Genomic DNA, 56387 nt, shown 5'->3' with positions numbered 1-56387 from the left:
CCATGGCGCAGAGCAATAGCCATGTGGTGCGGCAGGTGTCGGATTCGGTGGCACAGCTGCGCGAACTATCGGCCAATCTGGAAAGCCTGGTCAGCAATTTCAAGCTGTAAACCCGGCCTGTCTGTACTGGCACACGCCACCCTGCGGGGTGGCGTTTTGCTGTCTGGCTGCTGCAGAATGGCTACACATGTCGTGCGCATTGTGAGGAGTAGCCATGTTGTGGTCTGCCTTTTTACCCGCGGCACTGTTGCTGGTGATGACTCCCGGAGCCGGCACACTGTGTGTATGGCGGGCATTTCAGCGCGAAGGCTGGCGTGCTGCTGGCCTGGCCCTGGCGGGTTTGCTGCTGGGTGACATGCTGCTGATCCTGTTGTCGGCCCTGGGTGTCGCGGCCTTGCTGGCGGCCAATCCGCTGCTGTTTGCCGTGTTGCGCTGGGGTGGTGCCGCTTACCTGATCTACTTGGGCTGCCAGTGCTGGCGTCAGGCGGCACTACCGCCTGTACCGGATACCCCGGCCAGCCGGCGGCAACTGTACTCCGCCTGCTTGCTGACCCTGGGTAATCCCAAGGCCATCGTGTTCTTCATGGCCTTCTTCCCGCAGTTTCTGCCGGTCGGGCAGGCGGTCCTGCCGGGCTTTTTGCAACTGGGCGTGGTGTTCTGTCTGCTGAACCTGAGTTATCTGATGGCCTTGCTGTGGCTGGGAAGCCGGCTTTGCGCCGCCGGCTCCATGTCACGGCTGGCGGTATGGGGGCAGCGGGCCAGCGGCTTGATGATGATAGGGCTGGGATTGCGCTGTTTATGGCAGCGCCAGCCGACCTGAATGTGTCGCTGCCTTGCCGTATTGGTGTCATGAAATTTGCAAAATGCGACACTGCTCTTATCAAGCCGCTGATTTGGCATTAGAATCTCGGGGTTTGTTCGGAGGAGCCGTCTTGTCGCCATTTGCAGCTGTTGTCATTAGCGCCCGCACCACCTGTCACGGTGGCGTTGTGTCGTTGCTGCGAGGCCGGACTGTTCCCGAACCCCGGAAATTCCAGAAAAAAAGCTCCTGATTGCTCAGGGGCTTTTTTTTTATGGGTAAAAAATAATTCGCAGAATGCAAGGACCCCCCATCATGGCAAACCCGCTCTATCGGAAACACATCATTTCCATCCCCGATTTTTCGCGCGAGGAGCTAGAGCTCGTCGTGGAAACGGCGGGCAAGCTCAAACGCACGCCGCGCAATGACCTGTTGCAAGGCAAGCTGGTGGGCAGCTGTTTCTTTGAACCGTCCACCCGTACCCGCCTGTCGTTCGAGACTGCGGTACAGCGGCTGGGTGGCGACATCATCGGCTTTGCCGATGGTGGCAATACCAGCGCCAAAAAAGGCGAAACCCTGGCTGACTCGATCAAGATCATCAGCTCTTACACCGATGCCGTGGTGATGCGTCACCCCAAGGAAGGCGCGGCGCGGCTGGCCAGCGAATTCTCCAGCGTACCGGTGATCAACGGCGGTGACGGTTCCAACCAGCATCCCACGCAGACCCTGCTCGACCTGTTCACCATTCGTGAAACACAAGGTACGCTGGAAAACCTCACCATCGCCTTTGTCGGCGACCTGAAATACGGCCGCACCGTGCATTCGCTGACCCAGGCGCTGTCGCTGTTTGGCGCGCGCTTCTATTTTGTGGCACCCGAGCAGCTGGCCATGCCGGACTATATCTGCGAGGAGCTGGACGAAAAGGGCATCGAATACACCATTGTCGACAGCCTGGACGATGTGATCCCGCTGATCGACATCATGTACATGACCCGTGTGCAGCGTGAGCGTTTTGACGAAACCGAGTTCAAGAAAATCCAGGGCCAGTTCGTGTTGCGCGCCGACATGCTCAAGACCGCCCGTACCAATCTGAAGGTGTTGCACCCGCTGCCACGGGTGGATGAAATCACCGTGGATGTGGATGCCACACCGCATGCCTACTATTTCGAGCAGGCCAAGAACGGTGTGTACGCCCGTCAGGCGCTGTTGTCGCTGGTACTGAACGAAACCGTATAAATCAGGGAAGGAAACATCATGCAATACACCCGTACCGTTGAAGCCCTGAAACAAGGCACCGTTATCGATCACATCCCGGCTGGCCAGGGGGTCAACATCCTGCGTCTGTTCAAGCTGGCGGAAACCGGCGAGCGCATTACCGTGGGGCTGAACCTGTCGTCCCGCCACATGGGTGCCAAGGACATCATCAAGGTGGAAAATGTTGCCCTGACTGAAGAGCAGGCCAACGAGCTGGCCCTGTTCGCCCCCAAGGCCACGGTCAATGTCATCGATAATTTCGAAGTGGTGAAGAAGCACAAGCTGGAACTGCCGGAAAGCATCGAAGGCATTTTTGCCTGCCCCAACTCCAATTGCATCTCGCATGCCGAGCCGGTGAAGAGCCATTTCTTCGTCAAGGCACAGGTCAAAGACATCAAAATGAAATGCAAGTATTGCGAAAAGGTGTTCAGTAAGGATATTGTTGCAGTCGTGCGCTAAGTCGTACAGAGGAAGAGAATAGAGAACTTCAAGAACGGACGCTGTTTTAACAGCGCAGTAGCAGAACAGAAAACGCCGCAGGAAACTGCGGCGTTTTTCTTTTTCTCGCCTTCGTTGAAGAAGGCGAGGCTCCCTTGCAGGGCAAGGGCGGGGGGAAGGGGAATAGACGGGAAGGCTGTCGGATCAACATGTTTATAGAGAGGCCCGGCTTTGCCGGGTCCTGTAGAGTTGTAGCAAATCACATTGCCAACAGCCTGACGCCGCAGGAAACTGCGGCGTTTTTCTTTTTTATCAATGTCCTGTGCGAATTACACCGGGCCGTCGCTCTGGCCGCTGATGAATTTCTGCATGTAGACCAGGTCCAGCCAGCGGCCAAACTTGAAGCCCACTTGCGGCAGCACGCCCACCTTGATGAAGCCCAGTTTTTCGTGGAAGCGGATGGAGCCTTCGTTGGCGGCATCTACCGCGCCCAGCATGGTGTGCTTGCCCAGCGCCTCGGCGCGCGGGAATAGCGCACTGACCAGCGCGCTGCCTATGCCCTTGCCACGCGCAGCGGCGGCCAGATGCACGCTGTGTTCCACGGTAAAGCGAAAGCCCGGACGCGGGCGGAAATCGCCGAAGCTGGAAAAGCCCAGGATTTCGCCCTGGTCTTCGGCTACCAGCACCGGGTAACCGGCGGCCAGCCGGTCCTGGAACCAGATGGCAAATTCACCGGGGTTGAGCGGGTCGTCATTGTAGATGGCGGTGGAGGTGGCAATCACCTCGTTGTAGATATCCAGAATGACGGCCAGATCTTCCAGCTTGGCATCACGTATCTGCATGTTTTCTCCTGTCATGAGCTAGTCCGGCGCGTCGTTGCCGGACGCGCCAGGGCGGATCGAAGCGTCCGCTCAGCCGGCTTTGCCGGCGGGTTCGGTTTTCTTGCGCGGGGTGCGTTTCTTGCGCGGCGCCGCTGCTGCCGGCGGGCTTTCCGGCTGGCTGAGCGGTGCAGCTGGGCCTGGGGTGGCGGGTGCCGGCTCGGCCACCTCGCCGTCCTTGATGCGGATTTCGCTGTGTAGCTTGGAGCCGTTGCGTTGTTCCTGCACGCTGAGGAAGTCCAGTTTCTTCACCATTTGCGACAGGCGCGAGTGGCCGTAATTGCGCGGGTCGAAGGAGGGGTCGTTCTTGGCAATATAGGAGCCGACCGCCGATAGTTCGGCCCAGCCGCTTTCCCTTGCCACGGCGTCGATGGCCGAGGTGAACATGGCCTGCAGCGGGTGGATTTCCTTGGCCACGGCCGGCTTGCTCTTGCTCTGGCGGGTGGTGCGGGTACGCGGCTTGTCGTTGCCGCTGGCAACTTCCGGTGGCTTTTCCGGGCGCAGGATTTCGGTAAACACAAACTTGTCGCAGGCCGCGATGAAGGGGCGCGGTGTTTTGGATTTTTCACCGATGCCGATGACGGTCAGGCCGCCTTCACGCAGGCGGGTGGCCAGCCGGGTGAAATCGCTGTCGGATGACACCAGGCAGAATCCATCGAAATTGCCGGTGTAGAGCAGGTCCATGGCGTCGATGATCAGCGCCGAGTCGGTGGAGTTCTTGCCGCTGGTGTAGGCAAACTGCTGGATGGGGTGGATGGCGTGCTTGTGCAATACCTCTTTCCAGCTCTTGAGCTGGGTGGTGGTCCAGTCGCCATAGGCGCGCTTGACGATGGCCGTGCCGTATTTGGCCACCTCGGCCAGCAGCTCGGCAGTGAGGCTGGCCTGGGCGTTGTCGGCATCGATCAGGACGGCGAGTTTGCGGTTTTCCATGCAGTTGCTTCCGGTTGGGGAATGCGGCCATGCTAAGCCCGGCGGCGGCTGGCGTCAAAATACCGCACCGGTTTTGATCGAATGGTGTCGGCTGGCACGCCGCTTGCTCTGTATTGCCTGGCATATCGCCCAACAGGAGGTTACGCCATGCCCTTCTTTTCAAGCCCGCGCAAGCATACCCCGGCTGTGCAAAAAACCAGTGAAATCGTGATGTTCAACTATCGCCGCCCGGTGCGTGCCCGCCAGGTGGCGCTTGGCAGCAGTGGCCGGCTGTGGCTGGTGGAAACCCTGGATGCAGTACATGGCATCTGGGTGTGGCAGGACGAGTACAACGGTGTTGACCAGGCGCTGGACGAGGCACGTCGCCTCAGCCTGATGCTGTCGTGAAAGGCTGTGCCTTGAAACGGTGCGCGTTTTCCCCGAAAGCGGGATTTTTTGATCAAAAAAAGGGCGCGGATGACATCATCCGCGCCTGAACCACCCTCTTTACTGCTACAACACTCACAAAACCATCAGGCTACCTTGCGTTTGCCAGCCTCCTGGCGGAAACGCTGCAGCAAGCCCTGTTGCCGTTCGCCAGCCTGTTTCCAGGCGGCCTCCTTGATATAGCCAAAGCCGCGCACGCCTTCGAATACCTTGACCAGCTCTACTGCCGTGGCCAGATTGTCGGCATTCAGCCCGGCCAGCACGCTGCTGACCAGTTGTTCGAATTCGACAATCAGCTGGCGTTCCAGCTTGCGGTCGGCCTGCCAGCCAAACGGGTCCAGCGCGCTGCCGCGCAAAAAGCGCAACTTTGCCAGCAGCTTCATGCCCTTGAGCAGCCAGGGGCCGAACGCTACTTTTTTCGGCTGATGGCCGGTGATCCAGCCGGCACCGATATGGAAGCGCAGCTGGTAATCGCCCTCGAACTGGCTGGCCAGCTCGCGCAGGAAATCGCCATTGGTATACAGGCGGGCCACTTCGTATTCGTCCTTGTAGGCCAGCAGATGGAAGTAGCCACGGGCAACCGCCAGCGCCAGTGCGCTGCTGGCCGGATTCACCGCCTGCTCGGCACGCACCACCTGGTCCACCAGCGCCTTGTAGCGTTCGGCCAGCGCCTGGTTCTGGTAGGCCACCAGTTCCCTGGCACGGTGATGCAGCACGCCATCCACGGTTTCACGTGGAACGAACTGCACCACCGAAGAAGGATTCACCAGCGCTTCCACCCGCGCCGGATCATGAGCGGCATGGCGGCCCCAGACAAAAGCCTGCTGGTTGAACTTGACCGCGGCTCCATTCAGGCGGATGGCTTCCATCAGCGCCTCTTCGCTCACCGGCACCAAGCCCTTCTGCCAGGCATAACCCAGCATGAACATATTGCTGGCGATGGCATCGCCCATCAGCGCAGTGGCCTGGCGGGTGGCGTTGACTTCCCAGAAGCGGCCTGCGCCTACCGATTCGATGACTGCGTCCTTCATGGCGCGGCTGGGGAAGCGCACGTCCGGGTTTTTCAGGAAGGCGCTAGTCGGCGATTCGTAACTGTTGACGATGGCGTGGCTGAAGCCTTCGCGCATCTTGGCCAGCGCTTCTTCGGCGGCGGTGACCACCAGATCGCAGCCCAGCACCAGGTTGGCATCGCCAGCGGCGATACGCACGGCGTGCAGCTGCTGCTGGCTGTCGGCAATGCGCACGTGCGACCACACCGAGCCGCCCTTTTGCGCCAGACCCGCCATGTCCAGCACGGTGACGCCCTTGTGGTCCAGATAGGCGGCCATGCCCAGTACCTGGCCGATGGTGACCACGCCGGTGCCGCCGACGCCGGTAATCATGATGCTGAAGGGTTCATGCAGCGCCGGAATCTGCGGTGCGGGCAGGGCGGGCATGGCTTCCAGCGTGGCCGCCGCCGGGCTCTGCTTTTTCAGCTTGCCGCCTTCCACGGTAACAAAGCTGGGGCAGAAGCCTTCCACGCAGGAGTAGTCCTTGTTGCAGCTGGACTGGTCGATCTTGCGTTTGCGCCCCAGTGGGGTTTCCACTGGCAGCACCGACAGGCAGCCGGACTTTTTGCCGCAGTCGCCACAGCCTTCGCACACTTTTTCATTGATGAAGGCGCGCTTGGCCGGGTCGGGGAATTCACCGCGTTTGCGGCGGCGGCGTTTTTCGGCGGCGCAGGTCTGGTCGTGAATCAGGATGGTGGTGCCTGTGGTTTCCCGCAGCTCTTTTTGCAGGCGGTCCAGTTCGCGGCGGTGGAACACGTCCACTCCCGGTGCCAGACCCTGCACGCCCTGGTATTTTTCCGGCTCGTCACTGGTGATGACGATGCGCTTGACCCCTTCGGCCGCCAGCTGGCGCGTCATCATCGGCACATCCAGATAGCCATCCACATTCTGGCCGCCGGTCATGGCCACGGCATCGTTGTACAGGATCTTGTAGGTGATGTTGACCCCGGCGGCCACCGCGGCGCGGATGGCTAGCAGACCGGAGTGGAAGTAAGTGCCATCGCCCAGATTGGTGAAAATGTGCTTGGTGTGGGTGAACGGGGCCTGGCCGACCCAGGTGATGCCCTCGCCGCCCATCTGGGTGAAGGTCTTGGTGCTGTCGCCTTCGATCCAGTGCGCCATGTAGTGGCAGCCGATACCGGCCACGGCACGGCTGCCTTCCGGCACGCGGGTGCTGGTGTTGTGCGGACAGCCGGAGCAGTAATGGGGCACGCGGGCAATGGCCTCGCGCGGCTGGACCAGCTGGGCTTCTTTTTCGTCGTAGAACTTCAGCCGGTCGTGAATCACCGGGCTGTCGAAGATCAGCGCCAGCCGGCTGGCAATGGCGCGGGCGATCATGGCCGGGGTCAGCTCACCGGCAGCCGGCAGCAGCCAGTCGCCGTGCGGCAGTGCCCATTCGCCTTTTTCGGCAAACTTGCCCACCACCCGTGGCCGCACGTCGTCGCGCCAGTTGTAGAGCTGTTCCTTGAGCTGGTATTCGATGATCTGGCGTTTTTCTTCCACCACCAGGATTTCATCCAGCCCTTCGGCAAACTGGCGCACGCCTTCCGGCTCCAGCGGCCACACCATGCCCACCTTGAAGATGCGCAGGCCGATGTCGGCTGCCAGGGCTTCGTCGATGCCCAGGTCGTCCAGTGCCTGCATCACGTCCAGATAGCTTTTGCCACAGGTGATGATGCCCAGCCGTGGCTTGGGCGAATCCAGGGTGATGTGGTTGAGCTTGTTGGCGCGGGCATAAGCGAGGGCGGCATACAGGCGGTGATGCAGCACGCGTTTTTCCTGCACCAGCGGCGGGTCGGGCCAGCGGATGGACAGGCCGCCTTCGGGAATGGGGAAGTCCTGCGGAATGACAAAGCTGAAGCGTTCCGGGGAGATGTCCACCACCGCCGAGCTTTCGATGGTGTCGGAAATGGCCTTGATCGATACCCAGCAGCCGGAATAGCGGCTCATCGCCCAGCCGTGCAGGCCGTAGTCGATGACTTCCTGTACCCCGGAAGGGGACAGCACCGGAATCATGCTGGCGGCGAGGATGTGGTCGGACTGGTGCGGAAAGGTGGAGGACTTGGCCGCGTGGTCGTCACCGGCCACCAGCAGCACACCGCCCTTGGCGCTGGTGCCGGCCACATTGCCGTGCTTGATCACGTCGCCGGAGCGGTCCACGCCGGGGCCCTTGCCATACCACAAGGCGTAGACGCCATCGTACTTGGCCCCCTCGAACATATTCACCTGCTGCGTGCCCCACACGGCGGTGGCGGCCAGGTCTTCGTTCAGGCCGGGGTGGAACACCACATTGTGTGCCTTGAGATAGGACTCGGCCTTTTGCATGGTCTGATCGACATTGCCCAGGGGCGAACCACGGTAGCCGGTGACATAGCCGGCGGTGTTCAGCCCGGCGGCACGGTCCAGCTCCTGTTGCAGCATGGGCAGGCGTACCAGCGCCTGGATGCCGGTCATCAGCACCTGGCCGGTGGCGGCGCTGTACTTTTCTTCCAGATCAACATGACGGATAGACATGGTTTCTCCTCCTGCCGCGCGGGTCCTGACCGGTAAGGTGGCCGGCATGGCCTGCGGCTTGTTCTCGCTTGTGGCGGTGGCGGGTTTTCTCGGCTGGAAAACGCACGCCTTTCTTTATGTTGTAGGCCGTAATCCCGGTGTCCGGGCGGTATTCTCCATGCCTCGGCTCAGCGGGTGGCTGCTATGTGGCGGACTCTAACTTACGTTTACGTCAACGTCAAAGGTCTTGACGTACAGCCCCCGGCAGTGCGGCGATTGTGCCAGTGCAGCATGTGCGGGCAGGGCCGCTGGCCGGCATTGTTTCCATGGCAGAACAGCATGTTATCGAGCCGGTGGTTTCTTCATGTGCGCCAAGCCGTTAAGCTGCTACGTTGAACACCTTATGCATCGAGTCTGTCATGTCTTCCGCCCAGTCCCGGCAGGACGCCACCCGCGGCGTGCTGTTTACCTTTATTGCCTTCCTGATCTGGGGCCTGTTTCCGCTGTACTGGAAGCCTTTGCACCATATTCCTGCGTTGCAGATCCTGTGCCATCGCATTGTCTGGTCTGCCGTGTTCGTGGCCGGCATTCTTACCGTGCGTCACAACTGGGCCTGGCTGGGCGAGGCGGTGCGCCAGCCGCAAAAGCTGGCCATTTTTGGCCTGTCCTCGCTGATGCTGTCGCTTAACTGGCTGATTTATATCTGGGCAGTCAATGCCGGCCATGTGGTGGAGGCCAGCCTGGGCTACTTCATCAATCCCCTGTTCAATGTGTTGCTGGGGCGGCTGTTTCTGGCGGAAAAGCTCAGCCCCATCCAGCGCAGTGCCGTGTTGCTGGCGGCTGCCGGTGTGGCCTGGATTACCTGGACTAGCGGCACCGTGCCGCTGATCGCGCTGTCGCTGGCGGCCACCTTTGGCCTGTATGGTTTGCTGCGCAAGAAAGCACCGCTGGCCTCGCTGGAGGGCTTGGCGCTGGAAACCTTCCTGATGGCACCGCTGGCGCTGGCGGCTTTGCTGTGGTTCCAGTGGCAGGGGCAGGCGGCCTTCCTGCACGAGTCGGTTGGCAGCGATGTGCTGCTGGTGGGGGCCGGGGTGGTCACCGCCATTCCGCTGCTGCTGTTTGCTGCGGGCGCGCGTCGCTTGAAGCTGGCCACCGTGGGCCTGATCCAGTACATCGGCCCCACCATTCAGCTGGCGCTGGGGGTGTGGGTGTTCGGCGAGGCGTTCGACAGCGCCAAACTGGTGGGCTTCTGCCTGATCTGGCTGGCCTTGCTGCTGTATTCGGCGGCCGGCCTGCTGTCCATGCGTCAGCAAAAGCGCAGCGCTGCCGCCGCCTGAAAGTCATGCAACCATCCCGTCGTGCAAGCCCGGCCATGCCGGGCTTTTTGCTGGCAGCAGCGGGGGAGCAATAGCCGTTGACCCTGGCGTTGTTCGGGCAGAAACTGCCAGTTTGCCGGCGATGGCGCTCATGAAGTGCCAGTGACAGGCCGAAGTAAAAGGAGAAACATGCAACACCCACGCGATTTTTTCCGTCAGCTGAATCAGGAATACCTGGCCGTGCATCGCGCCAAGGAGGCGCTGTTCTGGTCCACTTACATGGGCATGTCCGACGACCATGCCGGCTTTGGCCGTGCCGAGACCGCCTACAAGGATTTCATCTCCAGCCCCGCGCGGCTGCAGCAGACGCGCACCATGCTGGCCGCTGCCCGGGCTTTGCCGCCCGATGCGGAGCAGGCTGGCTTGCTGCATGGCCTGCAAGGCTGGCTGGCACTGTTTGAAAGCAACATCATCGACAATGATGAGGCCCACCAGCGCATGGCCGGGCTGATCGAGATGGAAGCGGCGCTGTTTGCGCGCCGGCAGTCGCACAGTCTGCGTCACCGCAACGAGCACGGCCAGTGGGAAGACGCCACACTCAGCATGCTGGTGACCAATATGGGCAGCAATCCGGATGAGGCCTGCCGCAAAAGCTCGCACGACGCCTTGCTGCAGCTGGAACAGTGGGTGCTGGACAATGGCTTTCTGGACATCGTGCGCCAGCGCAATGCCTTTGCCCGTGCCCTGGGTTACCGCGACTATTTCGACTACAAGGTGCAGAAAAACGAGCGGATGACGCCAGAAGCGCTGTTTGTCATTCTGGATGATTTCGAGCAGCGCACCCGCCTGGTCAACGAAAACGCGCTGAAGCAGCTGGCCAGTAACAAGGGGGCCGATGCGCTGGAAGCCTGGAATCTGCGCCACCACATGAGCGGCGATGTCACCCGCCAGATGGACCCTTACCTGCCGTTCGCCAAAGCGGTGGAACGCTGGCTGGAAAGCTTCCGCCGCCTGGGCATACAGTATCGCGGCGCGCTGCTGCAGCTGGACCTGATCGAGCGCAAGGGCAAATACCAGAACGGCTTTTGCCATGGCCCGCAACCCAGCTATGTCGATGAGCAGGGCCAGTGGGTGCCGGCCCATGTCAATTTCACCGCAGATGCCACGCCCGACCAGGTGGGCAGCGGCGACCGCGCCATCAACACCCTGTTCCACGAGGGCGGCCACGCGGCGCACTTTGCCAACGTGACCCAGAATTCCCCCTGCTTTTCGCAGGAATTTGCGCCGACCTCCATGGCCTATGCCGAAACCCAGTCCATGTTCTGCGACAGCCTGCTGGGCGATGCCGACTGGCTGGCGCGCTATGCGCAAAACCGCCAGGGCGAGGCCATGCCGGAGGCACTGATCCACGCCGGCATCGAGGCCAGCCAGCCTTATCGCGCTTTCATGGAGCGCATGATTTTGCTGGTGGGCTATTTCGAGGCCGCGCTCTACCAATTGCCGGATGAGCAGCTGACTGCCGGGCAGGTATTGCAGCTGGCCCGTAGCAGCGAGCAGCGCATTCTGGGCATCGCCTGCAGCCCACGCCCGCTACTGGCCATTCCGCATTTGCTGAACCAGGAGTCGGCGGCGTCCTATCACGGCTATCTGTTGGCCAATATGGCGGTGTATCAGACCCGTGCATATTTCCTGCGCCAGTACGGCTATCTGACCGACAACCCGGCCATCGGCCCGGCGCTGGCCCAGCATTACTGGGGGCCAGGTAACAGCATCAGCCACGACGCCACCTTGCGCAGCCTGACCGGCGAGCCGTTCAATGCCCGCTATCTGGCGGACGAGTGCAACCGCAGCGTGGAGCAGGCCTGGGCCGATGCCCGCCAGCAGATGGCCGCTGCCGCCAGCCGCCGCTATCCCGAGCCGGCGGCTGCCGATCTGGATGCCCGCATCCGTCTGGTTCACGGTGATGAACTGATTGCCGATAACAGCCAGGGGGACGCCGCCATGTGTCGGCAGTTCGAGCACTGGGTGGCGACGCACTATCCGGCCACACTCACCTGATATCCTGTTTGCTCTTGCCACCATGAGGCCCCGCCATGTCTGACACGCTTGCTCTGGAATTCGATTGTGACCCCGCCCGGCTGGAGCGGGACATGATCTATCACTATCTGAGCCAGCAGTCCTACTGGGCTGCCGGCTTGCCGCGTGATGTGTTCGAGCGCTCGCTGGCCGGTTCGCTGTGCTTTGGTGTGTATGTTGCTGGCAAGCAGGTGGGGTTTGCCCGCATGATTACCGACCAGGCGACTTTCGCCTATCTGGCCGATGTGTTCGTGCTGCCGGACTGGCGCGGGCGCGGCATCAGCAAGGCGTTGCTGGCGCACATCACCGCCTACCCGGTTTTGCAGAATCTGCGGCGCATGCTGCTGGCCACGGCAGATGCACACGGCCTGTATGCGCAATTTGGCTTCACCGCACTGTCGCGGCCCGCGTACATGATGGAGCGGCTGGATCAACAGGTATATCAGCGACTGGCAGCAACGGTGAGCACACCGGACTGCACACAAGGATAAGCACTTATGGAGCTGGCCAAACAATGGCTGCAGGGCAAGGGTGTTGAGCTGGGGCGGGGCGCGCATAATCCGCTGGCTCCGGCCGACTGCATCAGCGTGGCCCCCTGTGATGGGCAGCACTATCTGGAAGAACCCGACCTGATCGACTACCAGGTGTATGCCGCCGAGCAGCAGCGCTATGGCAAGGGTGTCGCCAAGGTGGACATGGTGGCCGAGGCCACCGCGCTGCCGTTTGCCGATGGCGAGCTGGACTATATCGCCAGCTCGCATGTGCTGGAGCATGTGCCGGACATTTTTACCGCCTGGCTGGAGTGGGGGCGGGTGCTGCGTCCGGGTGGCATCAGTTTCATGATCGTGCCCAAGCGCGATGCACTGGTGGAAGACAGCGTGCGGCCCATCACCGGGCTGGAGACGCATATCGAGGCCTTTCAGCACAAGATGACGCCGCAAAGCCTGTCGCCCGGGCTGCCGTGGCGCATGCATTATCACGTGTTCACCCTGCAAGGCCTGCTGGCTGCGCTCAACTGGTTTAACCAGCAGGGTCTGGGTGTGGCTTGGCTGCTCGAGTCGCAGGAGGAAAGCGACAGCAATGTCGGCAATGGCCACACGCTGGTGTTGAGCAAGCAGCACACCCTGCCGCTGCTGGAAGACAGCATTGGCCAGCTGGGGGCGGTATTCCAGGCTGAGCGCTATCAGGAGGCGGCCTTGCTGGCGCGGCAGGCGCTGTCGCTGAATTTCCGCATTCACGAGGCCTGGTTCATTCTGGCGATGTCGCAAGTGCAGCTGGGAGACAGCCATGCGGCGGAGCAGTCGCTGACCCAGGCGCTGGTGCTGCAGCCCAAGCATGCCGAGTATCGCGATGTTTACCAGCAGTTGCTGGGCCAGCCCTTCAGCTATCCGCTGAGCCTGGTCGACTATCTGGCGCTCCTGCTATGACGGGCAAACAGTTCTGGATCGACCCCTACCAGACCCGGCTGGCCACCACGGTGGCACGGGTGGAAGGTGAGCATGTCTGGCTGCAGCACACCATTTTCTATGCCTTTTCCGGCGGGCAGGAGAGCGACGCCGGCAGCATAGGTGGCTGGCCGGTGTTGCAGGCAGCAACACAGGGGCTGGACATCGTCTATACCCTGCCGGCCGGTCATGGATTGCAGGCGGGGGATGCCGTGCTGGTGGAGATAGACTGGCTGCGCCGCTACCGGCTGATGCGGCTGCACTTTGCCGCCGAGCTGACACTGGAAACCATCTACCGCGACTTTGCCGCGGTGGAAAAAATTGGCGCACATATCGCTGCCGACAAGGCGCGCATCGACTTTGCCCTACCCGCAGCCATCACCCCGCACTTGCCGGCCATCACCGCCAAAGTGCAGGGCCTGATCGATGCCGACAGCGCCATCATCAGTGCCTTTGCCGATGAGGCTGCGCAGCGTCGTTACTGGGAAGTGCCGGGCTATTGCCGCGTGCCCTGCGGTGGCACCCATCTGGCACGCACCGGCGAGGTGGGGCGTATTGCGCTCAAGCGCAAGAATATCGGCAAGGGCAAGGAGCGGGTGGAAATCACCCTGCTGGAGGATGGCGAATGCTAGGCAGCTGCCTGTGCGGTGCTATTGCTTACGAGGTGGATCAGCTGGATCTGCCGATTACCCATTGCCATTGCCACACCTGCCAGAAAGCCCATGCGGCCAGCCATGTACCGACAGCCGGGGTCTTGCGCCAGCATTTTCGCTGGCGGCGCGGGCAGCAACACCTGGGCAGCTTTGCCTCGTCGCCGGGCAAGCTGCGCCATTTTTGCCGCCAGTGTGGCAGCCATCTGCTGGCCGAGCGCGCGGGCAGCCCCTATGTCATCCTGCGGGTGGCCACACTGGACGATGCGCCCGCGCAGCAGGCAAGCCAGCATATCTGGACCAGCCATGCCCGGCCCTGGCTGGAGGTAGACCATCTGCCGTGCTGGCCGGAATGGCCGCCTGACAGGTAAGCTGGCAGGCTTTGTCATGATCATCCGTCCGGCCTGTCCGGGCGGGCAGACTGGATATTATGTGGTATGACCTGGCCGCCATCGGTGCGGCAGCCTGCTGGGCGTGGGGTGGCATTCTCGGTGCCGGCCCCTCACGCCATTTCGGCCCCTTTGCCTTTACCCGCTTGCGCTTGAGCCTGCTTACCGTGCTGTTGGGCGGCATCAGCCTGCTTTCCGGTGGCTGGCACAGCATCAATGGCAGCAATCTGTGGCCGGCCCTGCTGTCCGGCCTGACCGGTATTTTTCTGGGCGACACCATTTATTTTTCCGCGATGAACCTGCTGGGGCCGCGCCGCGCCGGCCTGCTGTTTGCTACGCATTCGGTGTTTTCGGTGGTGCTGGGCATCTTGTTCCTGCAGGAAAAACTCAGCCTGCCTGCCTTTGTCGGCAGCAGCATGGTGTTTGGCGGCGTGCTGCTGGCCGTGGCTTTTGGCCGGCGCAGCGCCGATGCCCATGCCTGGGAGCATCCGACCCACCTGAAGGCGGGGGTGTTGCTGGGCATGGTGGCCGCCCTGTGCCAGGCCATGGGGACATTCTTTGCCAAGCCGGCCATTGCCGCCGGGCTGGAACCGGTCACCGCGTCAGCCCTGCGCATGGGCATTGCTTGCGCAGCGCACTATCTTTTGTTGCTGGGCGGTCTGTCTCTGGCCAGGAGTCGCGGCGCTTATACGCCGCGCATGCTGGGCCAGACGGCGCTCAACGGCCTGGTGGCGCTGGGCCTGGGCATGACGCTGATCATGCTGGCCTTGCAGCATGCCAATGTGGCCACGGTGGGCATGCTGTCGGCGCTCAGCCCGGTGCTGATCCTGCCCATGCTGTGGCTGGTGCAGAAGCAGGCCCCACCGCCGGTGGCCTGGCTGGGGGCGGTGGTGAGTTGTGCCGGCACGGCCTTGATTGTGCTTCGCTGAATTTTACCTGGCTGCCATTTCCTGCCGTGGCGGGGGGCAGGGTATGATGACGGGGCTGGCCGCTGGGCCAGCCCTGTTTACTGATGGCAATGGCGCGGTGCTGTTGCCCGCACGCATGACGGATCGCCGATGATTTCCCATATCCAGTCCAGCCTGACTGAAGCGCAAACTGCCCTCAATAATCTGCTGGCCAATCCCCAGGCGCTGGCCAGCATCGAAGCGGCCGCACAGCAGCTGATCGACAGCCTCGCCGCTGGTGGTCGTATCTTCTCCTGCGGCAATGGCGGCTCCATGTGCGACGCCATGCATTTCGCCGAAGAGCTGACCGGCCGCTACCGCAACAACCGTCGCGGCATGGCGGCCATCGCCATTTCCGATCCCAGCCACATGAGCTGCGTGGCCAACGATTTTGGCTACGAGCATGTGTTTTCGCGCTATCTGGAAAGCCATGGCCGCGCCGGCGACGTGCTGATCGGCATCAGCACCAGTGGCAACAGCCAGACCATCGTCAACGCGGCCAGCGTGGCGCGCGAACTGGGCATGAAGGTGATCATCCTCACCGGCCGTGCCGCCACCCGGCTGGAGCCGCTGGCCGATGTCTACGTCAACACCCCTGGTGGCCAGTACGCCGACCGCGTGCAGGAACTGCACATCAAGGTGCTGCACATTCTGATCGAGCTGGTGGAACGGCATTTCTGCCCGGAAAACTACTGATTGCGGCATGTGGCCACTGCATGAAAAACGGCCCCTTGAGGGCCGTTTTCTTTGCGGGCAAGTCTGAGTCTACTGGTTGGCGCGCACCCAGCGGTGCCAGTGGCCGTACAGTTCCGGGTCGATGGCGGCAATCACCGAGCGCTTCCACACCGTGTCGCTCCAGTAGTCGTCGGTGTTCAGGCTGGCCAGGCGGCCGCCGGCTTCTTCCAGAATCACCGCGCCGGCAGCATAGTCCCACAGCCGCTGACCGCCGTGCAGGTAGAGGTCGTAACGGCCCGCCGCCAGAAAGCACCAGTCCAGCGTGCTGGAACCCATGCTGCGCTGGCTGCCAAACGGTGCCACGCTGCTCATGCGCGCCGCCAGTTTGCCGGAGCGCAGGTATTTCACTTCCACGGCGGCAATCGCGTCGCCCATGCTGTTGCGGGTGGTCTTGAGCGGCAGGCGCCGGCCATTGAGCCAGGCGCCCTGGCCGCGACGGGCATAAAACATTTCGTCGGATACCGGGTTGTAGATCACGCCCAGCTGGCTGACGCCATCGATGACCAGCGCCACCGAAATGGCGAAATAGGGCAGGCCGTTGACGAAATTGGTGGTGCCGTCGATGGGGTCAACCACCCACAGGCCGCCCGGATTGCCCTGCCATAAGGCATCCTGCTCCTCGCGCGTCATTTCCTCGCCCAACACCGGGTGGGGCAGCACGGCCGGCAGCTTGTCTCCCAGCGCCTGCTGGCAGGCCATATCGGCCTCGGTGAACAGCGAGCCGTCGTCCTTGCGTGTTTTACCCACACGCAAAAAGCGCGGCATCACCTCCTGGCGGGCCACGTCACGGACAACTTGCATCACCTGTTCAACCACCTGCATGGTGTTCTCCTGAGTGTTCTGCCGGGCCGGATGGATAGGCGTCTGGCAGAAACGACAACAGCGGCCATCCGGCCGGCGTCTGTCTGTAAGGTAAACTGCATGGCCGCCGGCAATAGCGCCAGCGGCAGGATTGTCGTCCTGTCCAAGCTGTTTAGCAGAATTGGCAAGACGATGCTGAAGCAAGTGACGCAGCCCGGATCAATCATGACGATGCATGGATGCCGTCATTTTTACCACTTGCTAAAGATGGGTTGTTGCAACTGCAGCAAACAAAGCAAAATACCGTTATCACCACGGACTTTCAATACGCCATGCCAAGGTTTTTTATCGAAACACCGCTGGCGGCGGGGCAAACCCTGTCGCTGCCTGATGCTGTCGTGCGCCATGTGCAGGTTCTGCGCCTGAAGGAAGGCGACAGCCTGACCCTGTTCAACGGCCAGGGCGGCGAGTACCAGGCCAGCCTGTCGGCCTTGCAAAAGCGCGCTGCCGAATGCCAGATCAGCCGCTTTGACGACATCAGCCGCGAGTCGCCGGTATGGCTGGGGCTGGCGCAGGCCATTTCCAGCGGCGACCGCATGGAATTCACCCTGCAAAAGGGCGTGGAGATGGGCGTGTCGCTGTTTCAGCCCATCGCCGCCGAGCGCTCGGTGGTGAAGCTGTCCGGCGAGCGGGCGGACAAACGCATACAGCGCTGGCAGGAAATCGTGCAGTCGGCTTGCGAGCAGTGTGGTCGCAATACGCTGCCGCAGGTGCTGCCCATTCTCAGTCTCAATGAATGGCTGCAACAGCAGCAGGATGCCGATGCCAGGCTGATCCTGTCGCCGCTGGGCACGCAGAAACTGGCCGATATCGCCAGCGCGCCGCGCCGGGCCTGGCTGATGGCCGGACCGGAGGGTGGCTACTCCGCCCGCGAGGAGGCTGCTGCGCTGGAGGCCGGCTGGACGCCGCTGAAACTGGGGCCGCGCATTCTGCGCACCGAAACAGCCGCGCTGGCGGCGGTGGCGGCGGTACAGGCGGTGTGGGGGGATTACTGTATCTGAGTTCTGTTTATCCGCGCTCAGCGCCAGTCAGAGCAAGTCTTTGAACCGCTGCGCGGTGCTGTTTTTCATGGCGGGGCTGCCCGCCAAACAGGCAGGGGAGCTGCCTCGCCAGCTCCCCTGCACCCCTAGGCGACCCCGGGTTGCGCGAAACCCCGCCTGTTTCGGGCCGGGCAAGGCGCCGCCGAACTCGCCATTCGCTACCGTCGAATGGCTCAGACATGGCGGCGGCTTAAAACCTTGCCCAACCCGCCCCAGACGGCGCGCGCCACGGGGATGGGGCGCACTGTCTGCATCGCTTGCGATTGAGCCAAGTAGGTAATTGCCAACGCGGTAGAAAGTCCCAGCCAACAAAAAGCCCGGCATGGCCGGGCGGTGTGACTGCGTGCGGATCAGCAGCGGCTCAGGCGGTGGTGGCGATGTCCTGCTGACGGTAAATCAGCTTGCCAGCCAGCAGCACTTCCTGCTCGCTCAGGGCGAACTGCCCCGGCGGTGCGGCGCGTTCAAACACGAAGCGCCGGTCCTGGTATTCGATCCAGGCACTGATGGGCTGGTCCTGAAAGCGGCCGAGTATCTCCGGCGAGCGTGCCGCCACCTCGGCATCCGTCAGCAGGATGCCCTGCTGTGCCGGGGCGGTGTTTTCTTCCTGTACTTCCCAGTTAGCCTGGGCGACCGGTTGTGGCGTGTTGCGGGTGGCCATTTGCAGCCACATGCGATAGACCCACAAGGGCAGCAGTACGCGGTGCACCCGCTTGTCGTCGGTGATGACGCAGGCAATGGGGAAGCGGTGCTGACAGGCAGGGCAGGTGCCCTGGGCTGCCAGAAACAGCTTGTCCTGCTGCAGGCTGGCCAGGCCGGCCATGTGTTCGCAACCCACCATGGCATGGCAGTGCGGGCAATGCTTGCCAAAGCGGCGCACCCGGTTGCCATTGGGAAAGGTCACCGGGAGATAACTGGAAATCGTGTTCTGTCTGGCCATTTACAAGCTGTCCACTGCGACGCCGTGCTGGCGGGATGGCGTGCAGTATACCCTGTCCGCCAGGGTGGCGGACAGGCAAGGGCCGCTGCTCATGCGCGGGCTGCTCATGCCAAGCTCAGCCGGCAGCACAGGCTGTGGCTGGCACCGGCGGCCAGCAGGCGGCTGTCTTCGCCGGCATTGGCCGCTTCGATGCAGACAAAATCCTGCCAGCCGTCATCCGGCAGGTCGGCAAGGTTTGCCGCCTTGTCCTGCCACGGATTCCACACCACCACGCTGGCCGATCCGCTGCGGCTGATGCGCAGGCGGCGTTGCCATTGCGGGTCTTCCAGCAGCACATCGGCTTCGCTGTAGACAATGGCATCGAACTCGCCCTGCAAGTGCAGCGGCTGTGGCGGCAGCCGGCTGTAACGGCGGCCGACCTTGTCTTCGCACACCGCCTCTTCCAGCCCGTGCAGGCGGATACGCCGGCTGTCGCTGACCGCGAGATAGCTGTGCAGGGCCGCGCTGAAGCTTTGTTGCTGCGCGCTGTCGTTGCGGGTGTGCAGGCTGATGTCGATATGGTCGGACAGGGTGTATTCCAGTACGACCGTCAGGCCCTGCCAGTCCGGGCCTTGCAGTTTCACGTGAAACGCATCACCGTCGCGCAGCACCGCCAGCAATGTCCATGGCTGCTGGCGGGCCACGCCGTGGGCCGGGGCGCTGTCATCATCCGGGTGCGCGCCAAACCACGGCCAGCAGACCGGCACACCGCCACGGATGGCGCGGCCGGGCTGCAGTACGGCTTGGGGGGACATATACAGCCAGGGTTGCTGACCATAAGGCTGGAATGCCAGCAACTGGCCACCCAGCAAGGACAGGGTGGCGCTGCAGCTACCGCTGTCCAGCTGCAGCAGGGTGACATCGTTGCCCAGGGCAATCAGCCGGGCACCGGAAGGCAGGTTCATGGCCATAGGGCTTCTCGTTGGCAGGAAAATGGGATGATCATAGCGCAATGGCGCGCCTTGATCTGTGGCTGAGGGTAGCCCGCGCGGGGCAATGCTCTGGTCAGGGCGGTGGGAACAGGGCATGCTAGCGCACGGTGGTCTGCGCTGGATCAGTCTTTGCCCTGCCGCCACGGTCTAGAATCCATCATCCCCCGACTTCATGGAACACAAGGTGTCTGCCACAGCTCAACCGCGCTATCTGCGCATCAAGGAATACATTCTGGAAGGCATTCGCAAGAAGGAATTCCTGCCGGGTAACAAGATACCGCCGGAACTGGAGCTGGCCAGGCAGTTTTCCGTGTCGCGCATGACGGTGAACAAGGCGGTGCGCGATCTGGCCGAAGCCGGCATCCTGCTGCGCTTTGCCGGTGATGGCACTTATGTGGCCGAACGCAAGGCCGAATCGCCGCTGCTGGACATCAACAATATCGCAGCGGAAGTGGAGGCGCGTGGCCATACCCACACGGCCGACGTGCATCAGCTGGAAACCATCTCTGCCGGTGAGGAAATCGCCCTGCAACTGGGAGTCAAGGTGGGCACGCCGGTGTTCCATTCGATTCTGGTGCACCGCGAAGACGGCCTGCCCATCCAGCTGGAAGACCGCTATGTCAATCCGGCCTGGGCACCGGACTATATCCTGCAGGATTTCAGCCGGCGCACACCCAATGAATACCTGATGGAAAGCTGCCCGCTGACCGATATCGAACACACGGTCGAGGCGGTGTTGCCGGATGCACGTGAGCTGGCCATGCTGGGCATCACCGCCAGCGAACCCTGCCTGCTGGTGCTGCGGCGTACCTGGTCTTACAAGAATCTGGTCACTTTTGCCCGGCTGGTCCACCCCGGCGGCCGCTACAAGCTGCGCTCGCAAAGCCGGGTCAAGAAGTAAACTGCCTGCGTCACCGGCCTGGCCCGGTGGCTTGCACGGCATTGCGCCAGCCCGGTGCCGTGATTCTGTCATCCAGTTCGGCTATGCTGTCAGCGCATCCTAGCGCCCTGAATTTTCCCAACCACCAACACCGACCACAACATCATGGATACCCTGCTTCTGCTCAAGGCGGCCATCCTCGGCATCGTCGAGGGGCTGACCGAGTTTCTGCCCATTTCCTCCACCGGCCACCTGATCCTGGCTGGTGAGTTGCTCAAGTTCAACGACGAGCGCGGCAAGCTGTTCGAAATCGTCATCCAGTCCGGTGCCATTCTGGCCGTGATCTGGGAATACCGTGCCCGTATTGCCAGCGTAGTGGCCGGGGCCCGGCATGACCGGGCAGCACAGCGTTTCATCCTCAACCTGGCCATTGCCTTTTGCCCGGCGGCGGCGCTGGGCTTTCTGTTCAGCAAGGCCATCAAGGCCCATCTGTTCAACGCCCCGGTGGTGGCCAGCATGTTCATCATCGGTGGGCTGGTCATCATGTGGGCCGAGCGCCGCCAGCACACCATTCGGGTGCAAACCGTAGAGGAAATGACGCCGCTGGACGCGCTGAAGGTGGGCTGCGCCCAGGCTTTTGCGCTGGTGCCGGGTACTTCGCGCTCCGGTGCCACCATCATTGGCGGCATGCTGTTTGGCCTGTCGCGCAAGGCGGCCACTGAGTTTTCCTTTTTCCTGGCCATTCCCACGCTGATCATGGCCTCGCTGTATTCCCTGTATAAAGACCGGGCGCTGCTGGCGGCGGATGATCTGGGTATCTGGGCTGTGGGCCTGCTGTTTTCCTTTGTCTCGGCCTTTTTCTGCGTGCGCTGGTTGCTGCGCTTCATTTCCAGCCACAGCTTCATGCTGTTTGCCTGGTATCGCATCGTGTTCGGCATCATCGTGTTGCTGACCTGGCATTACGGTTGGGTCAACTGGGTGGATAGCTGAGTCACACCGCGACAAACAATTGACTATACAAATACTGTTGGATTTATGACGCACAAAGGGAGCCGCTGGCTCCCTTTTTTATTTTATCAAATCATTGAATTTATTGATTATTTGTACAATATTTGTTTGAGAGTCACATAAAACTGCTGTTGACACGGTTTCGTATCCAGTTTATTTGTATATACAAATCAGGAGCAGACATGACCCCCACTCACGATAGCCCGCGCAGCCTGTGGCTCAATGCCCGGCTGGCCACCATGGATACGCAGCATGCCGCACCCTATGGCGCGCTGCATGGCCACGCACTGGTGGTGGAAGCCGGCCGCATCGCTGCCATTGTGCCGCAGCAGCAGTTGAACCCGGCCAGCTTCGATGGCGAGGTGGTGGATGCGGCCGGCCGCTGGATCACCCCCGGCTTCATCGATTGCCATACCCATCTGGTGTATGGCGGCAACCGCGCAGCCGAGTGGGAAAAGCGGCTGCAAGGCGTGCCCTATCAGCAGATCGCCGCCGCAGGGGGTGGCATTGTCTCCACCGTGCGCGCCACCCGCGAACTGGACGAGGCACAACTGGCCGCCGCCAGCCTGCCGCGCCTGCAGGCGCTGATGGCCGAAGGGGTGACCACCATCGAAATGAAATCCGGCTATGGGCTGAACCTGGCCGATGAGCTGAAACAGCTGCGTGTTGCCCGGCAACTGGCGGCCAGCCAGCCGGTGGAGGTGTCGCCCACCTTGCTGTCTGCCCATGCGCTGCCGCCGGAATTTGCCGGCAATGGCGATGGCTATATCGAGCATGTCATCCGCGACATTCTGCCGGTCGTGGCGGTGGAAAAACTGGCCGAGGCGGTGGATGTGTTCTGCGAAAGCGTGGGTTTTTCTCCGGCGCAAACCCGCCGTGTATTCGAGGCCGCGCAGCAGCACGGTTTGCGGGTAAAGGGCCATGTCGAGCAGCTGTCCAATCTGCATGGCGCAGCGCTGGTGGCCGAATTTGGCGGCCTGTCGGCCGACCATATCGAATATCTGGATGCCGCTGGTGTGGCTGCACTCAAGGCCGCCGGCACCGTGGCGGTACTGTTGCCCGGCGCATTTTACTTTTTGCGCGAAACCCAGAAGCCGCCGGTGGCGGCGCTGCGTGAAGCCGGTGTGCCGATGGCGGTGTCCACCGACCTCAACCCCGGCACCAGCCCGTTTGCCTCGATCCGGCTGGCGATGAACCAGGCCTGTGTGCTGTTCGGCCTGACGCCGGAAGAAGCCATGGCCGGCACCACCCGCCATGCCGCACAGGCGCTGGGCCGTGGCCACAGCCATGGCCGGCTGGCCGTGGGCTGTGTGGCCGACCTGCTGCTGTGGAATATCGATCACCCTGCCGAAATCGTCTACGGACTCGGCGTCAATGCGCTGGCCGAACGGGTATTCCGTGGTCAGCGTCCGGGCAAGGAAAACGCATGATGAACCCAGACATGAAGTTGTGGAGCGGCCGTATTGATGCTGGCGAAGGCGAACTGGCCCGCCGCTGGCACCAGCTGGCCACACCGTTTGCCGCTGGCCTGCCGGCGGGTATCGGCATTGTCGGTTTTGCCTGTGACGAAGGCGTACGCCGCAATCAGGGCCGCGTTGGCGCGGCGGCCGCTCCGGTAGTCATCCGCAAGGCGCTGGCCAATCTGGCCTGGCATCAGGACCGGCCGCTGTGCGATATGGGCGATGTGGCCTGTACCGATGGCGATCTGGACGCTGCCCATTTGCGGCTGGCTGCGGCGGTCGAACAACTCGCCGGGGGCGGACATTTTCCGCTGGTGCTGGGTGGCGGCCACGAAACCGCCTACGGCACCTGGCGCGGCCTGGCTGCGGCGCACCCGGACAAGGTGATCGGCATCATCAATTTCGATGCCCATTTTGATATCCGCGAGGCAGCCGAGGCCACCTCCGGCACCCCGTTCGCGCAGATCGCGGCCGATTGCGCGGCCAGCGGCCGGCCCTTCCATTACCTGTGCCTGGGCGTGGCCGAGCCATCCAATACCCAGGCGCTGTTTGCCCGCGCCGGCCAGCTGGGCGTGCAGTGGCTGCTGGACAGCGCACTGAGCCAGGCCGGCCTGGCGGCCGCGCAGGACACGCTGCAGGGCTTTATGGATCAGGTAGACATCCTCTACCTCACGATTGACCTCGATGTCCTGCCTGCCAGCGTGATGCCTGCGGTATCCGCCCCCGCCGCCATGGGGGTGGAACTGCAGGTGGTGGAGGCGCTGGTCAGCAGTATTGCCCGCAGCGGCAAGCTGGCCGGGGCTGATCTGGTGGAGCTGAACCCGCAATTCGATATCGACAGCCACGGCGCGAAGACGGCGGCCCGGCTGGCGTGGAGTATCACCCGTCATCTGGCCACAGGCTCTCTTTGAGCCACGCCACACCCTATTCAGGGCAGTTGCCCGACAACATGGAAGTACCAAGGAGACAGCAATGAGCGCATCACAACAAGACAGCCGTTTCGACCCGACTCGCGTCATCCGCGCCCCGCGCGGTACCGAGCTTTCCTGCAAAAGCTGGCTGACCGAAGCCGTCTACCGCATGATCCAGAACAATCTGGACGCCGAAGTCGCCGAGCATCCGCAAAGCCTGGTGGTGTATGGCGGCATTGGCCGCGCTGCCCGCAACTGGGAGTGCTACGACACCATTCTGGATGTGCTCAAGCGTCTGGAAGACGACCAGACCTTGCTGATCCAGTCCGGCAAGCCGGTGGGCGTGTTCAACACCCATGCCGATGCGCCGCGCGTGCTGATCGCCAACTCCAATCTGGTGCCGCACTGGGCCAACTGGGAACACTTCAACGAGCTGGATAAGAAGGGCCTGATGATGTACGGCCAGATGACCGCCGGCTCCTGGATCTACATCGGCTCGCAAGGCATCGTGCAAGGCACCTATGAGACCTTCGTGGCCGTCGCCCGCCAGCATTTCGACGGCAAGGCGCAGGGCCGCTGGATCCTGACCGGTGGTCTGGGTGGCATGGGTGGCGCGCAGCCGCTGGCCGCCACCATGGCCGGCTTCAGCATGCTGGCTGTCGAGTGTGATGAAAGCCGTATCGATTTCCGCCTGAAAACCCGTTATGTCGACCGCAAGGCCACCACCTTGGACGAGGCGCTGGCCATCATCGAAGAAGCCAAACACAGCGGCACGGCGGTTTCCGTCGGCCTGCTGGGCAATGCCGCCGATGTGTTCACCGAACTGGTGAATCGTGGCATCACCCCGGACGTGGTCACCGACCAGACCTCCGCCCACGACCCGGTACACGGCTATCTGCCGCAAGGCTGGACTGTGGCCGAATGGCGCGCCAAGCAGCAAAACAGCGCCGCTGAAATCACCGCCGCCGCCAAGAAATCCATGGCCGTGCAGGTGCGCGCCATGCTGGCCTTGCAGGAGCGCGGTGCCGCCACGCTGGACTACGGCAACAACATCCGCCAGATGGCGCTGGAAGAAGGCGTGGCGAATGCCTTCGACTTCCCCGGCTTTGTGCCGGCCTATGTGCGCCCGCTGTTCTGCGAAGGCATCGGCCCCTTCCGCTGGGTGGCGCTGTCCGGCGACCCGGAAGACATCTACAAGACCGACGCCAAGGTGAAAGAGCTGATCCCGGACGATCCGCACCTGCACAACTGGCTGGACATGGCACGCGAGCGCATCAGCTTCCAGGGTTTGCCGGCACGCATTTGCTGGGTCGGCCTGAAAGACCGCGCCCGTCTGGGTGCGGCCTTCAACGAAATGGTGAAGAATGGCGAACTCAAGGCACCTATCGTGATTGGCCGCGACCATCTGGACTCCGGTTCGGTGGCTTCGCCCAACCGTGAAACCGAAGCCATGCTGGATGGCTCGGACGCCGTGTCCGACTGGCCGCTGCTCAATGCCCTGCTCAACACCGCTGGTGGTGCCACCTGGGTGTCCTTGCACCACGGCGGTGGCGTGGGCATGGGTTTCTCGCAGCATTCCGGCGTGGTGATCGTGTGTGACGGCACCGACGCAGCCGCCAAGCGCGTAGGCCGCGTGCTGCGCAACGACCCGGGCACCGGCGTGATGCGTCATGCCGATGCCGGTTACGACATTGCCAAGAACTGCGCCCGTGAGCAGGGCCTCGATCTGCCGATGCTCAAGTAAGACGAGCGCGCTGCCCACGGCCAAGCCGGTGGCAGCGCATGAAGTACAAACAACAAAGTGATTGGCCACGCCTGCGGGCGTGATGCCAGCTGACAAACAATAGAGACTGAAACCATGAGCATTCTCAATATCGTACCGGGCCAACTGACACTGGCCGACCTGCGCCGCGTTTCGCGTGAAACCGGCCTCAAGCTGCAACTGGATGCCAGCAGCCATGCCGGCATCGACGCTGCTGCCGCCACCGTGGCGCGCGTGCTGTCCGAAGGCCGCACCGCCTATGGCATCAATACCGGCTTTGGCCTGCTGGCCAATACCCGCATCGCAGCGGACGAGCTGGAGCTGCTGCAACGCTCCATCGTGCTGTCGCACGCCGCCGGCATTGGCGCGCCGATGGACGACTCCACCGTCCGCCTGGTGATGGCGCTGAAGATCAACTCGCTGGCGCGTGGCTTCTCCGGCATCCGCCGTCAGGTGATCGAAGCGCTGGTGACGCTGTTCAACCACGGCATCTACCCGGTGATTCCGCAAAAGGGTTCGGTGGGTGCTTCCGGCGACCTGGCCCCGCTATCGCATATGAGTGCAGTGCTGATCGGCGAGGGTGAAGCCTTCGTCAACGGCCAGCGCGTGCATGGTCGTGAAGCCATGCTGGCCGCCGGTCTGCAGCCCATCACCCTGGCACCGAAAGAAGGCCTGGCCTTGCTCAACGGTACGCAAGCCTCCACCGCCTTTGCCCTGGAAGGCCTGTTTGCGGCGGAAGACCTGTTCGCCTCCGCCGTGGTGGCCGGCTCGATGTCGGTGGAAGCCGCCCAGGGCAGCCGCACCCCGTTTGATGCACGCATCCACGCCGTGCGTGGCCATGCCGGCCAGATCGACGCCGCCAGCGCCTACCGCGTGCTGCTGGAACACAGCGAAATCGAACACTCGCACGAAAACTGCGGCAAGGTGCAAGACCCGTACAGCCTGCGCTGCCAGCCGCAGGTGATGGGTGCCTGCCTGACGCAGATCCGCCACTCCGCCAGCGTGCTGGAAGTGGAAGCCAACTCGGTCTCGGACAATCCGCTGGTGTTCAGCGACGACAACGACATCCTGTCCGGCGGCAATTTCCACGCCGAACCGGTAGCCTTTGCCGCCGACAACCTGGCCCTGGCCATTGCCGAAATCGGCTCGCTGTCCGAGCGCCGCATGGCGCTGCTGATTGACAGCAACCTGTCCAAGCTGCCGCCCTTCCTGGTCAACAACGGCGGGGTGAACTCCGGCTTCATGATCGCCCAGGTTACCGGCGCGGCCCTAGCATCGGAAAACAAATCGCTGGCGCACCCGGCGTCGGTGGACAGCCTGCCGACCAGTGCCAACCAGGAAGACCATGTCTCCATGGCCACGTTCGCCGGCCGTCGCCTGCGCGACATGGCGGGCAATACCGCCGGCATCCTGGCGGTGGAACTGCTGGCTGCCTGCCAGGGCGTGGATTTCCGTGCCCCGCACAAGGCCAGCGCCAAGCTGGAAGAAGCCAAGGCCGAGCTGCGTGAACAAGTAACTTTCTATGACAAGGACCGCTACTTCGCGCCGGATATCGAGAAGGCCGCCGCGCTGGTAGCCAGCGGCAGCTACAACCGCTTTGTGGCGGCAGGGCTGTTGCCTTCGCTGTAAGCATGAGTACCCGGTCAGGGTGACACATTGCCCGGCACCCTCACGGTGGCCGGGTTTTTTTGCGTGTGGAGATTTACAGCAGAACGTAGCCCAGCACACCTGCCAGCAGCAGGGCGGGCAGCGAATACAGGTGAAACTGCAGCCAGATGCCGCGCTCGCCGGCCATGCGCAGGGCGATCAGGTTGGCCAGCGAACCCAGCACACAGCCAAAGCCACCGGCATTCACCGCATAGGCCAGCACCTTGTAGGCGCTGCTGTATTTCACCAGCAGGATGGTGGCCGGCACATTGCTGATCAGCTGCGAACCCAGCAGGGCGGTCAGGTAGAGGCCGGTTTGCCCCAGCCCGGCGAGGGCATCGGTTGCGTGGTGCAGGGCAGGCAGCCCGGTCAGCAGGCGGATATCGACAAACATCAGCATGAACACGGCAATCAGGCTCCAGTCCACCGTCAGCAGCAGCGCCGGGCGCAGCAAGGCCACCCCGGCGACGACCGCGGCCAGCCCCCAGCCGGGGTGGCCCGACTCCAGCGCCAGGACAAAGCCGACATACAGCAGCGCGCACACCGCCAGCAAGCGCGGCTGGTAGCCGCCAGTATCATCATGCAATTGGGCATGAATCCGTTGGCGGGGGAAGGCCAGTGCGGTGGCCAGCAACAGCAGCACCATGCTGCCCAGTGCCAGCGGGGCCATCTGCCAGGTAAAGCCGGCGAATGACAGGCCGGAGAGCTGCCACAGCAGGATATTTTGCGGATTGCCGATAGGGGTGAGCAGGGAGCCGGCATTCACTGCCAGCGCTTCAAAGATCACCAGCCGGCCTATCGGCAGGCCGGCAATGCCGCGCAGCCCCAGGGTGAGCGGCACCACGATGAACAGCGCCACATCATTGGTGAGCACGGTGGACAGCAGGGCGGACATGCTGACCAGAAACAGCGCCAGCGCCCGCTCGTTTGGCAGGCGGTTGATGATCAGCCGGCCCAGATGGCTCAGATAGCCGCTGGACTCCACCCCTTTGGTGAGCAAGAGCAGACCGGCCAGGGTGGCAATGGTGGGCCAGTCTATCCAGTTGGCAAACTGGCTGCCGGCTTGCGGCTGAGGCAGCCACAGCAGCACCATCAATAGTAGCAATACATGCAGGAGCCGGTCGCGCAGGAAGGGGCGCAACAGGCCGGAGAACAGCGGGCGGGGGAAGAGGGCAGACATGGCGGCAGCTTACGGGAAGGCTGCCGCCGCTATCAAGCGCGTTTATCTGATGGTTTTAGTCTTGCGCGCGCAGGTCGTCGCGCTTGATGGCCATGCCCATGGCGATGATCCAGGGAAGCAGCAGCCAGCCACCCAGGATATTGATCAGGGCAATGGTTTTCAGACGCGGGTTTTTCACCAGCCAGGCGGTAATGGTGGGAATCAGGTAGGCCGGCAGCATCACCAGCACATCGCCCAGCCACATGGCGGCGGTGACAAAATCCGGCTGGTTGGTGAACGTGCCATACAGCCACAGCAGGAAGGCAAGAGCCAGCACGATGGCGCACAGGCCCTTGAGCAGATCGACAGGTTTCATGGCAGACAGGGTTGGTTCGGACAAGCGGCAAGAGTAATCACGAGCAGGGCGGTTTGGCAAACCGCCCGGTCAATTATTCTGCATATTTTGCCCTAGTCATCCCCACGGCCTGCCAGCTCGCTGATCAGCACGCTGGCCACGATCATGGCCGCCCCGCCAATGGCCATGGCGCTGAGGTATTCGCCGGCCAGTGCGCCCACCAGCCCGGCCCATACCGGCTCCATGGCGTAGATGATGGTGGCGCGGGTGGCGGGCACGGTTTTCTGTGCCCAGTTCATGGCGATCTGGATCACCGCCGTGGCCAGCCCCATGCCCAGCAGGCTCAGCAACAGGCCGGGCTGTAGCTGCGGTGCAGCTTCGCCGCTGATTTGCCAGCCGATGCCGGACAACAAGGCCACGGTCAGCAATTGCACCACGGCGACCCGGCGCGGATGGCACTGGCTGGCAAAGCGCCCCACCAGGCTGATTTCCAGCGCGATCATGGCGGCACCGGCTACGGTCAGCCATTCACCGGGGCCAAAGTTGAAATGCATGCCGCGCGGATCGGACAGCAGCACCAGGCCGCCAAAGGCGATGGCAATGCCCAGCCAGGCGGCCAGCCGGGGATGACGACGAAACAGCAGCAGCTGGAATAGCGGCACCAGCGGTACATACAGGCCGGTAAGAAAGGCGGACTTGCTGCTGGGAATCAGCTGCAGGCCCAGCGTTTGCAGGCTGTAGCTGCCGAACAGCACACTGCCCACCAGCACGCCGGTCAACAGCTCGGTGCGCCGGATGCCGGCCAGTTCGCGCCAGCACAGCAGCATGGCAATCAGCCCGGCCACAGCAAAGCGCAGGCCGACAAAGCCGAAAGGGCCGGCCCACTGCAGGGCGTTTTGTACCACCAGGAAAGTGCCGCCCCAGATCATGGTGACAACGATCAGCACCATGTCGGGCAGGCGGGAGTGGCGCGGCGGCAGGCCGGCGCTGGCGGTCAGGGTAGTCATGATGGTATGTCGTGCATTGCTGGTAGGTGGGTAAGTGCAATATAATGCACTTGTTATCATTTGTGCAATATATTGCCCAATATCATGAGCAACGGTTCGCTGGAAGTGATTCAGAACGTGTCGGCCAATCTGCGCCAGGCACGGCTGCAGCAGGGTTACAGCCAGGAGCGGCTGGCCGAACTGGCCGGTATCAGCCGGCGCATGCTGGTGAATATCGAGGCGGGTGAAAGCAATGCCAGCATCGCCACCGTGGACAAGCTGGCTTCGGCGCTGGGGCTGGCTTTTGCCGAGGTGGTACGCCCGCCGCTATTGCCGGCCAGCACGCGCAACCTGCCGCTGCGCATCTGGCAGGGTGTGCAGGCCGATAGCCACGCCACGCTGCTGGAGTCGGTACCGCAGCCGGGCATGGTACTGGAGTTGTGGCGCTGGCAACTGGCCGCTGCAGATAGCTACCACGCCGAGGCGGATGCGCCGGGCTGCAATGAAATCATCTATGTGCTGGACGGTGTGCTGGACATCACCCTGCCGCAACAGCAATACCATCTGCAGGCCGGACAGTCGCTGGCTTTTGCCTCGGACCAGCTGTACAGCTTTCACAACCCTGGCGGGCTGCCGTGCAGTTTCAGCAAGACCATCCTGATGGTGCCGCACCGCTGATGGTTGTGCCATGCAAAACGGCCCCGCAGGGCCGTTTGATCTTGGTGATGCGCCTACTTATTTGCTGATGGTCTTGCCGTAGGACTCGGCAGCGCTACGCATTTTCGGCAGCAGGGTTTTTTCGGCAGAACCCAGCATGTTCTTCATGATGCCGTCGATCACCACCGGCTGCTGCTTCATCAGCTTCTGGCCGGCCGGGGTCTTGTAGAAAGCCACGATCTGCTGCATCTCGGCAGCAGAGAACTGTGCGCTGTAATTCTTTGCCACTTCCTGTTCAAACTGCTTTTTCACGGCGGCGGAGTTGAAGTAGTCGGCGGCGGTTTTGTGCACGCCTTCAGCATAGGACTTGAAGCCTTCCTGGGCCTTCTTTTGCTGTTCCGGCGTCAGGTTGATCTTGTTCTTGACGAAGTATTCCTGCAGCAGCGGGCCGGCCGAACCAGTGGTGCGGTTGGCCAGATCATTCGGCATATTGTTCAGGCCGATCACCTGGGCCAGTTCCTTGGCGGCGGCATCCTGTGCGGCATCGGCATGGGCCAGCATGGGCAGGGTCAGCGCAATGGCGGCAATGGCGGTCTTGATCGGGCTAGCAGCAAACATGGGACATCCTTTTGGGAATAAAGAACGGATGACAAGCACCCTGCTGCGATGTGTCCTGTGGCAGGGAAATCAGCTGTCGGCCGCTCTGGGCATCAGAAAACAGGCTGGCAGGGAGTGTGACACTGCCGGCCAGCGCGGTCAAAGATGCTTGGATGACATCACAAAAGGACAGTTCCCGTCAGGGCGGGCAAGCGGTTCAGGCCGCTGCCTGGCGCTGGGCGCGGGCGCGCTCCAGCAAGGGCGGCAGCAAAGCCAGCCCGTCTTCCCACTGGGTATGGCCGGAAGCCACATTGATATGCCCGGCCTCATGCAGCCAGGTCAGTGGGCTTTGCCAGTAGCCGGCCAGCCGCGCTGCGCGCGCTACCTTGCAGAAGGGGTCGTTGTCGCTGGCCACCACCCGGCTGACAAAGGGCAGCGGCTGGCGTGGCAGCGGGGCGAATGGCAGCAGTTCGCGCGGTACGAAAGCGCGCTCCACATCGGCCGGTGCCACCAGCAGCGCGGCGGCAATCCGCCCCGGATGGCGGCGCGCATAGTGCGCCACGGTAATGCAGCCCAGGCTGTGGGCAATGACGATGGCCGGCTTGCTGGCGCCTTGCAGGGCTTGGTCCAGCCCGGAGAGCCAGCTTTCCAGATCGGGCTGTTCCCAGTTGGCGTTGTTCACCCGGATGGCGTCCAGCCGCTGCTGCCAATGGCTTTGCCAGTGGTCGGCACCACTTCCTTTCCAGCCAGGCTGGATGATGAAATCGAAATCGTCGGCAAATCGCGTCATGGCGCAGTCCTTATCCTGATGTGGCCACTATAGGACAAACCTATTGGCGCAAAAAGTAATAAATAATTGTTTTTATATGCGATTTAGAAATTTCATTGATCGGCTTAATAGATTTATTTCGAATAACAGAATAAAAAACAATCATTTCTAGTGATAAACAAATCCTGATTACAGTGTGCTGCATAACAAACCAGCCCATAGCCTCAGGAGCCGCCACATGACGACTATCCGCACCAATCTGAAAGCGCTGGCAGCCGTGCTGCTGCTGGCGGTGACGCCGCTGAAGGCGGCCGAACTGCTCAACGTGTCCTACGACCCGACCCGCGAGCTGTACCAGGACGTGAACAAGGCCTTTGCCGAGCAGTGGAAGAAAAAGACCGGCGAAGAACTCACCATCAAGCAGTCGCACGGCGGTTCGGGCAAGCAGTCGCTGTCCATCCAGCATGGTCTGGCTGCCGACGTGGCCACGCTGGCGCTGGCCTACGACATTGATGTGCTGGCTGACGAAGGCCTGCTGCCGAAAAACTGGCAAACCCGCCTGCCGGACAATAGCTCGCCTTACACCTCCACCATCGTGTTCCTGGTGAAAAAGGGCAATCCGAAAGGCATCAAGGACTGGGGCGATCTGGTACGCAATGATGTGCAAGTGATCACGCCCAATCCGAAAACCTCCGGTGGTGCACGCTGGAACTATCTGGCGGCCTGGGGTTATGCCCTGAAGAAAAACGGTGGCAACGAGGCCAAGGCCCGTGCTTACGTCAGCGAGTTGTACAAGCATGTTCCGGTGCTGGACTCCGGTGCGCGTGGTGCCACGCTGACCTTTACCCAACGCGGTCTGGGCGATGTGCTGCTGGCCTGGGAAAACGAAGCAGTGCTGGCCGTGAAGGAAATGGGCCCGGACAAGTTCGACATCGTGACCCCGTCGATCTCCATTCTGGCCGAGCCGCCGGTAGCGGTGGTGGACAAGGTGGTGGACAAGAAAGGCACACGCAAGCAGGCCGAGGCTTACCTGAAGTTCCTGTACACCCCGCAAGGCCAGACCATTGCCGCAGAAAACTACTACCGTCCGCGTGATGCCAAGATTGCAGCCAAGTACGCCAGCCAGTTTCCCAAGGTGAAGCTATTCACCCTCAAGGACGTGTTTGGCGACTGGCGTGCCACCCAGAAAAAGCACTTCGCCGATGGCGGTGTGTTTGACCAGATCTACAGCAAGAATTAATCCCCCGCGCGACACGAAACCGGCCGCCACACTGCAAGGTGTGGCGGTTTTGTCATTGTGGCAGTCGCGCTACCCAAGGCCGGCCAACAGGCACTAGACTGGGCGCTGTCATTGAACAGGTCTAGGCGGCAATCAGCATCATGCAGGTATTTCACAGCAGCCATGGCGCGCTGCGCTATCACGATCTGCCCGGTAGCGGCGTGCCGCTATTGTTCATCCATGGCCTGGGCTGTGCCGGTTCCAGTGACTTCCCACGCGTGGCGGCAGACCCGGCGCTGGCCGGAAAGCGCCGTTTGCTGTTGGATTTGCTGGGGGCCGGTTTTTCCGACCGGCCGGATGACTTTGCCTATACCATCGCCGCGCATGCCGAAACCGTAGCCAGTCTGATCGATCACCTGGGCCTGCCGCAGCTGGACATCGTCGGCCACAGCATGGGTGGCGCGGTGGCGATTGCCGCCAGCAGTCTGCGTCCGGCACGGGTCGCGCAGCTGGTGTTGCTGGAGCCGAATCTGGATCGCGGTGGCGGCCCCTTCAGCCGTGCGCTGGCCGCGATGAGCGAAGACGAATTCATCCAGCGTGGTCAGCGCCGCATGGCACGCCTGGCCAGCCGCGAAGGCAGCCCGCTGTGGGCCGGCTCGCTGGCGGCCAGTCATGCCCCGGCGGTGCATCGTGCGGCGGTATCGCTGGTGGCCGGGGCCGAGCCCAGCTGGCGCTCCCAGTTGCTGGCGCTGACCATGCCACGGAGCGTGGTATTCGGATCGCTTTCCCTGCCACAGCCGGATAGGGAGCAACTGCCGGCCAAGGGCGTGGCGGTGCATGTGCTGGCCGATGCCGGCCATGCCATGAGTGAAGACAACCCAGCCGGGCTGGCGACCTTGCTGGCCGGCATTCTGGAGCGAGCACATGTGGCGTGAATGTCGTCGTTTGTCTGCTGCCTTGTTGCTGGCCGCCAGTCTGGCCCAGCCGGTCAGCGCGGCCACTTTGCCCAAGCCGCAGGAGGTCACCATCCCCTTGCCGGGGGCAGGAATCTTCGGCTCCACCCTGGATATGCCGACCCTGGTTTATCTGCCCGCGGGCACCGGGCCATTTCCCGTGCTGCTGTTTTCCCATGGTCGCGCTGGCAGCCAGCAGGAACGCCACCAGCTGCAGCATCCCCTGGGCCGCAGCCAGATTGCCTACTGGCTGGGCAAGGGCTTTGCCATCGTGGCACCGATTCGCCCCGGTTATGGCAGTACCGGCGGCGGCGATCCGGAATACCACAGCGCCCACATGCAGGCACCGGGGCAGTGCAGCGGTCACCCGGATTACCGGCGTACTGCCGAAGGTGGCGGGGCGGCCTTGCAGGCTGCCATCCGCTGGATTGACCAGCAGCCCTGGGGGGCCGGCCAGCCCATCGTGCTGGAAGGTCAGTCGGTCGGCGGCCTGCTTACCGTGGCAGTCGCTGCCACCACCCCGCCCGGGGTGATCGGCTATATCAATTTTGCCGGCGGCGCTGGTGGCAATCCGGAGAAATCACCCGGTCAAAGTTGCGATCCATCTGCACTCACCACGCTGTATGCCGATTTTGGCCGCCGTACCACTCTGGCCAATCTGTGGATCTACGCCGAAAACGACCAGTACTGGGGGCCGGATGAACCGGTGGCCTGGCATCAGGCCTTTGCCGCTGGCGGCAGCTCCACCCGTTTCGTCCATGCTCCGGCAGTCGCCGATGGCGACGGCCACGGTCTGAGCCGGCATCCGGCGGCGCTGTGGGCCGCGGAGGTGGATGCCTACCTGCGTACACTGCCGGCGCTGGCAGCAAAACGCTAGCGGCCCTGCTGCGCAGTGATGAAAAAGCCGCCAGCGGACTGCTCCACTGGCGGCTTTTTTCATGCTGCAATCAATATCAGGGGTAGACGATGCGCAGCAGGTTGGTGGCGCCCGGTGTGCCGAAGGGGACGCCGGCGATGATCACCATCGGCTTGCCCTGTTCGGCTAGGCCAAGTTTGGTGGCGCAGAAGGTGGTTTTCACCACCATGTCTTCCAGGTTTTCCGCGTCCGGGCCGTTATAGGCCACCACGCCCCACACCAGGGTCAGGCGGCGGGCGGTGTCCAGGCGCGGCGAGATGCCCATGATGGGCGTGTGCGGGCGCTCGCGCGCCAGCCGCAGGCAGGTAGAGCCGGAGGTGGTGAAGGCGGCGGAGACGGTCACCGGCAGGATGGAGGCCACCTTGCGCACGCAGGCGGCGATGGCATCGGCCTGGCCCGGTGCCTCGGCGGCGCTGTAGTCCAGCGCCATTACCCGGCGGTAATCCGGTGCACCTTCCACGCGGCGGATGACCCGGTCCATGATCTGCACCGCTTCCACCGGGAAGGCCCCGGCAGCGGTTTCTGCCGACAGCATCACCGCATCGGCACCTTCATACACCGCCGTGGCCACGTCATTGGCTTCGGCGCGGGTGGGGGTGGGGGCGGAAATCATCGATTCCAGCATCTGGGTGGCCACGATCACCGGGCGGCCAAGGTGGCGGCACTGGTGCACGATGCGGCGCTGTACCACCGGCACGTCTTCCGGCGGCAGTTCCACGCCCAGATCGCCACGGGCCACCATCACCGCATCGGCCAGCGCAGCAATCTCGTCCAGCTGGTCTACGGCCGAGGGCTTCTCGATTTTCACCACAATGCCCACGCTGTTGCCTATCATCTGGCGCAATTCGCGCACGTCTTCGGCTGTTTGCACAAAAGACAGCGCGATCCAGTCGGCACCTTCCTGCAGGGCGAATTCGGCGTCCTTGCGGTCTTTCGGGGTGATGGCCGACAAGGGCAGGATGGTTTGCGGCAGGTTGAAGCCCTTGCGATCGGACAGCTCGCCACCCACGGCCACCGTGGTGTGGATCACCCGGTCCTGCACGCGTTCCACGTGAAACGACAGCTTGCCGTCGTTCACCAGGATGTGATGGCCGTGTTCCAGCGCGGCAAAGGCTTCCGGGTGGGGCAGCGTGACCTGCTCGGCGTCGCCATCCACCTGATCCAGCACAAAGCGGTAGGGCTGGCCGGTGTGCACGGTGACCGGACCCTGCGGGAAGGTGCCGATGCGCAGCTTGGGGCCTTGCAGATCAACCAGCACGCCGATGGGGCGGCCCATTTCTGTTTCCGCCGCGCGGATGGCGGCCAGGCGGGCGCGGTGATCGTCGTGGCTGCCGTGGCTCATATTGAGCCGGAACACATTCACCCCGGCGCGAGCCAGCGCCAGAATCTGCTGCGGGCTGCTGGATGCCGGTCCCAGCGTGGCGAGAATCTTGGTATTGCGGAGCATGTCTTGGTCCTTGTCGATGCCCGGCCAGTGCTGCCGGCGGGCGTGAGGTGTTGTCCGGTGCGCCTGATCTGCAGGCTAGTTGCCCGTCAGGGTCTCTTTGTTTCCGCATCATGCTGCCACATCCGCGCTGTAGTGGCTGCGCTACCTTGCCGGTACTTGGTCTGGGTGTTGCCGTCTTGCCAGTAGACAGATTTTGCGGGTGCGGTTCATGCGCGTTTTGCTTGCGCTGCGGGGGTCTGGTGTTGTTATTTTGCCTCGCCCGATAAAACGCCTGGTTTGCTGCAAAGCAAGAAAGGCGCAAATCCTTGTAGTGCAGTGCTTACAGACCATAGTCATTTACGATATCGTGCGCTGCAAAACGGCCAGCTGGTCGCTGGCGACTAGTCGGATTTCAGCAAACAGCGAAAGTTTTATGCGTGTTGATTGACAGCTGAAGCGTGACAACTAGAATGGGCCGAAAATAAAACGAACAATATAAATACAAAAAACAACATAACAAAGATTGCTGCCTCACTTTCCCGGCCAGTCCGGCGGGGATGTCTGAGGTGATGCCGTCAAAACCAGTCAGCAAAAAGCGCTCGGCCTGCAACGGCCTTTGGATTGCAAAGGAGACACCTCACATGAAAAACCAGTTCATCCTGGCTCTGGACCAGGGAACCACCAGTTCCCGCGCCATTCTGTTCAACCAGGCTGGCGACATCGTTTCGCTGGCACAAAAGGAATTCCGCCAGATCTATCCCCAGCCGGGCTGGGTGGAGCACGACCCGCAGGAGATCTGGGGCGGCCAGGCCGGCGTGGCTGCCGAAGCCGTGGCCAAGGCCGGTATCGATGGCCGCAGCATTGCCGCCATCGGCATTACCAACCAGCGCGAAACCACCATCGTGTGGGACCGTGAAACCAGCCTGCCGGTCTACAACGCCATCGTCTGGCAAGACCGCCGTACCGCTGCATTTTGCGATCAGCTGAAGGAGCGTGGCTTGGCGGAATCGATCCGCAGCAAGACCGGCCTGCCGGTCGATGCCTATTTCTCCGGCAGCAAGATCAAGTGGATTCTGGACAATGTGCCGGGCGCTCGTGCCCGCGCCGAAGCCGGCAAGCTGGCCTTTGGCACGGTGGACAGCTGGCTGATCTGGAACTTCACCCACGGCAAGGTACACGTTACCGACGTGTCCAACGCCTCGCGCACCATGCTGTACAACATCCACACCCAGCAGTGGGATGCCGAGCTGCTGGACATCATGGGCATTCCGGCCAGCATGTTGCCGGAGGTGAAAAGCTCCAGCGAAGTCTATGGCCACACCCACGCCGCCCATCTGGGCGTGGAAATCCCGATTGCCGGCGTGGCCGGCGACCAGCAGGCGGCCTTGTTCGGCCAGCAGTGCACCCGTCCGGGCATGGTGAAGAATACCTACGGCACCGGCTGCTTCATGATGATGAATACCGGCAGCAAGCCGATTGAATCTTCCAATAATCTGCTGACCACCATTGCCTGGAAGGTGGATGGCCAGGTGCAGTACGCGCTGGAAGGCTCCATTTTCATTGGCGGTGCGGTGGTGAAATGGCTGCGCGACGGCCTGGGCATCATCCGCCATTCGGCCGATGTCGGCCCGCTGGCGCAGGAAGTGGCCAGCAGCGACGGCGTGTACCTGGTACCGGCCTTTGCCGGGCTGGGTGCGCCGCACTGGAACCCCAATGCCCGAGGCACCATTGTCGGTGCCACCCTGGGGACCAAGGCGGCCCATATCGCCCGTGCCGCGCTGGACAGCATTGCCTACCAGACCATGGATGTGCTCAAGGCCATGGAAGCCGATGCCGGCATGGCCATTGCCGAGCTGCGCGTGGATGGAGGTGCCACTGTCAACGAACTGCTGATGCAGTTCCAGTCCGACATTCTCGGCGTGGATGTGGTGCGCCCGAAAATCACCGAAACCACCGCACTGGGTGCTGCCTATCTGGCGGGCCTGGCTGTGGGTTACTGGGATGGCGTGGCCGATATCCAGGGCCAGTGGCAGCTGGACCGCCGCTTCCAGCAGGACATGGCGGCCGAAGAAGTGAGCAGCAATGTCCGTGGCTGGAACCGTGCAGTCAACGCAGCCAAGGCCTGGGCTGAATCCTGAGACGCAAACTGACCGCCTTGTCCCACCGCCGCCATGCCCGGGCGGACGGTGGGCCGGATGAACCGTCCGGCGGTTGCTTTGCTTCATTTTCCTGAGTGTCCACCGTGCAGCCGGCATGGCGACGTTTGCGTCGCCAGCGGTCTGTCGCGGTGGTAGCAGCACCGGGGGAGAGCAGCTGTCTGCCAATGTAGCGGATGGTAGCGGGAGCCCTGGTGCGGAGACAAAACCATGAATCCTTTGTTTGGTGAATTTATCGGAACGGCCCTGCTGGTGTTGCTGGGCAATGGCGTGGTGGCCAATGTGCTGCTGAGCAATACCAAGGGCCATAACAGCGGCCTGATCGTGATTGCCTTTGGCTGGGCCATGGCGGTGTTTGTCGGTGTATTCAGCGTGGCCGCCATCAGTGGTGCCCACCTGAACCCGGCAGTAAGTGTGGCGCTGGCGGTGGCCGGCAAGTTCGAATGGGCGCGCGTGCCCGGTTATGTGCTGGCACAGATGCTGGGTGGCATGATGGGTGCGCTGCTGGTGTGGGTGATCTACCGCAAGCACTACGAAACCACCGAGTGTGCCGAGCTGAAACTGGCGACCTTCTGCACCGGCCCGGCCATTCGCAGCCTGCCGGGCAATCTGTTGTCCGAGGTGCTGGCGACCTTTGTGCTGGTGTTTGCCATCCTCAGCATGGTGGCCCCCAAAATGTCGCTGGGGGCGATGGATGCCCTGCCGGTGGCGCTGCTGGTGCTGGGCATCGGTGTGTCGCTGGGCGGCACTACCGGCTATGCCATGAGCCCGGCGCGTGACCTGGCCCCGCGCATCATGCATGCCCTGCTGCCGATTCCCGGCAAGCGCTCCAGCGACTGGGGCTATGCCTGGGTGCCGGTGGTGGGCTCCTTGCTGGGCGCTACCCTGGCAGCGGTGACCTATACCCACCTGTGATTTTGCTTTGCTCCTGGTCGCCCCAGAGGTTCGGGGCCGGCAAGCCACCTGCGGGTGGCTTTTTTTATGTCACTCTGCGCATAGCCTGCGCCGATGCCGTCTGACGGCGCGCTGCTGTCACCGTGCCATCCAGTCAGGAGCTGCGCTGGCTGTTGCGGGGCAGGGCGGCTATTGCCACCAGTCAGCAAACAAGATTGTGGTCAATACACACATTGCAGCGCACAAAACGAACATAAACGAACATTTTGTGTTGAATTTATATTCGCATGACTCTATGCTGGCAACATCGAACCTGCCGGCTCAGCCGGCAGGGCAGGCATAACAGCAAGGCCGGTAGGCTGGCGACAAGACAGAGGATGGCACAGTGAAACGCTATGATTTGATGGTGATAGGCGGCGGCATCAATGGCACCGGCATTGCCCGCGATGCGGCAGGGCGCGGTCTGTCCGTGCTGCTGTGTGAAAAGGATGATCTGGCTTCGCACACCTCGTCGGCCAGTACCAAGCTGATTCATGGCGGCCTGCGCTATCTGGAATATTACGAATTCGGCCTGGTGCGCAAGGCGCTGCAGGAGCGCGAAGTGCTGCTCAAGGCGGCACCGCACATCATCTGGCCGCTGCGCTTTGTCATGCCGCACGACAAATCCCAGCGCCCGGAGTGGATGATCCGCTGCGGCCTGTTCCTGTACGACCACCTGGCCAAACGTGAAGTATTGCCCGGCTCGGAAACCATCAGCTTTGCCAAGCACCCCTCCGGCGCGCCGCTGAAGGCCGCGTTCAAGCGTGGTTTTGTCTATTCCGATGGCTGGGTACAGGATGCCCGGCTGGTGGTACTCAATGCCATGGCGGCAGCCGAACATGGCGCCCGCATCGTTACCCGCACCGCCTGTGTGGGGGCGCGGCGCGAGGGCGAGCGCTGGATTTGCACCCTGCAGCGGGCAGATGGCCAGCGTGAGCAGGTAGAGGCCCGCGCCGTGGTGAATGCTGCCGGCCCCTGGGTGGAAAGCCTGCTGAAAGACACCTTGCAGCTGCCGTCACCCAAGTCCATCCGTCTGGTCAAGGGCAGTCACATCGTGGTGAACAAGCTGTTCGATCACCCCTATGCCTATATTTTCCAGAATCCGGACAAGCGCATCATTTTCGCCATTCCCTACGAAAACGACTTCACGCTGATCGGTACCACCGATGTGGAATACCACGGCGACCCCGGTGCCGTCGCCATCGACGCGGAAGAGGTGGACTACCTGTGCCGCATGAGTAATCGCTATTTCAACAGCCAGATCGGCCCCGGGGATGTGCTCAGCACCTATTCCGGCGTGCGCCCCTTGCTGGATGACGAAGCCAGCAATGCCGCCAGCGTGACCCGCGACTATGCGCTGGAGCTGGATGCCGGCGCAGCGCCGATGCTATCGGTGTTCGGTGGCAAGATCACCACCTATCGCAAGCTGGCAGAAGAAGCGGTGGACCGGCTGGCCCCGCTGCTGGGCAATGGCCAGCCCACCTGGACCGCAGGCGTGCCGCTGCCGGGCGGCGACATGCCGGGTGCCGACGCGGCGGCCTTTCTTGCCGCCAGTGCGCAGCGCTATCCCTGGCTGCCAGCCGCCGTGCTGCAGCGCTATGTGAAGAGTTACGGCACGCGTCTGGCCACGCTGATCGGCAGTGCCAGCACGCTGGCCGAGCTGGGGGCGGAAATCCTCCCTGGCGTGTACGAGGCCGAGCTGAGCTATCTGGTGGATCAGGAATGGGCGGTCAGCGCAGAAGACATCCTGTGGCGGCGCAGCAAGCTGCGTCTGCATTTGCCGGCGGATGCCGGCGCCATCCTGGACGGCTGGCTGGCGCAGTACCGTGCCGGCGCTGGCCTGCGCCAGACTGCGCAATGGGCAGCAAACACCCAGCCGGGCTGAGTCATCGATTTTGTTGTTGGCGTATCTTGTTGTATCGGGGCTTGCTCCCGTCTCCTCCCCTGGCCCCACCTTTGTCGGTGGGGCATTTTTTTTGTCTGCAGCTTGACGCCACCTTGTGGCCAGCCATTACCATGCTGTCATGCATACCACCGATACCCTGTTGCTGGAGCTGCGCAGCTATCAGCAGGAAAGCCAGCAGCACCAGCATGATTACCACCAGCTGGTGTTGCCGGCGCGTGGTCGGCTGGAGCTGGAAGTAGATGGCCGTGGCGGCCATGTTGCGGCCGGGCAACTGGCCGTGATCGCTGCGGGCAGCGGCCACGGTTTTGCTGCGCCGGGCGACAATGCCTTTGTGGTGGCCAATGTGCCGACGGCGCTGGCCCCGCAATTGGCGCAGCTGCCAGCGTTTTTGCCGCTGGATGCCAGCCTGCTGGCCTATGTCGCCTTTTTGCGCGAGGAGTTGCAACGGCCACCGGCCGGCGCGGCCGGGCAGCGGCAGATGTTGCTGCTGCTGACGCAATTGCTGTCCGAGCGTGCCGGGGCCGCCTTGCAGCTGGACCGGCGCGTGGCGGCGGCCCGCGCGTTGCTGGATGCGCGCTTTGCCGAAGACATCAGCCTGGCGCAACTGGCAGCGGCCTCACACCTGAGCGTGCGCCAGCTGTCCGAGCTGTTCCGCCGGCAGCTGGGCATGAGCCCTGGCCAGTACCAGCTGGAGCAGCGCATGCAGCATGGCTGGCTGTTGCTGGAGCAAGGCCGTTTGCCGGTGCAGCAGGTGGCCGAGTACTGCGGCTATGCCAGCCTGTCGGCCTTCAGCGACCGCTTTCGCCGTCATTTCGGTGTCGCGCCCAGCCATTTCCGCCTGCACGGCAAATAAGCCCGCCACAGCGGCAAAGCCGGCCTGCTGCCAGCGCGCTACGCTGCTGCATTGCATTTTCATCACGGGTGTTTTGCCATGCTGAGCCGCCACCAGGCTACCTTGATCGGCAGTCTGTCCATTGTGTTGTGGGGCAGTCTGGCCCTGCTGACCCGGCTCACCGCCGGAGTGTTTCCGCCCTTTCAGTTGCTGAGCATGACCTTTGCCCTGGCCTTTGGCCTGATGCTGGCCAAATGGCTGTACGCCGGTCAGTCACCGCTGGGCTATCTGCGTCAGCCGCCGCTGGCCTGGCTGCTGGGGGTGGGCGGCTTGTTCGGCTATCACTTCTGCTATTTCCTCGCCATGCGGCTGGCCCCGGCGGTGCAGGTGAGCTTGCTGGCCTATCTGTGGCCGTTGCTGATTCTGCTGTTTTCCGCCTTGCTGCCGGGGCAGCGCCTGTCGCGCTGGCATGTGCTGGGTGGCCTGCTGGCGCTGGCGGGGTGCTGGCTATTGCTGGGCGGCGGGCAGGGTGGTTTTGCCGGCCAGTATCTGCCCGGCTATCTGATGGCGCTGCTGTGCGCGCTGATCTGGTCGCTGTACTCGGTAGCCAGCCGCATGGTGGCGCAGGTACCGACCGACGCCGTGGGCTGGTTTTGTGCAGGCACAGCGCTGCTGGGCGGGCTGTGCCATCTGTATGGCGAAACCACGGTGTGGTCCGCGCCGTGGTCGGCCTGGCTGGGCGTGCTGGCCCTGGGCCTGGGGCCGGTGGGCATCGCCTTCTTTACCTGGGATATCGGCATGAAGCAGGGCAATCTGCCGCTGCTGGGGGTGTTGTCCTATGCCGCGCCGCTGATTTCCACCCTGCTGTTGCTGGCGTGTGGCCTGGCTCAGCCGAGTGGTGCGCTGGCCCTGGCTTGTGTGGCCATCATCGGCGGGGCGGCGCTGGCGGCGCGCGGCCGCTGAGCCGCATCCGCCAGGTGGCTGGCTTGGCTAGTGGCCGGCAGCTTTCCAGGCTTCGACCGCCTGCATGGTGTTGGCCACATGCTGGTTGGGGTCCATGGCGCTGTAGCTATACCACACCTTGTGGTCCGGGGTGATCACGTAGGAGGTGCGGCTGGCATAGCTGGTGCCGGGAATCATCACCGTATCGTAAGCCTTCATGATCTTGCGTTCGCCATCGGCCGCCACCGGGAATTTGCTGCGGCATTCGGACACGGAAAAGCGCTGCAGCTTTTCGATGTCATCGCCGGATACGCCGATGACCGTGGCACCCAGTGCCTTGAACTTGTCCACTGCCTCGGCAAACAGGTGTGCCTCCACCGTGCAGCCACTGGTAAAGGCTGCCGGGTAGAAGTACAGCACCACCGGGCCGTGCTGCAGGGCTTCGTTCAGCGAGTACTGAAAGCGCTTGCCGCCCAGCGAGGCTTCGGTGCGAAAGTCGGGCGCGGCAGCACCCTTGGCCAGTTCGGCCTGGGCCAGCGCCGAACACAGCAGGGCGGTGATACCCAGCGACAGACACAGACGGGATAACAGTTTCATGGCATGACTCCGTAGTACAGTGGGTGCTTGGGCGTAAGAACCTGTTCATAGTCTGCTGGATTTAGTCGAAATGGGGTGATACCGCATTAAAAACACCTGCGGAATGCTCATTTACTCTATGTAAACTCCGCTTCCCCACTTCATTTCCGGTCGTTTTCGCCTTGTCTCACTCTAGCTCGCGAGACTTTGAACAGGCTCTAAGGATCAGCCGGCCACAAACAGCTGGGTGCCGGCCTCGGCAATCACCGCTTCCATTTCTGGCGGTACCGGCTTGTCGGTAAACAGCGCATGCACCTGTGACAGATGGCCCAGCTCCACCAGCGCCGGGCGGCCAAACTTGGAGTGGTCGGCCGCCAGCAGCACCTGACGCGACTGCTGGATGATGGCTTCCGAGGTGCGTACTTCACGATAGTCGTAATCGCGCAGCACACCATCGTTTTCGATGCTGGAAATGCCGATGATGCCGTAATCCACCTTGAACTGGCGGATCAGCTGCACCGTGGCCTCGCCGGTAATGCCACGGTCGCGCTTGCGCAACACGCCGCCCAGCACGATGACCTCGCAATCCGGGTAGTCGCACATCATGTCGGCCACGTGCAGGTTGTTGGTGATCACCCGCAGGCCGCGATGGCGGTGCAGGGCTTTGGCCACCTCCTCGGTGGTGGTGCCGATATTGATGAACAGCGAGGCATTGTCCGGAATCTGCTTGGCCAGTAGCTCGGCCAGCCGGCGTTTTTCCTCGATGCACAGCACCTGGCGGGCGTTGTAGGCCACGTTTTCCACGCTGGACAGCACGCTGGCACCGCCGTGATAGCGTTGCAGCAACTGGTGTTCTGCCATCAGCGCAATGTCGCGGCGTATGGTCTGGTGGGTGACGCCAAAATGGGCAGCCAGCTTTTCCACGGTGACATAGCTTTCGCGATGGACGATGCCCAGCAGTTCTTGCTGGCGCTGATTGAGAATGATCATGGTGGCGGGTCGTTGTCTGTATGCAGCGGTGTTGGAAGCTGCCTGATTCTACATGAGCGGCGCATTTCGCCAAATGCCGTTGGCAGGCGCTGCCGTGTCAGTCCAGCCGGTGCACGCGGCGGCGGAAGGCTTCGGCCATGCTTAGCTGGCGCGGGCCGGGCAGGATGCGGAAGGATTCACCGGCGCGCAGCGTGCCGGTTTGCAACACCGCCAGATAAAAGCCGCAATGGCCGCTCTGCGCCATCAGCTTCACTGCGAGGCGCATGTCCATGTGCGCCTGGAACTTGAAGCAGGGCTGGCGCGGCTCGGTAATCTGCAGCCGGCAATCGGCAAACTCCAGCACATCGCCCACGTGGGCGTCGTGCTCCAGCAGGCCGCTGAGCGTGAGGTTTTCCCCCAGCATGCCATGGTGCAATGTGCTGCCGGCATGGCGCGAACCATGCTGCTGGCAGGCTTGCTCCCAGAATGGGTAATGCTCCAGCGGATAGGCGTAAATGGCCTTGGCCAGCCCGCCATGTACCGTTGGGTCGGCCTGTTCGTCGCCAGCCAGTCCCAGCTTGCCCACCGCAATGGCCTCGGGCCGTTGCAGGGTGCTGACCGGCAGCTTGTTGATGCCGCTCATGATGCGGCGGCCCTCGATCAGCATGGGGCTGACCGCAGCCAGATTGATGGAGTGCAGGGTGCCGCTGTCGGTCATGTTTGTCTCATCTGCGTTGATTCACCATCGTGCTGACGGCCTCGGCCAGTGCCAGACAACTGGTGAGGCCGGGGGATTCGATGCCGTACAGGTTGATGAGCCCGGCTACGCCATGCTGTGCCGGCCCCTGGATGACAAAGTCGGCATCCGGCTCGCCCGGCCCGGCCAGCTTGGGACGTACCCCGGCATAGGCGGGCTGCAGCGCACCATCCGGCAACTGCGGCCACCAGCGGCGGATGCTGTGATAAAAGGCCACCGCGCGGGCTGGGTCCAGCCGGTAGTCCACGCCGTCTATCCATTCCACATCCGGGCCGAAGCGCGCTTGCCCGGCCAGATCCAGCGTCAGGTGGCAGCCCAGGCCGCCGGCTTCCGGCAGCGGGTAGATCAGCCGCGAGAAGGGCGAGCGACCACTCAGGCTGAAATACACGCCACGGGCGTAATGGGCGGCGGGAATGGTTTCACGTGGAACGCCGGTGATGCTGGCGGCCACGCTGGGTGCCCACAGTCCGGCGGCATTGATCACCAGCCGGGCTGGTATTGGCATGCCGGCAATGTCCAGCGTCAGGCCTTGCGGCGTGATGCGTCCGCCGCTCACCGGCGAGTGACAGGCCAGCTGTGCGCCGTGGGCTTCGGCATCGGCCAGCAGGGCTTGCAGCAGCGCGTGGCTGTTGATGATGCTGGTGGACGGCGACAGCAGGGCCGCATGGGCGTGTAGCGCCGGCTCCAGCGCGCGGATGCCGGCAGCGTCTAGCCATTGCAGATCGTGCACGCCATTCTGGGTCGCCCGCTGGGCAATGGCGTGCAGTCGTGGCAGATCGGCCGCCGTGTTGGCCACGAGCAGCTTGCCGATACGCTGGTGCGGGATGTGCCGCTCGGCACAGTAGCGATACAGCAGATCGCGGCCCTGCACGCATAGCTGTGCTTTCCGGCTGGCGGGCGGGTAGTAGAGGCCGGCGTGGATCACTTCGCTGTTGCGGCTGCTGCTGTGCTGGCCGATCTGGGCTTCGGCTTCGCAGATCATCACCTCGCGTCCGGCCATGGCCAGTTGCCGGGCAATGGCCAGCCCCACCACGCCGGCACCGATGACCACGCAATCCAGTGTGTCCATCAGGCTTTCCCGCTCAGTTGCTCGCTGGCCAGCCAGCCCAGGGTACGGATGTCTTCCGCCAGCTGGGTGGACCAGGGCTGGCCGCAATTGATGCGCAGGCAATGCGCAAAGCGCGGTTCGGCCGAGAACACCAGGCCGGGGGCGAAACTGATGGAGCGCGCCAGTGCCGTTTCCAGCATGGCCTGGCTGTCCAGCCCCTCCGGGCCTTCCACCCACAGCAGCATGCCGCCTTGTGGCCGGCGTACGCGGGTGCCGCGCGGGAAGGCTGCCAGCACCGCATCGGCCAGGGCATCCATCTGCTGTTTCAGTTGCTGGCGGATGCGCTGGCTGATGCGGGCGTAATCGCCGCTGGCCAGCACCTCGGACAACACCGCCAGCAGGATGGCCGGGCTGACCAGGCTGCTGCTTTCGCGCAGTCGTTCCAGTGCTGCATGGTGACGGCCGCCGGACAGCCAGCCCAGGCGGAAGGCCGGGGCAAAGCTCTTGGTGAAGGACGAACAGTAAATCACGTCGCCATCGCGGTCCCAGGCCTTGAGTGGAGTGGGATGCTGCGGGCCGAAGTACAGTTCGCCGAACACATCGTCCTCGATGATGGTGAGGCCGTGGCGGCGTGCCAGTTGCAGCAGGCGCTTTTTGTTGTCGTCCGGCATCAGCGCGCCGGTAGGGTTCTGGAAGTTGGTGACCGTCACCAGGCATTTGACTGGCGCACCGTGGCGCAGGGCAAATTCCAGCGCTTCCAGCGACAGGCCGGCATCCGGCGTGCAGGGAATCTCCAGCGCCTTCAGGCCCAGTGTCTGCAGGGTTTGCAGCAGGCCGAAGTAGACCGGGGTTTCCACCGCCACCACGTCGCCCGGCCGGGTGAGCAGGCGCAGCGACAGGCTGATGGCCTCGGTAATGCCCTGGGTAAACAGCACCTTGTCCAGTGGAATGTCCAGCTGCCAGCTGGCGGCCAGCCGCCGTATCTGCTGGTGGAGCTGCTGCTGGTCGGCCGTGGGCAGGTAGGCCCCGATCAGCTCTGGCTGGCGCGCCAGCAGCAGCTGCATGCGGCGTGACAGCTCCTGCGCCGGGTACAGGCTGCTGTGCGCCTCGGCCATGTGCAGTTGCTGGCGGATGGACGAGGCAGACAGGCGGATCAGCTGGCTCATGCGGCTATCCACGTCCACCAGTGCGGCGGCGGTTGGGCCGGGCTGGGCGGCCGTGCCGGTGGCGACATGGCGTGGCAGGGCGGCAAAAAATCCGCTGCGCGGGCGTGCCACCACGCTTTGCTGTTCTTCCAGGTGGCGGTAGGCCGCCAGTGCGGTCAGGGTGTTGACGCCGTGCTCGGCTGCCAGCCGGCGCACCGCAGGCAGGCGGCTGCCCGGTGGCCATTCACCGCTGTCCAGCCTTGCCTGTAGCTGGCGGGCGATATGCAGATAAAGCGGAAGATCGGTCATCGCTGTTCTATATAACAGATTCAGTCCAGTCTACGCTGTTTGTGGCAGCTGTGGGAAGGCAGGCGGGCCGGCTTGCTCTAGCCTGTGTGCATCAACGCATTTGGAGTCATCCATGTCCACCCTTTCCCCGCGAGAGTCTCCTGCTGGCCAGACGCATGCTGATCGTGTGCCGTTTAGCTGGTCTCATTTCTCGCCTTCGGCCGGCCTTGCCGCAGTGCTTGCACTGCTGGTGGGGTATTCCGGCCCCTTTCTTATTATTGTGCATGCCGCCCAGTCCGCCGGCCTGAGCGCGGCACAGCTGGGCTCCTGGGTGTGGGCGGTGTCCATTGCCTCCGGCGTGGCTGGCATCTGGCTCACCCTGCGCTGGCGCGTGCCGGTGATTACCGCCTGGAGCACGCCGGGTGCGGCGCTGCTGCTGGCGGCCTTGCCCGGCGTACCGTACGGCGAGGCGGTGGGGGCTTTTCTGGCTGCCGCCGTCATTGTCACCGTGGTGGGTGTGAGCGGTGCTTTTGACAAGCTGATGAAGATTTTCCCCGCTTCGCTGGCGGCAGCCATGCTGGCGGGCATTCTGTTTCACTTTGTCGCCGATGTGGCCGGGGCGGCCAGTCAGCAGGCCATGCTGGTGGTGCCGATGGCGGTGCTGTTCTTTGTCGGCCGCAAGCTGTTTCCGCGCTTTGCCCTGCTGGCAGCCATCGCACTGGGGCTGGCACTGGCCGGTTGGCAGGGGCTGTATGGCACGGCGGCTAGCTGGCAGGGCAGCAGCGGCCCGCTATTCACCATGCCGCAGTGGTCGTGGACGGCCTTCGTCAACCTGGCGCTGCCGCTGGCCTTGCTGGCGCTCACCAGCCAGTTCTTGCCGGGGATGGCGGTGTTGTCGGCTTCCGGCTACCACATTCCGGCGCGCTCCCCGGTAACCGTGCTGGGGCTGGCCTCCATCATTACCGCGCCGCTGGGTGGCCATGGTGTGACGCTGGCCGCCATCATCGCCGCCATCTGCACCGGGCCGGAAGCCCACCCGGACCCACAGCGCCGCTACATGGCCGGGCTGGTGTGCGGTGCGCTGTACATCGTACTGGGCATTGCCGGTGGCGCACTGGCCGGCCTGGTGCTGCTCTTGCCCAAGGCGCTGGTGGTGACAGCGGCTGGTCTGGCGCTGTTCGGCACACTGGCTTCTTCGCTTACTGCCGCGCTGATGGACGACGGCCACCGCGAAGCGGCTTTGCTCACCTTTGTGGTGGCCGCATCGGGTGTCACCATCGCCGGGCTGGGCTCACCACTGTGGGCGGTACTGGCGGGGGGCAGCGTAAGCTGGCTATTGAAGGTGCGCCCCAAAAGCACGCCGGCCTTGAAGCCGGTGATGCAAAGCAAAAACTGATCCGTTGCTTGAGGAAAAATGGCCGCCCAGTATGAACCGGGTGGCCATTTTTCATTGGTAAGACAGGGTGAAGGTGGAAGTGGCCGACAGGCTGCCGGCACCGAGCATGCCGGTAGGGATGTAGCTCACGGCACAGGGAAAGCTGTGCAGGCCGGCAAGGTTGGCCAGAAAACGCTGGCTGGTATTGTTGTTGTCGGTAAAGGTCACATAAAGATTGGTGGTGGCCGGCTAGTGCTGCCCGGCCAGCACGGTGACGCCCGCTTTGGGGCGGGTTTGGGCCCGCACTATCATGGCGGCAAGCTGGTCATGTTCCGGCCTGCCGTGTACAGTGGTCATTCTGTATACAATTTTCCAGTCAGCACAATATCGGCCATAAAATGCCGGCCGGCTACGGTTAACACGGCTGACATGGTTGAAAAAGGAGTGAACATGATGTTTTCTGCCGCCACCTATCAGCAGCGCCGCACCGCGCTGCAACAGTCTTTGTCGGGCAGCCTGCTGCTGTTCGTCGGCAATGTGGATTCGCCGATGAACTACCACGACAACATCTTTCCCTTTGTGCAGGATTCCAGCTTTCGCTACTTCTTCGGCCAGAACCAGCCGGGTATGGCGGCGCTGATCGACTGTGCCAGTGGTGTGGCCACGCTGTTTGGCAATGATCCGGACGTGGCAGACATTGTCTGGACTGGTCCGCAGCCGATGCTGGCCGAGCGCGCCGCGCGTGCCGGCATCACAGCCAGCCAGCCGTATGCGGCACTGGAGCAGGCGCTGGCGGATGCGGTGGCTGCCGGCCGAACGATTCACTATCTGGCACCCTATCGTGGTGAAACCCGGCTGGAGCTGGGTCGCCTCTTGGGCGTGCATCCGGCCGAGGTGGCCGCCGGCTTTTCGCCACAGCTGACCCGCGCCGTGGTGGCGCTGCGCGAGATCAAGAGTGCCGAGGAAGTGGCCGAAATGGAGGCTGCATTGGCGGTGACCGGTGCCATGCACGTGGCGGCGATGCAGTCTTCGCGACCGGGCGTGGTGGAACATCAGGTGGTGGGCATCATGGAAGGCATCATGCGCCGTCACGACTGGCAGTTGGCTTACCCCTCCATTTTCTCGCGTCGTGGCGAAGTGCTGCACAACCATGCCCACGACAATGTGCTGCAAAAGGGTGATCTGGTGCTGAACGACACCGGTTGTACTTCCGGTGGCGGCTACGCCAGCGACATCACCCGTACCTTCCCGGTGGGCGGGCGCTTCAACCAGCAGCAGCGCGAGTTGTACAACATCGTGCTGGACATGCAGCTGCAAGCCATCGCCGCCATCAAGCCGGGGGTACGTTATCTGGACGTGCACAAGCTGGCGGCGCAGGTGATGGTGGAGGGCATGCGCGAGCTGGGCTTCTTCCACGGGCCAGTGGAGGAGATTGTCGACTCTGGCGCCTATGCCATCGCCTTCCCGCATGGGCTGGGCCATCAGATCGGCATGGATGTGCACGATATGGAAGGGCTGGGCGAGGATCTGGTGGGCTATGACGACACCGTGCAGCGCAGCCCGCTGTTTGGCATGGGCTATCTGCGCCTGGGCAAGGCGCTCAAGGCCGGCATGGTGCTGACGGTGGAGCCGGGCATCTACTTCATCCCGGCGCTGATTGAGGCCTGGCAGGCCGAGGGCCGCCACAGCCAGTACATCAACTATGCGCGTTTTGCCGAGATGACCGGCTTTGGCGGCATCCGCATCGAAGACAATGTACTGGTTACCGATAGTGGCAGCCGCGTGCTGGGCGAGCCGATTCCCAAGACGGTGGACGAGCTGGAAGCCATCATGCAGATGTAAGCCTGCCTTGGCATTGCGACACCACAAAACCGCCGTTTACGGCGGTTTTTCAGGCTGCTGACAAAGTGATTTGGTACGATGCACCAGGACCCGGCACCGCCGGGCCTCTTTAGGTAAGTGGTTGATTCCGCAGCCTTCCTGTTTCATCCCTATCCCCCCGCCCTTGCCCTGCAAGGGAGCCTCGCTTTCATTTCAGAAAGCGAGATGAGGCATGTCAATACCAAACAAAAACCGCCGTTTACGGCGGTTTTTGTTTGGATGGCCAGCCCCGTCGGTGGCTGCCGGCAACACAAATTTGCAGCCTTGGCTCAACAGCGGCCTTGCATCCGGAAAATCCTGCCTAGAATGAAATCTGCACCGTAGCGGGGGAGACAGCGCCGGCCCAGCCCGTTAGCGACACGACAGTCAGTCCGCCGTGCCACTGTGACCAGGCCTCGCCGTCTGGCCAGACAACAACATCGATCCAGCTGGAGAGTCACATGGAAACTTCATTTCAAGCGCTGCCATCCATGGCCATGCCCAAACATACCGACCTGGTGCATCTGGACCAGCGTCCGCTGCGCCCCATCAATCTGAAAAGTCCGGCGCTGGAGGTGATGACCGACCTGCGCATCATCGACCCGGTCAGCATCGGCGAAGATGAAATCCTGCGCCACGCCCACAACCTGATGATCAGCCGTGGCATCCGCCTGTTGTTTGTGCAGGACGAAGACAGCCGGCTGGTGGGCCTGATCACCGCATCCGACATCCTGGGCGAGCGCCCGGTGCAGTGCATGCTGGGGCATGGCAAGCGCCATGACGAAGTGCTGGTGCGCGATGTGATGACCCCGCGCAGCGAGCTGGAAATGCTGTCGCTGGCCGATGTGCAGCACGCCACCGTCGGCCACATGGTGGCCACGCTCAAGCAGCAGGGCCGGCAGCATGCGCTGGTGGCCGAGCTGGACCTCAATACCGGCCATTACCAACTGTGTGGCATGTTCTCCACCTCGCACATGGCGCGGCGGCTGGGCATGCCGCTCAACTTCATGCGGGTGCCGCAGGCGCTGTCGGAAATCCAGCACGCGCTGTTGCACGAGGGTTAACGGGGTAGGGCTGGGCTACTATCAAACCGGTCCAGCCCGCTTAGCCCGCCGCATCCTGGGGCACGGCCGTGCTGTACTTGGTGGTTTCCATCACCACCAGCGACTCGAACTCGCGCACATTGTCATTGCTCATGATGTGCTCGCGGCAGAAGCGCTCGTAGTCCCCCATGTCGCGCACCAGCACCACCAGCACAAAGTCCGGCCGCCCGGTCACGTGGTAGCACTCCACCACTTCCGGCGCGGCGCGGATGGCCTGCTTGAAGGCATCCACCAGCGCAATGCGTTCGCGCTCCAGAATCACGTTCACCACCAGCCGTAGCGGCCGCCCCAGCACGGCCGGGTCGACCAGTGCCACTTCGCGGCGGATGATGCCCTCGCTGCGCAGCCGTTTCAGCCGCCGGGTGACCGCGGTGGGCGACAGGCTGACAGCCTCGGCCAGCTCGTCGTGGGTGCGGCGGGCATCATCCTGCAGCAAGGCCAGCAGTTTGCGGTCATAGCTATCCAGCACTATTTCATTGGTCATATCAGAAATCCTGCATTACTTTTCCGAAAACTTCAGTTTGCGTGCATTCTGGCGCAGTAAAACGCAGCGGCGCAAGCGCCAGCGCTGCCTACACTGGCTGCATCTTCAGGAGATGCTCCATGTCTACATCCAGTGCCGTACTGGCCCCGTCCTTTTTCCGCAGCGCCGGCGCAGAGCGCTGGCTGCCCATGGCCCTGTTCTGTGCGCTGGTGCTGCTGTGGGCTTACAACTACGTGGTGATGAAGCAGACCCTGCAGGCCACCACGCCCATCACCCACCTGATTTTGCGCACCTCGCTGGGCAGCCTGACCTTGTTTGGCGTGCTGCTGGCCCGCGGCCGCGCCATCCGGCCGCAGCGCCTGGTTCAGGCGGCGCAGGTGGGGCTGAGCACCACCTTTCTCTACAGTCTGTCCATTACCCTGGCGCTGGTGGCCGGTGCCGCCGGGCGTACCTCGGTGCTGGTGTTCACCATGCCGTTCTGGGTGGCGCTGTTGTCGCGCTGGCTGCTGGCCGAGCCGTTTACCCGCCGTAGCCGACAGGCGCTGGCCGCCGGCTTTGCCGGCCTGATGTTGATCGTGGCACCCTGGCAGTTGCACGGCGGGGTGCTGCCGATGGCGCTGGCGGTGCTGGCCGGTTTCTTCTGGGCGCTGGGTTCTGTGCTGAGCAAGCGGGTGACGCAGGATGGCGGCATGGACAGCCTGAATTTTTCCGCCTGGCAGGCGGTGATCGGCCTGCTGCCCTTGCTGGCGCTGTGGCCATGGGCCGATTTTGCCCATATCCGCTGGTCGGCAGGTTTTGTGCTGGGCATGTTGTATGCGGGAGTCCTGTCCAGCGCCGTGGGCTGGCTGGCCTGGCTGTGGCTGCTCAAGCGCCTGCCGGCCAGTACGCTCAGTTTCAATGCGCTGGTGATTCCGGTGCTGGCGGTGGCCATGGCGGCCAGCCAGTTGGGGGAATGGCCGGCCAGCCGCGAACTGGCCGGCATGCTGCTGGTGGGGGCCGGCATCGTGCTGATTGCCCGGCGTTAACAAGCTGTTAACGATCTGTGCTAGGCATCTGTGCTAGGCGGGTGATCCTGCGTTGAAATGGCGTTCAACATGCGCATGGATGCCCTGTTCATTGCGCTTTTTCACGCTATTGCGTCTTGTCTGAACCTTTGTTCTCTAGATTGTGCACACCTTCTAGGCTTGCTACTGGATGGCCTGTGGGCCGCTTGCGGCCGGGTGGCGATTTACACCACCAATGAAATCAGCGTCCCCACGGTGACGGCTGCGGCGGCCCAGCGGCCGGCGGTGAAATAACTGTTGTCCGCGCTGCTGCTGGGCTCGGGGGCCGGGGTGGTGGCGGCCGGGTCTGGCAGGTTCAGTACGCCGTAGGTAAAGGATTTGACCGCAGAAGGCGTGTTGTCGTCGCCAGTACTACTGTTATCCCCGCTGGTGCTGGTCTTGCCGCTGCTTTGCAGCTTGACCACGGTGGAGGGCGAAGGCTGCTCCGGTGTGCCGTCCTTGGCGTCCAGCGCCGTCTTGCCTGCCTGCTTGTTCGCGAGCGCCAGTTTGCTGGCGTTGCTGCTCGTCACTGAATTTGTCTTGCTGATATCCATCATGAGCTCGCTACAGGGTAATGATGATCGATGCTTCATTATCGACAGCCCGTGGCGGCGGCATGAGGGGGCGCAATGTAAAGATCAGGTAAAGAAAGGTAAGCGAGGTGTGCGCTGCGTGGGCGTGCCGGGCTGGCTGGCCCGCCGCAGGAGCTAATCCAGCTGTTGCACGGTGTCGCCGTTGGCCGGGCGGCAATCAGTGGCCATGTCATCCCAGCCGCGATGCGTTACCAGCGTGTGCTCGCGCAGGCACAGCTGGATGCGCTCGGTGCCGGCAATCTGCTGCCGGACAAAGCTTTCGATACCTGCCGGCAGGCTCACCTGATAGCGGCGCGCGTCCAGCTCGGCGGCAGGGTGGTCGTCGTTATGCACCAGCGGCACCACATGGGCGGCCCACACCATGTAGCGGTGTTTCACATCAACGCTATCCGGGCGGTAGCCCTGCTGTTGCAGCCAGTCCTGTGCCTGCTGGCGCGCCGCATTGCCGCCGGGCAGGCTGCCCCAGGCATGGGCCAGCAGCTCCACCAGCCACTGGTTGCAGTTCTGGTAACGGGTGGAATAGGGGTAGGCATTGGCGCTGTAGTCGGCAGACAGCAGCTGCAAGGCCAGCTTGTTGTCCAGCGCGGCCTGCCGCAATGGCGCCTCTTGTGCCGGGGGCAGCAGCAGGATGGACAGATAGACCGTGCTGCCTTGCGGCTGGTCGATCAGAAAACCCGGCAACCCCTGGTCGTACAGGTGGGGGCGTTGCTCGTCGCAGGCGTAATACAGCTGGCGCACCGACCACGGCGAATTGGGGTTGTCACGCAGGCTGATGCCGGCATGCGACAGGCGAATGTTGAAGCGCTCCAGGTCCAGCCCGGAGCGGGAGATGATGGCCGCCTGGTGGCCGGACTGCTCCAGCAGGTTTTTCACCTGCTGGCTGAACAGCAGCAGGCTGCTCTTGCGCGCCACGCTCGCTGGCGAGGACTGTTCGCAGAACAGCAGCGAGGAGGCCCCGGCCTTGGCGGGCAGCAGGGCCGCGCCCAATGCAAACAGCCCTGCGGTCAGCAGGGCCTGGGCGATGCGCGCCGGCTGCCGCATGGGCCGGCTAATCAGGAAACCACCTTGGGCTGCACGTCGGATTGCCATGCCTGATCCAGCAGCAGGGCAAACGGCTGCCGCTTGTCGGCGCGGGCAAAGGCCAGGCCATAAGCCTGTTTCTGTGCATGCACGATCTGGCCGACTTCCACGCCAGCATGTTTCACGTCGGCCTGCGCCACAAACAGGTTGAACGGCTCCGTGGCATTGGCCGCGGCCAGCGGCACCAGCGTCAGCTGGGTTTTGCCCGGCTGGTTTGCCTGAGCCACGGCGACGACCTTGTAGTCGCCTTCAGCAATCTTGCCAATGGCCTTGGACGAATTCTGCAAGGAGGTGGAAATGCTGCCTACCGTCGCGCTGACGCTGTCGGAAACGGAGAGCAGGGATACGGCAGCGTGTGCCGTACCGCACAGCAAGCCCAGGCTAAGCAGCAGGGAGCCGGCAATGGTTTTCTTCAGGTGGGTCATGGTCTTGGTGTTATCTATCAAGGTGCGGAATCTTGCGGTGAGAAAAATCATTGCAGCAGCGGCCTCCTGAGGATTGCGGGCGGCCGGTAAACCGGCAGGAACAAGCCTGTTGTCAGGCAGGATCAAGCCAGCCGTGGCAACGGTGGACTGCATGCGCAGGCCTATTGTTCCCAGTGGGCGCTGCATGGCACAAGCGGATTTACAAAAATTGATTGGCCATCCAGCTGCCTGGCTTGTGTGGCGGCAGCCAAGACGGCAAGATCAGGCCATTGCACGGCAAACCGCGAGGAAACCCCGCTTGGCCCAGTCTTCCTGCAACGACAGCGCTGTTCTGCCCGGCAGCGACAATCCATCCGGCCGGCCGGTGTCGCTGCACGCCATCGTGGCCACGGTGAATGTGCTGGCCGAGCAGGGCATTGCCGCGGCCGATCTGTTGGCTGGCAGCGGCATTCCACCGGAGCGGCTGCAGGAGCCGGCACGGCTGGTCAACCATCACCAGGAAATGACGGTGTTCGACAATGCCCGCCGCCTGG

At 62.9% G+C, this 56387-nt stretch carries 56 protein-coding genes (2 of these 56 cut by a window edge); 34 read left to right on the top strand and 22 right to left on the bottom strand.

Annotation, left to right across the window (positions count from 1 at the left end):
* From DBR44_RS02550 to pyrI, 4 genes are all read left to right on the top strand, one after another.
* Positions 1-110 carry the end of a methyl-accepting chemotaxis protein gene (locus tag DBR44_RS02550; protein WP_124641748.1) on the top strand. The gene continues 1966 nt to the left of window position 1, outside the view, so the window shows 110 of its 2076 coding nt (coding positions 1967-2076); the start codon falls outside the window, past its left edge; the stop codon is at positions 108-110.
* 104 nt (positions 111-214) lie between these two features.
* Positions 215-820: a LysE family translocator gene (locus DBR44_RS02545; protein ID WP_124641746.1), complete on the top strand. Its 606-nt coding sequence runs from the start codon at positions 215-217 to the stop codon at positions 818-820.
* 294 nt (positions 821-1114) lie between these two features.
* Positions 1115-2035 (top strand): aspartate carbamoyltransferase, encoded by a 921-nt coding sequence (pyrB, locus tag DBR44_RS02540; RefSeq protein ID WP_103523727.1) that lies wholly within the window; start codon positions 1115-1117, stop codon positions 2033-2035.
* Between the two features lie 18 nt (positions 2036-2053).
* Entirely contained in the window at positions 2054-2512 is a 459-nt protein-coding gene (pyrI, locus tag DBR44_RS02535) for an aspartate carbamoyltransferase regulatory subunit (RefSeq protein ID WP_124641745.1), read from the top strand.
* Between the two features lie 308 nt (positions 2513-2820).
* Here pyrI and DBR44_RS02530 read toward each other — a convergent pair whose 3' ends face one another.
* A complete protein-coding gene (locus tag DBR44_RS02530) occupies positions 2821-3333 on the bottom strand; it encodes a GNAT family N-acetyltransferase (protein WP_124641743.1) in 513 nt (170 codons plus the stop codon).
* A 69-nt stretch (positions 3334-3402) separates the two neighbouring features.
* The gene (locus tag DBR44_RS02525; protein ID WP_124641741.1) at positions 3403-4299 is read right to left on the bottom strand and encodes an NYN domain-containing protein; all 897 of its coding nucleotides are present in this window, start codon (positions 4297-4299) and stop codon (positions 3403-3405) included.
* 147 nt (positions 4300-4446) lie between these two features.
* On the opposite strand from DBR44_RS02525, the gene DBR44_RS02520 reads away from it, so the two are divergent.
* The gene (locus tag DBR44_RS02520; RefSeq protein ID WP_103523731.1) at positions 4447-4686 is read left to right on the top strand and encodes a hypothetical protein; all 240 of its coding nucleotides are present in this window, start codon (positions 4447-4449) and stop codon (positions 4684-4686) included.
* A gap of 125 nt (positions 4687-4811) precedes the next feature.
* Here DBR44_RS02520 and DBR44_RS02515 read toward each other — a convergent pair whose 3' ends face one another.
* Positions 4812-8288, bottom strand: a complete 3477-nt coding sequence (locus DBR44_RS02515) for an indolepyruvate ferredoxin oxidoreductase family protein (RefSeq protein WP_124641739.1) — start codon at positions 8286-8288, stop codon at positions 4812-4814.
* Positions 8289-8686: 398 nt separating this feature from the next.
* On the opposite strand from DBR44_RS02515, the gene rarD reads away from it, so the two are divergent.
* The 8 genes from rarD to gmhA all read left to right on the top strand — a co-directional run bounded on the left by rarD (position 8687) and on the right by gmhA (position 15786).
* On the top strand, positions 8687-9604 hold the full coding sequence (gene rarD / locus DBR44_RS02510) for an EamA family transporter RarD (protein WP_124641737.1): 918 nt from the start codon (positions 8687-8689) through the stop codon (positions 9602-9604).
* A gap of 168 nt (positions 9605-9772) precedes the next feature.
* Positions 9773-11641, top strand: a complete 1869-nt coding sequence (locus tag DBR44_RS02505; protein WP_124641735.1) for a M3 family metallopeptidase — start codon at positions 9773-9775, stop codon at positions 11639-11641.
* Positions 11642-11676: 35 nt separating this feature from the next.
* Positions 11677-12150 (top strand): GNAT family N-acetyltransferase, encoded by a 474-nt coding sequence (locus DBR44_RS02500; protein WP_124641733.1) that lies wholly within the window; start codon positions 11677-11679, stop codon positions 12148-12150.
* A gap of 6 nt (positions 12151-12156) precedes the next feature.
* Positions 12157-13086 (top strand): class I SAM-dependent methyltransferase, encoded by a 930-nt coding sequence (locus DBR44_RS02495; RefSeq protein ID WP_124641731.1) that lies wholly within the window; start codon positions 12157-12159, stop codon positions 13084-13086.
* A complete protein-coding gene (locus DBR44_RS02490) occupies positions 13083-13736 on the top strand; it encodes an alanyl-tRNA editing protein (protein WP_124641729.1) in 654 nt (217 codons plus the stop codon). Before DBR44_RS02495 ends, DBR44_RS02490 begins: the two co-directional genes overlap by 4 nt.
* A complete protein-coding gene (locus tag DBR44_RS02485; RefSeq protein WP_124641727.1) occupies positions 13730-14125 on the top strand; it encodes a GFA family protein in 396 nt (131 codons plus the stop codon). The genes DBR44_RS02490 and DBR44_RS02485 overlap by 7 nt, the downstream gene beginning before the upstream one ends.
* A 59-nt stretch (positions 14126-14184) precedes the next feature.
* Positions 14185-15072 carry a DMT family transporter gene (locus DBR44_RS02480; RefSeq protein ID WP_233578314.1) on the top strand — a complete coding sequence of 296 codons (888 nt, stop codon included), beginning with the start codon at positions 14185-14187 and terminating at the stop codon, positions 15070-15072.
* Positions 15073-15201: 129 nt separating this feature from the next.
* A complete protein-coding gene (gene gmhA / locus DBR44_RS02475) occupies positions 15202-15786 on the top strand; it encodes a D-sedoheptulose 7-phosphate isomerase (RefSeq protein ID WP_124641723.1) in 585 nt (194 codons plus the stop codon).
* Positions 15787-15855: 69 nt separating this feature from the next.
* Here the strand turns inward: gmhA and DBR44_RS02470 are convergent, their stop codons facing one another.
* Positions 15856-16641, bottom strand: coding sequence for an inositol monophosphatase family protein (locus DBR44_RS02470; RefSeq protein WP_199730958.1), 786 nt, complete (start codon positions 16639-16641; stop codon positions 15856-15858).
* 317 nt (positions 16642-16958) lie between these two features.
* On the opposite strand from DBR44_RS02470, the gene DBR44_RS02465 reads away from it, so the two are divergent.
* On the top strand, positions 16959-17687 hold the full coding sequence (locus tag DBR44_RS02465; protein WP_124641720.1) for a 16S rRNA (uracil(1498)-N(3))-methyltransferase: 729 nt from the start codon (positions 16959-16961) through the stop codon (positions 17685-17687).
* Positions 17688-18087: 400 nt separating this feature from the next.
* Here DBR44_RS02465 and DBR44_RS02460 read toward each other — a convergent pair whose 3' ends face one another.
* Both DBR44_RS02460 and DBR44_RS02455 read right to left on the bottom strand, forming a co-directional pair.
* Complete coding sequence (locus DBR44_RS02460; RefSeq protein WP_124641718.1) at positions 18088-18663, bottom strand: hypothetical protein; 576 nt, start codon at positions 18661-18663, stop codon at positions 18088-18090.
* A gap of 104 nt (positions 18664-18767) precedes the next feature.
* Complete coding sequence (locus DBR44_RS02455) at positions 18768-19607, bottom strand: D-hexose-6-phosphate mutarotase (protein WP_233578313.1); 840 nt, start codon at positions 19605-19607, stop codon at positions 18768-18770.
* 211 nt (positions 19608-19818) lie between these two features.
* Between DBR44_RS02455 and hutC the strand changes: the two genes are divergently transcribed.
* From hutC to hutH, 6 genes are all read left to right on the top strand, one after another.
* The gene (gene hutC, locus DBR44_RS02450; protein WP_199730951.1) at positions 19819-20535 is read left to right on the top strand and encodes a histidine utilization repressor; all 717 of its coding nucleotides are present in this window, start codon (positions 19819-19821) and stop codon (positions 20533-20535) included.
* Between the two features lie 144 nt (positions 20536-20679).
* Positions 20680-21504 carry an undecaprenyl-diphosphate phosphatase gene (locus DBR44_RS02445; protein ID WP_124641712.1) on the top strand — a complete coding sequence of 275 codons (825 nt, stop codon included), beginning with the start codon at positions 20680-20682 and terminating at the stop codon, positions 21502-21504.
* A gap of 200 nt (positions 21505-21704) precedes the next feature.
* Positions 21705-22952, top strand: a complete 1248-nt coding sequence (hutI, locus tag DBR44_RS02440; RefSeq protein ID WP_124641711.1) for an imidazolonepropionase — start codon at positions 21705-21707, stop codon at positions 22950-22952.
* Positions 22949-23893 carry a formimidoylglutamase gene (gene hutG, locus DBR44_RS02435; protein ID WP_124641709.1) on the top strand — a complete coding sequence of 315 codons (945 nt, stop codon included), beginning with the start codon at positions 22949-22951 and terminating at the stop codon, positions 23891-23893. Before hutI ends, hutG begins: the two co-directional genes overlap by 4 nt.
* A 61-nt stretch (positions 23894-23954) precedes the next feature.
* Complete coding sequence (hutU, locus tag DBR44_RS02430) at positions 23955-25637, top strand: urocanate hydratase (protein ID WP_124641707.1); 1683 nt, start codon at positions 23955-23957, stop codon at positions 25635-25637.
* Positions 25638-25751: 114 nt separating this feature from the next.
* Positions 25752-27284 (top strand): histidine ammonia-lyase, encoded by a 1533-nt coding sequence (gene hutH, locus DBR44_RS02425; protein WP_124641705.1) that lies wholly within the window; start codon positions 25752-25754, stop codon positions 27282-27284.
* 73 nt (positions 27285-27357) lie between these two features.
* On the opposite strand, the gene DBR44_RS02420 is transcribed toward hutH, so the two are convergent.
* The 3 genes from DBR44_RS02420 to DBR44_RS02410 all read right to left on the bottom strand — a co-directional run bounded on the left by DBR44_RS02420 (position 27358) and on the right by DBR44_RS02410 (position 29823).
* Positions 27358-28482: an SLC13 family permease gene (locus DBR44_RS02420; RefSeq protein ID WP_124641703.1), complete on the bottom strand. Its 1125-nt coding sequence runs from the start codon at positions 28480-28482 to the stop codon at positions 27358-27360.
* Between the two features lie 55 nt (positions 28483-28537).
* Positions 28538-28837: a superinfection immunity protein gene (locus DBR44_RS02415; RefSeq protein WP_124641701.1), complete on the bottom strand. Its 300-nt coding sequence runs from the start codon at positions 28835-28837 to the stop codon at positions 28538-28540.
* Positions 28838-28929: 92 nt separating this feature from the next.
* Complete coding sequence (locus DBR44_RS02410; protein WP_124641699.1) at positions 28930-29823, bottom strand: DMT family transporter; 894 nt, start codon at positions 29821-29823, stop codon at positions 28930-28932.
* 84 nt (positions 29824-29907) lie between these two features.
* Here DBR44_RS02410 and DBR44_RS02405 point away from each other — a divergent pair, with 84 nt between their 5' ends.
* The gene (locus tag DBR44_RS02405) at positions 29908-30480 is read left to right on the top strand and encodes a helix-turn-helix transcriptional regulator (RefSeq protein ID WP_124641697.1); all 573 of its coding nucleotides are present in this window, start codon (positions 29908-29910) and stop codon (positions 30478-30480) included.
* Positions 30481-30537: 57 nt separating this feature from the next.
* Here the strand turns inward: DBR44_RS02405 and DBR44_RS02400 are convergent, their stop codons facing one another.
* Both DBR44_RS02400 and DBR44_RS02395 read right to left on the bottom strand, forming a co-directional pair.
* Positions 30538-31077 (bottom strand): DUF2059 domain-containing protein, encoded by a 540-nt coding sequence (locus tag DBR44_RS02400; RefSeq protein ID WP_124641696.1) that lies wholly within the window; start codon positions 31075-31077, stop codon positions 30538-30540.
* A gap of 196 nt (positions 31078-31273) precedes the next feature.
* Positions 31274-31846: an alpha/beta hydrolase gene (locus DBR44_RS02395; protein WP_124641694.1), complete on the bottom strand. Its 573-nt coding sequence runs from the start codon at positions 31844-31846 to the stop codon at positions 31274-31276.
* Positions 31847-32063: 217 nt separating this feature from the next.
* On the opposite strand from DBR44_RS02395, the gene DBR44_RS02390 reads away from it, so the two are divergent.
* From DBR44_RS02390 to DBR44_RS02380, 3 genes are all read left to right on the top strand, one after another.
* Positions 32064-33065, top strand: a complete 1002-nt coding sequence (locus DBR44_RS02390; RefSeq protein ID WP_124641692.1) for a sulfate ABC transporter substrate-binding protein — start codon at positions 32064-32066, stop codon at positions 33063-33065.
* Positions 33066-33205: 140 nt separating this feature from the next.
* The gene (locus tag DBR44_RS02385) at positions 33206-33979 is read left to right on the top strand and encodes an alpha/beta fold hydrolase (protein ID WP_124641690.1); all 774 of its coding nucleotides are present in this window, start codon (positions 33206-33208) and stop codon (positions 33977-33979) included.
* Positions 33969-34874 carry a S9 family peptidase gene (locus tag DBR44_RS02380; RefSeq protein ID WP_124641688.1) on the top strand — a complete coding sequence of 302 codons (906 nt, stop codon included), beginning with the start codon at positions 33969-33971 and terminating at the stop codon, positions 34872-34874. Before DBR44_RS02385 ends, DBR44_RS02380 begins: the two co-directional genes overlap by 11 nt.
* A 76-nt stretch (positions 34875-34950) precedes the next feature.
* Here the strand turns inward: DBR44_RS02380 and pyk are convergent, their stop codons facing one another.
* The gene (gene pyk / locus DBR44_RS02375; protein WP_124641686.1) at positions 34951-36360 is read right to left on the bottom strand and encodes a pyruvate kinase; all 1410 of its coding nucleotides are present in this window, start codon (positions 36358-36360) and stop codon (positions 34951-34953) included.
* Between the two features lie 620 nt (positions 36361-36980).
* Here pyk and glpK point away from each other — a divergent pair.
* The 5 genes from glpK to DBR44_RS02350 all read left to right on the top strand — a co-directional run bounded on the left by glpK (position 36981) and on the right by DBR44_RS02350 (position 43129).
* Positions 36981-38477: a glycerol kinase GlpK gene (gene glpK / locus DBR44_RS02370; RefSeq protein ID WP_124641684.1), complete on the top strand. Its 1497-nt coding sequence runs from the start codon at positions 36981-36983 to the stop codon at positions 38475-38477.
* Positions 38478-38705: 228 nt separating this feature from the next.
* Positions 38706-39410: an MIP/aquaporin family protein gene (locus DBR44_RS02365; protein ID WP_124641683.1), complete on the top strand. Its 705-nt coding sequence runs from the start codon at positions 38706-38708 to the stop codon at positions 39408-39410.
* A 364-nt stretch (positions 39411-39774) separates the two neighbouring features.
* Positions 39775-41313 (top strand): glycerol-3-phosphate dehydrogenase, encoded by a 1539-nt coding sequence (glpD, locus tag DBR44_RS02360; RefSeq protein WP_199730950.1) that lies wholly within the window; start codon positions 39775-39777, stop codon positions 41311-41313.
* A 139-nt stretch (positions 41314-41452) separates the two neighbouring features.
* Positions 41453-42187: an AraC family transcriptional regulator gene (locus DBR44_RS02355; RefSeq protein WP_124641681.1), complete on the top strand. Its 735-nt coding sequence runs from the start codon at positions 41453-41455 to the stop codon at positions 42185-42187.
* Positions 42188-42265: 78 nt separating this feature from the next.
* Entirely contained in the window at positions 42266-43129 is an 864-nt protein-coding gene (locus DBR44_RS02350) for a DMT family transporter (RefSeq protein ID WP_124641679.1), read from the top strand.
* Positions 43130-43156: 27 nt separating this feature from the next.
* Here the strand turns inward: DBR44_RS02350 and DBR44_RS02345 are convergent, their stop codons facing one another.
* The 5 genes from DBR44_RS02345 to DBR44_RS02325 form a co-directional block, all read right to left on the bottom strand.
* A complete protein-coding gene (locus DBR44_RS02345; RefSeq protein WP_124641677.1) occupies positions 43157-43705 on the bottom strand; it encodes a peroxiredoxin in 549 nt (182 codons plus the stop codon).
* A gap of 204 nt (positions 43706-43909) precedes the next feature.
* Positions 43910-44671, bottom strand: coding sequence for a DeoR family transcriptional regulator (locus DBR44_RS02340; RefSeq protein ID WP_205676664.1), 762 nt, complete (start codon positions 44669-44671; stop codon positions 43910-43912).
* 100 nt (positions 44672-44771) lie between these two features.
* Entirely contained in the window at positions 44772-45371 is a 600-nt protein-coding gene (locus tag DBR44_RS02335) for an MOSC domain-containing protein (RefSeq protein WP_124641673.1), read from the bottom strand.
* 7 nt (positions 45372-45378) lie between these two features.
* Positions 45379-46479 (bottom strand): NAD(P)/FAD-dependent oxidoreductase, encoded by a 1101-nt coding sequence (locus DBR44_RS02330; protein ID WP_124641671.1) that lies wholly within the window; start codon positions 46477-46479, stop codon positions 45379-45381.
* Positions 46479-47912, bottom strand: coding sequence for a PLP-dependent aminotransferase family protein (locus DBR44_RS02325; protein ID WP_124641669.1), 1434 nt, complete (start codon positions 47910-47912; stop codon positions 46479-46481). The genes DBR44_RS02330 and DBR44_RS02325 overlap by 1 nt, the downstream gene beginning before the upstream one ends.
* 112 nt (positions 47913-48024) lie before the next feature.
* On the opposite strand from DBR44_RS02325, the gene DBR44_RS02320 reads away from it, so the two are divergent.
* A complete protein-coding gene (locus DBR44_RS02320; RefSeq protein WP_124641667.1) occupies positions 48025-49287 on the top strand; it encodes a benzoate/H(+) symporter BenE family transporter in 1263 nt (420 codons plus the stop codon).
* 51 nt (positions 49288-49338) lie between these two features.
* On the opposite strand, the gene DBR44_RS19450 is transcribed toward DBR44_RS02320, so the two are convergent.
* A complete protein-coding gene (locus DBR44_RS19450; protein WP_158613543.1) occupies positions 49339-49494 on the bottom strand; it encodes a hypothetical protein in 156 nt (51 codons plus the stop codon).
* A 222-nt stretch (positions 49495-49716) separates the two neighbouring features.
* On the opposite strand from DBR44_RS19450, the gene DBR44_RS02315 reads away from it, so the two are divergent.
* Both DBR44_RS02315 and DBR44_RS02310 read left to right on the top strand, forming a co-directional pair.
* Positions 49717-51108 carry an aminopeptidase P family protein gene (locus DBR44_RS02315; RefSeq protein WP_233578310.1) on the top strand — a complete coding sequence of 464 codons (1392 nt, stop codon included), beginning with the start codon at positions 49717-49719 and terminating at the stop codon, positions 51106-51108.
* Between the two features lie 479 nt (positions 51109-51587).
* Positions 51588-52190, top strand: a complete 603-nt coding sequence (locus tag DBR44_RS02310) for a CBS domain-containing protein (RefSeq protein WP_124641665.1) — start codon at positions 51588-51590, stop codon at positions 52188-52190.
* Positions 52191-52230: 40 nt separating this feature from the next.
* Here DBR44_RS02310 and DBR44_RS02305 read toward each other — a convergent pair whose 3' ends face one another.
* Positions 52231-52713, bottom strand: coding sequence for an Lrp/AsnC family transcriptional regulator (locus tag DBR44_RS02305; RefSeq protein WP_124641663.1), 483 nt, complete (start codon positions 52711-52713; stop codon positions 52231-52233).
* Between the two features lie 119 nt (positions 52714-52832).
* Here DBR44_RS02305 and DBR44_RS02300 point away from each other — a divergent pair, with 119 nt between their 5' ends.
* Positions 52833-53738: a DMT family transporter gene (locus DBR44_RS02300; protein WP_124641661.1), complete on the top strand. Its 906-nt coding sequence runs from the start codon at positions 52833-52835 to the stop codon at positions 53736-53738.
* Between the two features lie 203 nt (positions 53739-53941).
* On the opposite strand, the gene DBR44_RS02295 is transcribed toward DBR44_RS02300, so the two are convergent.
* The 3 genes from DBR44_RS02295 to DBR44_RS02285 form a co-directional block, all read right to left on the bottom strand.
* Complete coding sequence (locus DBR44_RS02295) at positions 53942-54286, bottom strand: hypothetical protein (protein WP_124641659.1); 345 nt, start codon at positions 54284-54286, stop codon at positions 53942-53944.
* Positions 54287-54463: 177 nt separating this feature from the next.
* Complete coding sequence (locus tag DBR44_RS02290; RefSeq protein WP_124641657.1) at positions 54464-55438, bottom strand: DUF2145 domain-containing protein; 975 nt, start codon at positions 55436-55438, stop codon at positions 54464-54466.
* The gene (locus tag DBR44_RS02285; RefSeq protein WP_124641655.1) at positions 55402-55905 is read right to left on the bottom strand and encodes a hypothetical protein; all 504 of its coding nucleotides are present in this window, start codon (positions 55903-55905) and stop codon (positions 55402-55404) included. Before DBR44_RS02285 ends, DBR44_RS02290 begins: the two co-directional genes overlap by 37 nt.
* Before the next feature lie 247 nt (positions 55906-56152).
* Between DBR44_RS02285 and DBR44_RS02280 the strand changes: the two genes are divergently transcribed.
* On the top strand, positions 56153-56387 hold the start of the coding sequence (locus DBR44_RS02280; protein ID WP_158613542.1) for an AraC family transcriptional regulator. 818 nt of this gene lie beyond the right edge of the window; the window shows 235 of its 1053 coding nt (coding positions 1-235); it begins with the start codon at positions 56153-56155; the stop codon falls past the right edge of the window.

The organism is Aquitalea sp. FJL05, assembly GCF_003852595.1.
Classification (GTDB): Bacteria; Pseudomonadota; Gammaproteobacteria; order Burkholderiales; family Chromobacteriaceae; genus Aquitalea; species Aquitalea aquatilis.
This window is presented reverse-complemented; position numbering and strand designations above follow the sequence as displayed.

Coding starts and splice junctions, on each gene's coding strand:
- DBR44_RS02415 (WP_124641701.1), bottom strand. CDS start 28,837: ATGAAACCTGTCGATCTGCTCAAGGGCCTGTGCGCCATCGTGCTGGCT.
- DBR44_RS02335 (WP_124641673.1), bottom strand. CDS start 45,371: ATGACCGACAGCGGCACCCTGCACTCCATCAATCTGGCTGCGGTCAGC.
- DBR44_RS02525 (WP_124641741.1), bottom strand. CDS start 4,299: ATGGAAAACCGCAAACTCGCCGTCCTGATCGATGCCGACAACGCCCAG.
- DBR44_RS02445 (WP_124641712.1), top strand. CDS start 20,680: ATGGATACCCTGCTTCTGCTCAAGGCGGCCATCCTCGGCATCGTCGAG.
- DBR44_RS02460 (WP_124641718.1), bottom strand. CDS start 18,663: ATGGCCAGACAGAACACGATTTCCAGTTATCTCCCGGTGACCTTTCCC.
- DBR44_RS02500 (WP_124641733.1), top strand. CDS start 11,677: ATGTCTGACACGCTTGCTCTGGAATTCGATTGTGACCCCGCCCGGCTG.
- DBR44_RS02490 (WP_124641729.1), top strand. CDS start 13,083: ATGACGGGCAAACAGTTCTGGATCGACCCCTACCAGACCCGGCTGGCC.
- DBR44_RS02350 (WP_124641679.1), top strand. CDS start 42,266: ATGCTGAGCCGCCACCAGGCTACCTTGATCGGCAGTCTGTCCATTGTG.
- hutH (WP_124641705.1), top strand. CDS start 25,752: ATGAGCATTCTCAATATCGTACCGGGCCAACTGACACTGGCCGACCTG.
- DBR44_RS02330 (WP_124641671.1), bottom strand. CDS start 46,479: ATGGACACACTGGATTGCGTGGTCATCGGTGCCGGCGTGGTGGGGCTG.
- hutU (WP_124641707.1), top strand. CDS start 23,955: ATGAGCGCATCACAACAAGACAGCCGTTTCGACCCGACTCGCGTCATC.
- DBR44_RS02285 (WP_124641655.1), bottom strand. CDS start 55,905: ATGATTTTTCTCACCGCAAGATTCCGCACCTTGATAGATAACACCAAG.
- DBR44_RS02345 (WP_124641677.1), bottom strand. CDS start 43,705: ATGAAACTGTTATCCCGTCTGTGTCTGTCGCTGGGTATCACCGCCCTG.
- pyrI (WP_124641745.1), top strand. CDS start 2,054: ATGCAATACACCCGTACCGTTGAAGCCCTGAAACAAGGCACCGTTATC.
- gmhA (WP_124641723.1), top strand. CDS start 15,202: ATGATTTCCCATATCCAGTCCAGCCTGACTGAAGCGCAAACTGCCCTC.
- DBR44_RS02465 (WP_124641720.1), top strand. CDS start 16,959: ATGCCAAGGTTTTTTATCGAAACACCGCTGGCGGCGGGGCAAACCCTG.
- DBR44_RS02365 (WP_124641683.1), top strand. CDS start 38,706: ATGAATCCTTTGTTTGGTGAATTTATCGGAACGGCCCTGCTGGTGTTG.
- DBR44_RS02305 (WP_124641663.1), bottom strand. CDS start 52,713: ATGACCAATGAAATAGTGCTGGATAGCTATGACCGCAAACTGCTGGCC.
- DBR44_RS02495 (WP_124641731.1), top strand. CDS start 12,157: ATGGAGCTGGCCAAACAATGGCTGCAGGGCAAGGGTGTTGAGCTGGGG.
- DBR44_RS02355 (WP_124641681.1), top strand. CDS start 41,453: ATGCATACCACCGATACCCTGTTGCTGGAGCTGCGCAGCTATCAGCAG.
- DBR44_RS02530 (WP_124641743.1), bottom strand. CDS start 3,333: ATGCAGATACGTGATGCCAAGCTGGAAGATCTGGCCGTCATTCTGGAT.
- DBR44_RS02290 (WP_124641657.1), bottom strand. CDS start 55,438: ATGGCAATCCGACGTGCAGCCCAAGGTGGTTTCCTGATTAGCCGGCCC.
- DBR44_RS02390 (WP_124641692.1), top strand. CDS start 32,064: ATGACGACTATCCGCACCAATCTGAAAGCGCTGGCAGCCGTGCTGCTG.
- DBR44_RS02300 (WP_124641661.1), top strand. CDS start 52,833: ATGTCTACATCCAGTGCCGTACTGGCCCCGTCCTTTTTCCGCAGCGCC.
- pyk (WP_124641686.1), bottom strand. CDS start 36,360: ATGCTCCGCAATACCAAGATTCTCGCCACGCTGGGACCGGCATCCAGC.
- DBR44_RS02380 (WP_124641688.1), top strand. CDS start 33,969: ATGTGGCGTGAATGTCGTCGTTTGTCTGCTGCCTTGTTGCTGGCCGCC.
- hutI (WP_124641711.1), top strand. CDS start 21,705: ATGACCCCCACTCACGATAGCCCGCGCAGCCTGTGGCTCAATGCCCGG.
- glpK (WP_124641684.1), top strand. CDS start 36,981: ATGAAAAACCAGTTCATCCTGGCTCTGGACCAGGGAACCACCAGTTCC.
- pyrB (WP_103523727.1), top strand. CDS start 1,115: ATGGCAAACCCGCTCTATCGGAAACACATCATTTCCATCCCCGATTTT.
- DBR44_RS02385 (WP_124641690.1), top strand. CDS start 33,206: ATGCAGGTATTTCACAGCAGCCATGGCGCGCTGCGCTATCACGATCTG.
- DBR44_RS02455 (WP_233578313.1), bottom strand. CDS start 19,607: ATGAACCTGCCTTCCGGTGCCCGGCTGATTGCCCTGGGCAACGATGTC.
- DBR44_RS02515 (WP_124641739.1), bottom strand. CDS start 8,288: ATGTCTATCCGTCATGTTGATCTGGAAGAAAAGTACAGCGCCGCCACC.
- hutG (WP_124641709.1), top strand. CDS start 22,949: ATGATGAACCCAGACATGAAGTTGTGGAGCGGCCGTATTGATGCTGGC.
- DBR44_RS02400 (WP_124641696.1), bottom strand. CDS start 31,077: ATGTTTGCTGCTAGCCCGATCAAGACCGCCATTGCCGCCATTGCGCTG.
- DBR44_RS02395 (WP_124641694.1), bottom strand. CDS start 31,846: ATGACGCGATTTGCCGACGATTTCGATTTCATCATCCAGCCTGGCTGG.
- DBR44_RS02405 (WP_124641697.1), top strand. CDS start 29,908: ATGAGCAACGGTTCGCTGGAAGTGATTCAGAACGTGTCGGCCAATCTG.
- DBR44_RS02325 (WP_124641669.1), bottom strand. CDS start 47,912: ATGACCGATCTTCCGCTTTATCTGCATATCGCCCGCCAGCTACAGGCA.
- DBR44_RS02520 (WP_103523731.1), top strand. CDS start 4,447: ATGCCCTTCTTTTCAAGCCCGCGCAAGCATACCCCGGCTGTGCAAAAA.
- DBR44_RS02485 (WP_124641727.1), top strand. CDS start 13,730: ATGCTAGGCAGCTGCCTGTGCGGTGCTATTGCTTACGAGGTGGATCAG.
- DBR44_RS02505 (WP_124641735.1), top strand. CDS start 9,773: ATGCAACACCCACGCGATTTTTTCCGTCAGCTGAATCAGGAATACCTG.
- rarD (WP_124641737.1), top strand. CDS start 8,687: ATGTCTTCCGCCCAGTCCCGGCAGGACGCCACCCGCGGCGTGCTGTTT.
- DBR44_RS02315 (WP_233578310.1), top strand. CDS start 49,717: ATGATGTTTTCTGCCGCCACCTATCAGCAGCGCCGCACCGCGCTGCAA.
- DBR44_RS02320 (WP_124641667.1), top strand. CDS start 48,025: ATGTCCACCCTTTCCCCGCGAGAGTCTCCTGCTGGCCAGACGCATGCT.
- DBR44_RS02310 (WP_124641665.1), top strand. CDS start 51,588: ATGGAAACTTCATTTCAAGCGCTGCCATCCATGGCCATGCCCAAACAT.
- DBR44_RS02480 (WP_233578314.1), top strand. CDS start 14,185: ATGTGGTATGACCTGGCCGCCATCGGTGCGGCAGCCTGCTGGGCGTGG.
- DBR44_RS02545 (WP_124641746.1), top strand. CDS start 215: ATGTTGTGGTCTGCCTTTTTACCCGCGGCACTGTTGCTGGTGATGACT.
- DBR44_RS02410 (WP_124641699.1), bottom strand. CDS start 29,823: ATGACTACCCTGACCGCCAGCGCCGGCCTGCCGCCGCGCCACTCCCGC.
- DBR44_RS02420 (WP_124641703.1), bottom strand. CDS start 28,482: ATGTCTGCCCTCTTCCCCCGCCCGCTGTTCTCCGGCCTGTTGCGCCCC.